Genomic DNA, 55249 nt, shown 5'->3' on the forward strand with positions numbered 1-55249 from the left:
GGACGCGGCGTTCGCGCAGCGCCGTAAGACGCTGCGGTCGGCCCTCGCGCGCTGGGCCGGTTCCGCGGCGGCGGCCGAGGAGGCGCTGACCGGCGCGGGCGTCTCGCCGCGTGCGCGCGGGGAGCAGCTGACGGTCGAGGAGTTCGCCGCGATCGCGGAGCAGCGCACCGAGCACGAGGAGAACGCCGCGTGAGTGACGAGCACGTGTCCGCTGCGGACGGGGTGACCGCGCGGGTGCCCGCGAAGGTCAACGTCCAGCTGGCGGTGGGAGGCCTGCGCCCCGACGGCTTCCACGGGCTGGCCAACGTCTTCCTCGCCGTCGGCCTCTACGACGAGGTCACCGCGAGCCCCGCCGAAGAGCTGCGGGTGACGGTCTCGGGTCCGGACGCCCGTCACGTACCGCTCGACGACAGCAACCTGGCTGCGCGGGCGGCGCGGCTTCTCGCCGAACGGCACGGCCGCTCACCGCACGTGAGTCTGCACATCGTGAAGGACATCCCCGTCGCGGGCGGCATGGCGGGAGGCAGCGCCGACGCGGCGGGTGCGTTGCTGGCGTGCGACGCACTGTGGGGAACGAGGACGCCGCGGGACGAACTGCTCGCGTGCTGCGCGGAATTGGGCTCCGACGTGCCGTTCTCCCTCGTCGGCGGCGCCGCGCTCGGTCAGGGGCGCGGCGAGCTGCTGACGCCGGTGGAGACCGGCGGGACGTTCCACTGGGTGTTCGCCCTCGCCGACGGCGGACTGTCGACGCCGGCCGTCTACCGGGAGTGCGACAGGCTGCGCGAGACCTCCGGCACCGGCGCGGGGATCGACTCCGTGCCCGAACCGCGTCCGTCCCAGCGGCTGTTCGACGCCCTGCGCACGGGCGACGCGGCGGAGCTGGCCGCCTCCGTCTCCAACGACCTTCAGCCGGCGGCGCTTTCGCTGCGCCCGTCGCTGGCCGACACGCTCAAGACCGGGACCGCGGCGGGCGCCCTGGCCGCGCTCGTCTCCGGCTCGGGCCCGACGTGTGCGTTCCTGGCGGCGGACGCGCGGTCGGCGGAGGCGGTCGCCTCCGCGCTGGAAGAGTCCGGGCACTGCCGCTCCGCTCGCACCACGACGTCCCCGGCTCCGGGCGCGACGCTTCGCTGACGGCGTACCGACGGCGCAGTGACAAGGCGGCAGTTTCGTCCTGACCGTTCCGCCCCGACCTCAACCGGCCATCATCGGCGGCCTGTTCAGCGAACCGCTCCGAACTGTCGTGCGGTGTCTGCCTATTATCCGGGCCGTGATAACCAACCTCTTACGAGGCAGGCAGCGCTCGACGCCTCCGCGGGCGCGGCATCACCCACCGCATCGCCCGCAAAGGTGCCGAGACCTCCCAACGGCTGGGCCGCCACCCAGCTCCGCAGGTGGTCGTAGTCGTAGCCCTTGTCGGGCGCGCTTGACTTGTTGTCGAACTTCGGAACAACCAAATACGACTTAGACCAGCAGATCACCCAATTCGGCCAATAGTAGTCGAGACCCATGGAGCATTGAATGCCACGCCATGACACGTCAAACGCGCCGGTCTTCAGTCTGTACTACATCGCTATCGATACCGAGGCCGGCGTGACGCCGGAGCAATTCGAAGCCTTTGTTCGCCATAAAGGCGTGCACATTCCCTGCTACCCCGGATGGCGCTGGACGCTGCTGCGCGGCCTGCGTGGCGAACGAGCCGGCCAATACATGATGCTGTTCGAAATCGATAACGCCGGGCAGCGCGACCGCTACCTGGCGGCTGACGGCAATCAAACAGAATTGGCACGCCAGTTCTGGCGCGATCGTCGCGAAGCCCGGGAGCTTATCCGCGAATGGAGGAAATACGCCACATTCAGCGAATTGCCCACGATCTATACCGACTACCGTTTGCTGGCGGAGAACAAGAAAAGCACCGTCACCGATGGGCCGCGTTATCAGGAGCGCCGCCCAGGAGAAGAACCTCGCGCCCGGGTGATCGGCATCCACAATCTCGCACTGCGCCCCGACGTCCGGGCAGATACCTTCGAAAACTTCATCGCTGAAAATCATCATCGCATCGAGGACTATCCCGACTGGAAATTCCGCCTGCTGAAAGGCGAGCGCGGAAACCGGCTGGATCAGTACGTAGTACTGATGGAGATTGCCAGCCTCGCGGCACTCCATGCGTTCTATCCTGATGCGGACATCGCGACTGCCGAGGCTTCTGCATTCGCCAAGACCTATCGGGACACGAAGCAGATGTACGAGGAATGGAAGCAGCTGGCTTCGTTCTCCGGCTCACCGCAGATCTACACCGATTACCTGTCGGTGGCGGAAAGCCTGAGCTGACACAAGTGAGGTGATCTCACCAACTTTCAGTTGGTCTTGCCGTGTTCGAAATGGGTGAGTACAAGTGCGGCTTTGACGATGTGGCTGATCTTGCGGGGCTGGTTGTGACGTGTCGCAGGGCCTGCCAGCGGCCGGTGAACAGGGCGAATCCGCGTTCGCCGAGACATCGCAGGCTGCGGAGTACGGGGCCGACTTCGCAGACGCCGTACTGCCCCAGGCGGACCTCAAGGGTGCCCGGCTGCCTCCGGCGATTGCCCGGCACCCCGACGTCGTCGAGCGCATGCAAGACGAGTAGGCCGGAAGGACGGCACGCCGGACGGAGGTCCCTGCGGGCAGGGACGACCTTCAGCTCAGGGCTTGCGGGAAGGCTGAGTTGACCGAGGTGATCCCGCCGTCCACGGGAACCGTGACGCCGTGATCCACTCCGCCTCGGGGGATGCCAGGAAGGCGACGGCCGCGGCGATGTCGTCGGGGCGGCCGCCCCGGCGCCCGGCGCCACCCTGATCCACGGCTGAACGGCCCTGTTCTCAGCGGAACTTGCGGTCTTCTCCGGTGTGGCTTGTCCGTCCTGCGGAGCGCGTCCATCCGGCCCGGGCCACGATTGCGTCGGCGGCCTCCTCGACGGTGCGCTCGTCGGTGTCGATGCGAAGGTCGCCGATGGCGGCGCGTTCCAGGGCGTCCGCGTCCGTCGCCGCCTCGTCGGCGACACGGAGCAGGTGTGCAGTGGACTGCCCTCTCAGCGGGTCGCCCGGTTGCGCCCAGCTGCCACCTTGCCCGCGCTGCGTGATCCGCCTCGCCAATCGGTCACGCGAGGCGTGGAGCCGGCACAACGTGACCGTGGCAGCGGGCAGTTCGTCGGCGTAGGTCCTGATCGCGGCCTCGTCCTCGACCGGACCGACGACGATCACGCACTGGGCCCCGGCCGCACGGTAGGTCTGCCAGAGTGCCGCCAGATTCCGGGCCTTCACGCGGTGGTTGCCGGGATCGTCGGCCATGACAGGGCCGCAGAAGCCGAGTTGGCCGACGTCGACGTAGGCCGCGGTGTGCCCGGCGCGCAGGGCCTTCTGGTAGACCGCGAACCCGACCGTCGACTTGCCGACGCCGGTCGCACCGCAGAGCCAGAGGATCCGTCCGTCGGCGGCGATCACCGAGTGTCCGTCGGGCGCCGTTCCCGCGGATGGCCTGCTCGGGCCGGTGACCGCAGGCCATCCGCCCGTGCGCTCCCGCACGAGCAGCGCCACCTCGGCCACCGGCAGGCCGCTCGTGTCGACGCACACGTCGGCGAGGTCGCTCGCATCCAGGGCATCGGCCTCGCGCAGCACGTCCTCCATCGCGTCGTCGCCCCGACCGCCGCGCGCCTCGAGTCGCCGCTTCAGATCACCTCGTCCGGCACGCAGTCGGCACAACGTCACCGCGGCGTCCGGGAGCTGGTCGAGAGGCACGCCCGCTTCGGCGTCGACGACACCGGAGACGATGACGCACCGGGCGCCCGCACGCCCGAAGTTCGCCACCAGCGCGCCGAGGTTCCGCGCCTTCATCCAGTGGCGGCCGGGGTCGGACGCGGACTCCGGGGAGCACATGCCCAGTTGGTCGATGTCGACGTACGCGGTCTGCACTCCGGCATGCGTGAACCGGGAGAACAGCTCCCAGCCGACCGCCGTCTTGCCGACGCCCGGTGGACCGCACAGCCACAGCACGGGGATCGCATCACGACTCAAGGAGCTGCCACCTCATCAGGCTGCGGGCCTACCCCGTCCGGTCCGGCTCGTCGGGGGCGCTCAGGGCCTGCGGGAAGGCGGAGTTGACCGCGGTGATGCCGCCGTCGACGGGAAGCGTCACGCCCGTGATCCACTCCGCGTCGGGGGACGCCAGGAAGGCGACGGCAGCGGCGATGTCGTCGGCGCGGCCGACCCTGCCCAGCGGGTAGAGGGCGGCCAGACGCCCAAGAGCTGCGTCGCGTCCCGCCCACGCGTCGGTGTGGACCGTGCCGGGGGCGACGAGGTTGACCCGTACGCCGCGCGGCCCGCCGTCTCCCGCGAGGGTGCGCGTGAGAGATGCGAGACCGGCCTTGGCGGCGCTGTAGGCGTGGTTGCCGAAGTCCTGAATGCCGTTGACGGAACCGATGTTGACGATCGCGCCGCGCCTTCCGGCCGCCGCGAGGTGTGGCATCGCGGCGCGGGTACAGCGGAAGGCGCCGGTGAGGGTGATGTCCAGGTCGCGGTCCCAGACGTCGTCCGGCTCGTCCTCCAGCAGTGCGGCGTCCGGGGTGCAGGAGTAGGCGTTGTTGACGAGGACGTCCAGCCGGCCGAAGTTCCGTACGGCCTCCGCGACCGCCGCCTCCACGGCCGCACGATCGCCCACGTCGCACGCCGTGGCCGCGGCCTCGCCGCCGTCGGCGCGGATCGCCTCGGCGGCGCGCTCGGCCCGCGCGCCGTCCAGGTCGGTCACCGTCACTCGCGCGCCCTCGGCGGCCAGCCGTCGGGAGACGGCGGCGCCGATCCCCTGCCCCGCGCCCGTGACCAGCGCCGCGTAACCCTCGAACCGCCGCATGGGAAGCGGGAGTTACGCCTGTGCGGCGTACGAGACGAAGGCGGTCCAGGCGCCGGGGGCGACGGCGAGGTGCGGGCCTTCCTTGTCCTTGGAGTCCCGCACGTGGACGGTGCCGGGGCACGCCGCGAACTCGACGCAGCTGTCGCCCTGGGTGCCGCTGTAGCTGGACTTGCTCCAGGAGAGGGCGACCTCGACGCAGCTGTCGCCCGAAGTGCCGCTGTAGCTGGACTTGCTCCAGGAGAGGGCGACCTCGACGCAGTTGTCGCCGTCGGGGCTGCTGTAGGTCGACTTGAACCAGGCCGGTCCGGTGCTCATAGCGCTCCTCGCATCCGCTTCAGCAGGCTCGTCGATTCGGCATGGGAGAGAGCCTGTGAGCGCATCTTGGCATAACGCATCTGGAGCACGCTGACCTCTTTCGCGTCGGAGATCAGCCGGCCGTTCTCCTGGCCCTCGCTGTAGCCGAGCCAGCGGTTGTGCGGCGTCTCCAGCAACTGCACGGGACCGTCGAGGCAGGCGTGCTCCTCCCGGTCGGCGGGCACGACCTGGATTCTCCACATTGCGCAACGCGCCCCGCTCCAGGAGATGTTCGAGCTGCTCCCGGGTGACCGCCATACCGCCCAGCCGCCGCATGAGGACCGACTCCTCGACGATGAAGCTGAACGGTGTCCCGGGGCGCTCGGTGAGCAGCCGCTGGCGCTCCGCCCGTGCGGTGACCTGCAATTCGAGCTGGGTGTCCGTCAGCGGCGGCAGGCTGTTGTCGAACACGGCGCGGGCATACGTCTCGCTCTGGAGCAGTCCGGGCACGAGGCGGCACTCGTACGTGCAGAGATTCACGGCCTCCTTCTCCAGCCGCGCCCACTCCCGGAACCAGGTCGCCAACCCCGGCTGCCGTCCCACGTGTTGGGCCGCCGCCCGCAGCACCCCGAAGGCGTCCAGCGCCTCTTCGGCCTTCTCGACGAAGTCGGGCGGCGGCAGGCGGCGGCCCTGCTCGATGGAGCTGATCATGGGATGCGAGTACTGCACCAGTGCGGCCAGCGCGTCCTGGGTGATCCCCGCCCGTTCCCGGAAGACCTTCACGATCGCGCCGAAGGACTTGAGGCTGTCCGACGTCTCCGGCTCGCCGGCCCACGACCTGCCCGCGCTGTGCGCCATTTCCGGCCCCCTCCGGTACCGCCCGCCCCGACGTGTTGCGGTTCCATGATGGTCACAGACAGTGAACGAATGTGTCCACGGAGTCGTGCTGGTACGGCGTTGGCGCGTACCAGCAGCACGTCCAACCGAGCGGATGGCGGCGACGAACGGTGTCGCGCGGAGTGCGCGAGTGACCACTCCGTGTTGGACTGGTCGGGGTGGCGCCCGTGCGCGGCCCGTACGGCACCGGACGGACCTGGGCGGGCGCCAGGCGTGACACCGAGGAAGCGGAGGCAGCCCGTGGCGGAGCCCGGAGACGACGAGCGGCTCAACGGGCGCCTCGTGGCCGTGGCAGCGCTGGGACTCGTACTGTTCGTTCCGCCGGTGCTGGCTCAGTTCGACCGCGGCGGCCGGATCTTCGACGTCCCGGTGATCTGGTTCTACATCTATCTCGTCTGGGCGGTCGTGATCGCTCTGATCGCCGTCGTCTGCGGCAGATCGAGGTAGCGCCGTGCTGCTTCAGACCTGGGTCATCGTCACGGTTTCAGTGGTGTACGTCGGGCTGCTCTTCGGCGTGGCCTTCTGGGCCGACCGGCGGGCTGACACCGGCCGAAGCGTGATCAAGAACGCGACCGTATACGCGCTGTCCCTGGCGGTGTACGAGACGGCGTGGGCCTACTACGGCAACGTCGGAACCGCCGCCGGCGACGGAATCGGCTTCCTGTCGGTCTATCTGGGCCCGACGCTCCTGTTCGCGCTGGGCTGGCTGGTGCTGCGCAGAATCATCCGGATCAGCCGCCGCCACCGCATCACCTCGCTGGCCGACTTCGTCTCCGCCCGCTACGGCAAGAGCGCCGCGCTGGGCGGCCTGGTGACGATCATCGCCGTGATCGGGATCGTCCCCTACATCTCGCTGCAGCTCAAGGCGGTCTCCAACGCCTTCGAGATCCTTCGGCGGCACCCTGAGATCACTCCCATCTCGGGGCTGGGCCACCTTTCACCGCTCCAGGACTCGGCGTTCTACGTGGCGCTGACGCTCGCCGCCTTCACCATCCTCTTCGGCACCCGCCACCTGGACACCACCGAGCGCCACGAGGGCGTGGTCGCCGCGATCGCCTTCGAGTCGGTCGTCAAGCTCGTGATGTTCCTCTCGGTCGGCTTCTTCGTGACCTTCGGGCTGTTCGGTGGGTTCGGCGACCTGTTCTCCCGGGCAGCGGACGCCGACTTCTCGCAGCTGTTCTCGCTGAAGCGGGAGACCAGTTACGGCACCTGGATCTGGCTGAACCTGCTGGGCGTGTTCGCGATCGTGCTGCTGCCCCGGCAGTGGCAGATGATCGTCGTCGAGAACGTCGACGAACGGCACCTCAAACGGGCGATGTGGCTGTTCCCGCTGTATCTGCTCGCGTTCACCTTCTTCGTGCTTCCGATCGCGGCCGGCGGGCTGCTGACGTTCGGACCGTCCGTCAGCCCCGACACCTACATGCTGACCTTGCCGATGGCCGAGGGCCCGCAGGTGCTCGCGCTGCTGGTCTTCATCGGCGGCATCAGCGCGGGCACCAGCATGATCATCGTCGAGACGATCGCGCTCAGCACGATGGTGTCGAACTCACTGGTGGTGCCGCTGCTGCTGCACGCACGGTCCCGCCTGGTGCAGCGGGACGACCTGTCGAAGCTGGTGCTGGGCATTCGCCGGGCGACCATCGTGCTGATCCTGCTCCTCGGATACGCCTACTTCCGGCTCGCCGGGGAGGGGCCGACGCTGGGGACGATCGGCACGGTGTCGTTCGCGGCCGTGGCCCAGTTCGCGCCCGCCGTCCTGGGCGGCCTGTTCTGGAAGGGCGGTACCCGCCGAGGCGCGCTGAGCGGCCTCGTCGCGGGGTTCGCCGTGTGGGCGTACACCCTGCTGCTGCCGAACTTCGCCGCCGCCGACCTGCTGCCTGCCTCGTTCCTGCGTGAGGGGCCGTTCGGCATCGGGTGGCTACGGTCGCAGCACCTGTTCGGCCTGACGGGGCTGGACCCGGTCAGCCACGCGATGTTCTGGAGTGCGCTGCTGAACCTCGGCCTCTATGTCGTGGTCTCACTCGCCGACCATCCGAGCGCCGGCGAGCGGGCTCAGGCCGTGCAGTTCGTCGACATCCTCGCGGAACCTGTCAGGGAACAGCGTTGGCATGCCCGTACGACCATCGGCGAACTCCAGACTCTGCTGGAGCGCTTCCTCGGGAAGGAGGGCGCCCAGCGGGCGTTGCGCTCCTACCCGGGGGAAAGGCCCGACTCGCTGACAGCCGAAGCCTCCCCCGATCTGGTCCATCACGCGGAATCCCAGCTCGCGGGCTCGGTAGGCGCCGCATCCGCGCGGCTCGCGGTCGACACGGTGGTCGGAGAGGAGCAGTGGGGCAGCGCCGAGGTCATCGAGATGATCGGCGAGGCGTCACAGAGAGTCGAGCTGGTCGAGCGACGGCTGAGGCTGCTCTACGACGCGACCGGCGGCATCGGCACGAGCCTCGATGTGACGCACACGGCCGAGGAGCTGGCCCAGGTGGCGGTGCCGCGTTTCGCCGACTACGTCACCGTCGACCTGGCCGAACCCGTGCTGCGCGGGGACGAACCGGGGGTGGACGGGGCCGGCATCACCACCCGCGACGGCAGCACGCGGCTGCGGCGCACAGCTTTCAGCGGCATCCACGAGAGCCCTCCCCTCTTCCCCGTCGGGGACCAAATCGCTTTCGTGTCGTCCTCGCCGCAGGCCCGCAGCTTCGCGAGCGGCCGGGCGATCCTGGTGCCTCGTCTGGGTGAAGCACCGGGGTGGCAGGCGGTGGACCACGAGCGGGCCGCCCGCGTCATCGAATACGGAATCCACTCACTGATCGCGGCGCCGCTGCCCGCCCGAGGCGTACGGCTGGGCGTGGTCAACTTCTGGCGCTCGGAGCAGCCCGAACCCTTCGAGGACGACGACCTCACTCTCGCCGCCGAACTGGCCGCACGCGCCGCCGTCTCCCTCGACAACGCGCGCCGCTACACCCGCGAGCACGGCATGGCCGTCACGCTGCAGCGGAGCCTGCTGCCTCGCGCCCTGCCCGAGATGGACGCCGTCGAGGTGGCCTCGCGCTATCTGCCCGCGCAGGAGGGCGTCGGCGGCGACTGGTTCGACGTCATCCCGCTGCCCGGAACCCGCGTCGCGCTGGTCATGGGCGACGTCGTCGGGCACGGGCTGCATGCCGCGGCCACGATGGGACGTCTGCGCACGGCGGTGCACAACTTCTCCTCTCTCGACCTTCCGCCCGACGAAATCCTCGGCTACCTGGACGAGTTGGTCCTCCGCATCGACCAGGACGCGCTCAACGCGGGTGACCAGACCACGATCACCGGCGCTACCTGCCTCTGCGCGATCTACGACCCCATCTCCAGGGACTGCCTCATCGCCAGGGCCGGCCATCTGGCACCGGCGCTGGCGTATCCCGACGGAACGGTCGAGTTGCCCGAGGTGCCCCCCGGCCCTCCACTCGGCGTCGGCGGACTGCCCTTCGAGACCGCCGAGTTGCGCCTTCCAGAGGGCGTTCGCCTCGTCCTGTTCACCGACGGCCTCGTCGAGCGCCGCGGTGAGGACATCGACACGGGGCTGGAGCTGCTCCGCCAGACCCTGACCAGCGCGCCCCGGTCACCCGAGGAGACCTGCGACGCCGTCCTCGCGGCCATGCTGCCGGAGCCCCAGAGAGACGACGTCGCGCTGCTCGTCGCCCGTACGAAGGTGCTGGGGGCCGATCAGGTCGCCGAATGGGACCTCGAGACCGATCCCGCGGCGGTCGCCGGGCTGCGTGCCGCCGTCTCAGAACTGCTCGCGAGGTGGGGGCTGGAGGAGCTGATGGACACCACGGAACTGATCCTCAGCGAACTGACCACCAACGCCATGCGTCACGGCGTCGGGCCGATCAACGTACGGCTGATCCGCAACCGCACGCTCTTCTGCGAGGTCTCCGACCGCAGCAGCACCTCGCCGCACCTGCGCTATGCGGCCACCACGGACGAAGGCGGACGCGGTCTCTTCCTCGTCGCGCAGCTGACCGAGCGCTGGGGCACCCGCTACACCAAGGAGGGCAAGGTCATCTGGGCCGAGCAGACGATCCAGGGACCGCTTCCCATCTGATGTGCTCCGCGCCTCTGATGCGCGCCGCGCCGTCATTTGGGAGTCGACGGCGCGTCCAGCGGCTCGTCGAGGTCACTCGTCCGATCCACGTCCGGAAGCACCGTTGCCGCGAGCCGCACGCGACAGCGGGATCACGGGGGCGAGTTGCTCCGGACCCTCGTCGTCGCGGTCGGTCCCGGACGGGCCCGGTCCGCCGTCGGCCAGGGGAGCCTCGGGCCCCGTCGACTCTGCGCCGGTCTCCTCCCCGTGGCGGCCCGCGCCCATGAAGACGGAGAGCACCTGTGAGAGGGACTCCCCCGTCGCGCGTGCACGCACTCGCGCCATCGCCAGCTGGTGTTCGGTCGGCTTCGGGCCGCCTCGCCCGGGCTGCCTTCCGAGGGGGACGCTCATGGCTTCCTCCCGACCCCCGCGTAGAGAGTGGCGCTGCGGAGCAACTCGGCCTCCTCGCCGGTGACTTCGACGGGCTCCTGGGGCCTCCAGTCGTGTGCCGCGGTCACCCCGGGCTCGAGCAGCTCCAGTCCGTCGAAGAAGTTCTCGACCTCCTGCTTGTCGCGCAGCGCCACGGTGGTGCCGCCCGCGTCGTAGACCTTCTTCACGCCCTGCCAGGCCGCCGCGTCGAAGTCGGCGGTGACGTGGCTGAGCACCAGGAAGCTGCCGGACGCGAGCTGGTCGAGCAGACCGCGGACTATCTCGTACGGCTTGCGGTCGTCCGGGACGAAGTGCAGGAGCGCGACGAGCGACAGCGCGACCGGCTTGTCCAGGTCGATGACCTCACGCAGCCGCGGCGAGGCCAGGATGTCGTCGTCGCGCACGTCGGCGTTGATGTAGGCGGTGCGGCCCTCGGGGGTGCTGCGCATCAGCACGTGTGCGTACTCCAGCACGGTGGCGTCGTGGTCCGCGTAGACGACGCAGGAGTCGGGCGCCACCTCCTGGGCTATCTGGTGGAGGTTGGGCGATGTTGGGATGCCCGTGCCGATGTCGACGAACTGGCGAACTCCGTACTCGGCGGCGAGAGTTCGCGTCGCACGGTGCATGAAGTAGCGGTTGGTCTCGGCGGTGCGGCGGATCTGGGGGCAGACCGCGAGGACCTTCTCGGCGGCCTGCTCGTCGACGGGATACCAGTCCTTGCCGCCCAGGTAGTAGTCGTACATCCGGGCCGAGTGGGGCCGGCTGGTGTCGATCTCCGGCTTGCCGGACGTGGTCATCGGTGATCCCATTTCTGCCGTTTCGAGGCCGGCGGGGAAGGCACACGGCGAAAGTGCTTCCCCCGCCGGCCGGCCCGGCGTGGTCGGTGCAACTGAGGGGGGTGCGTGGTGCTGGGTGGTGCCGGTCGGTGCGTGCCGCTGCGTCGTGATGCCGAGTCGTGAGGCCAGTTGGCCGTCAGTGATCCGGTCGCGCCGCTCCGCAGCGGTTCAGCTGTTCAGCCGGTGAGGAAGTCGGCGTCACCCGACTTGGCCGCCTCGATGAAGTCCGTGATCCCGTGCTCCGAGTAAAGCAGGGCGGGGCTGTCGGGGTCCGTGGACTGACGAAGTGCCACCCGGCCGTCGGGAAGTCTCTTCGCCTCCACGCAGGCACCGCCGTTCTGGCCGCTCCACGGCTTGTGCCAGTCCTCGGTACCGAGTTCGCGTGCGGGCATCCCGTTGCGGACGGCAGGACCGCCGGCAGCTTCAAGGGTCATTTGTCGAACTCCTTACGCAGATTGCTCAGATACGTACGGGGATCCGGCACATGCTCCGTCGCCAGCAGCGAGACACGGGTGAGCGCCTCCAGATGCGTGACCACATCGGGCCGCTGGTCCAGATAGACGGCGCTGGTCAGCCCGACCTCGGTGTAGACGATGTCCTGCAACTCCCGTTCGTGGAAGCGGAAGTAGGTCACGTGGCCGCCCGTGCCCGGGTGGGGTCCCGCGGCGAGCGGCACGATCCGCAGCGAGACGTTCGGCATCTCGGCCGCCTCGGCCAGCCGGTCCAGCTGCGCCCTCATGACCGCCGGACCGCCCACCTCACGCCGCAGCGCGGCCTCCTCCAGTACGACCCACAACGTCGGTGCGTCGTCGCGCTCCAGCAACTCCTGTCGTCGCAACCGCAGTTCGACCCGGTGTTCCAGCACGTCGTCGGGCTCGTTGGGGAATCCGGCGCTGATGACCGCGCGGGCGTAGTCCCGTGTCTGCAACAGCCCCGTCACGTAGTGAGGTTCGTAGACGCGGATGACCTCCGCGTCCGTCTCCAGGCTCACGTAGCCGCGGAACCAGTCGGGCAGGGCGTCGCGGAACGGATACCACCAGCCGGGCGCGTTGGCGCGCTCGGCCATGGAGATGAATTCGTCGACCTCGGCCTCCGCCACGTCGTAGAGCCTCAATAGCTCCTTGACGTACGGGACTTTGAGACCGACCTGCGCGTTCTCCATGCGCCTGATCGTCAGGTGGTTCACGGCCAGGGCCTTGGCCGCGGCGTCGAGCCGGATGCCCTTGCGCTCACGCAGCTCCTTGAGCCGCTTCCCGAGGATGATGCGCAGCACCGTCGGAGCACTCGAACCGCTGGGCAGTGCATCGGTCACGCTCTCACCTCCCCGAGGCCGCGCGATGGTCACCGGCGCGGAAGTAGGACCGTACAGCACCGGCCGCGGCTGGTCGGAGCCGCACCAAAATGCCTCAACTCGGGCCGCTCATCTGCGCCTTCACTCTGAAATTATCAGAAGGAAGCTTGCGAGTTGAAGACCGCACGACCCATAGTTGGCCCGTGCTGCCCTTGAGCGTGCCCCCCACGCACCGCCGCCCACCGCGCCCGCCGTCCGACCCCGGTGCGGATTCACACGCGCTCCGGCTCCCGGCTGAGGACGTCAGCGTCCCCCGGGCCCGGCACGCGATGGACCGCTGGCTCGACCGCCGGGGTGCGTCGCCCGATTTACGAGAGCAAGCCGCCCTCGTTCTCTCGGAGTTGATCACCAACGCCGTCACGCACACCGACACCGCGTGGATCGTGTGCGCCGCGTCCTACTCCCCGTACGACGGAGTGCGGGTGGAGGTGCACGACGACGACACGAGCAGCCGTGCGCCGCAGCGGGGTGCGCCGTCGACCGAGAAGGAGTGCGGTCGGGGGCTGTTCATCGTCGAGTCGCTGGCCGAGTGCTGGGGCGTGGCGGTCTCCCCGGTGACGCGCGGCAGCGCGGTCTGGGCCCAGCTGCTCGGCTGAACGCGGCGGTGCGGCCGAGCGGACGTTCGGCTGATCTCTCGTCCAACTGGCGGGCGGATGCGTGCCCCTTTGCTCTCTCGCAGGCGTTGCCCGCCCGTGCCTCTCCGCGGGCGACGCGAGGCAACCGTCAGATGCAGGCGCGCAGCGCCCGCACGAGGGCGTGCGCACGCGGGTCCGAGGTGACCGACCGCTGCATGGCTGCGGTGACGTAGGCGAAGGCGGTGCCGGACTCGGGGTCGGCGAAGGCGAGCGAGCCGCCACGGCCCGGGTGGCCGAACGAGCCCTGCGCGAGCATCGGCGCCCCCGGCCCGTGGAGCATGAACCCCAGCCCGAAGCGGGAGCCCACGACCAGCACGCGGTCGGGCCCGCCCGACTCCTGGGAGCGCGCCTGCGTCAGCGTCGCGGGCGTGAACAGGCGCCCGGTCGCGATGCCCGTACTCCGCCCGTAAGGGCGTCCGTTGACGCCCCGGCCGACGGGCGGGCGCGTGCCGGACGGTGCCTCGACCGGGCCGATGAGCGCGGCGTAGAAGCGCGAGAGGGAACGGGCCGTCGCGACGCCCCCGGAGCCGCTCAGCCCGGCGGCGAGCCAGGCCGGATCGCTCTCATCGGGACGCGGGGCGACCGCATCGAACGCACGCCTGGTCAGCGACGCCGGATCGCCGTAGGCCTGGGTAACCGACCTCTTCGGACGCGTGCGCAGGCCCGTGGCGGCCTGCTGGTCCGGGGTGGGCACCTCCTGCAGACGCGCCAAGTCCACGCCCCCGTCCGGGACTTCAGGCGTCGCGGGCAGCCCGAACCACATGCTGAGGCCGAGCGGCCCGGCGATCTCCTCCGCGAACCAGCGCCCCAGCGCGCGTCCCGTCGCCCGCTGCACCAACTCGCCGATGAGCCAGCCGTAGGTGTGCGGGTGGTAGCCGTGGTCCGTGCCGGGCTCCCAGAGCGGGGCCTGCGCGGCGAGCGCCGACGGGCCGCTCACTCCGTCGACGGCCTGCTCGGGGGTGAGCGGGGAGTCGAGCACGGGCAGACCGGCACGGTGCGCGAGCACGTGCCGCACCAGCAGGCGTTCCTTGCCGTTCGCCTTGAACTCGGGCCAGTAGGTGGCGACGGGTGCGTCGAGATCCAACTGGCCGCGCTGATGCAGCAGATGGAGTACAGCCGCGGCCGGTCCCTTGGAGGCCGAACGGATGACGGCGGCGGTCTCCTCCTGCCAGAGGCCGCCGTCCTCCTGCCCGGGGCCGGTGTTCTTGCGGCCGCCCCACAGGTCCGCGACGACGAGCCCGTCCCGGTGCACGGTGAGGGCCGCGCCCGTCTCGCCGCGGTCGGCGAAGTTGGCCGCGAAGGCGTCCCTCAGGGGTTCGTAGCCGTCCGCCACCGTGCCGTGGACGTCCACCGCGTTCTCAGCGCCTGGAGCCTTCACGCTCTTGTCCGTCCCACTCGTGCCGTCGTCCGTGCACCGTCCATGGTGCTATCGCTGGGGGACGTTCACCGAGCCGGGGTCGAAGCCGAACGGCAGTTCCAGGCGGTGGGCGGCCAACAGCGCCTCGTCGCAGAGGAGTTCCTGCGTCGCACCGTCGGCGACGATGACGCCGTCACTCAGCACGACTGACCTGGGGCACAGCTGGAGCGCATACGGCAGGTCGTGCGTGACCATCAGCACCGTCACGTCCAACCGCTCCAGGATGTCCGCCAGTTCGCGGCGCGATGCCGGGTCGAGGTTCGAGGACGGCTCGTCCAGTACGAGGATCTCCGGCTGCATCGCGAGCACGGTGGCCACAGCGACGCGGCGACGCTGCCCGAAGGAGAGGTGGTGCGGCGGACGGTCGGCGTGCGCCTCCATGCCTACCTGGGCGAGCGCGTCGTGCACGCGCGCTGCGAGCTCCGCGCCGCGCAGTCCGGCGGTCGCGGGACCGAACGCGACGTCCTCCCGCACGGTCGGCATGAACAGCTGGTCGTCGGGGTCCTGGAAGACGATGCCGACCCGCCGCCGGATCTCCGCGAGATTCCGCGGCGCGACGGGCAGCCCCGCGACGGTCACGGAACCGGCGCCGGCGGTGAGGATGCCGTTGAGGTGCAGCACCAGCGTGGTCTTGCCCGCGCCGTTCGGGCCGAGCAGTGCGACGCGTTCACCGCGCGGGACGGTCAAGTCGACGCCGAACAGGGCCTGATGGCCGTCGGGGTAGGCGTACGCGACACCCGCGACGTGCAGGGAAGGCGGAGGCGTCGCGCCCGGCGCATCGCCGGGGCCCTCCACGGACCGGGCGGGGTGTCCGCTCGAGATGTCGTGCATGCTCTCGCTCCTGCTGTCGCCGGTCACAGCGCCCATCCCATCAGGCAGACCGCGAGCGCCGCGAGCGGGAGGGCCGCGGCCCCCGTCCACTGGGCGCGCGTCGCGTTCACCTCGTCGATGACAGGCATCGTTCCGGTGTAACCGCGGCTGACCATGGCCAGATGGACGCGTTCGCCGCGCTCGTAGGAGCGGATGAACAGCGCTCCCGCGGACTTGGCCAGCACGCCCCAGTGCCGCACTCCGCGCGCGCGGAAACCGCGGGAGAGGCGCGCGATGCGCATCCGGCGCATCTCGTCCGTGATGACGTCGCCGTAGCGGATCATGAAGCAGGCGATCTGCACGAGCTGCGGCGGCAGCCTCAACCGCTGGAGTCCCAGGAGGAGTTCACGCAGTTCCGTGGTCGAGGCGAGCAGTACCGAGGCGGCGACGCCGAGCGTGCCCTTGGCGAGGATGTTCCAGGCGCCCCACAGCCCCGGTGAGGACAGCGTGACCCCCAGCACGTCGACGTACGGGCCCCTCGCGACGAAGGGCATCAGCAACGCGAAGGCCACGAACGGCACTTCGATGACAAGCCGCTTCAGCAGATGCCCGTACGGCACGTGCCCGGCGCGGGCCACGGCGGCGAGCAGCACGGCGTACAGCGCGAAGGCCCACATCGCCTCACGCGGGGTGGAGACGACCACGAGCACGAAACAGAAGACCGCGGCGAGCTTGCAGTGCGGCGGCAACGCGTGCACGGGCGAGCGCCCGTGCAGATAGAGCGTGTGGGCATGACCCGCGCCCATGTCAGACGGTCTCTTTTCCGCTCCGGCTGCGGCTCTCGTCCTCCGAAGTCCCGGCGTCCGCGGCCCGGTCCGTCTGCTCCGGCCGCCCCTCACGGCGGCGGCGTACGGCGACGAACACGCCGCTGCCGACGGCGAGGGTCGCGCCCGCTCCGATGACACCGGCGAGTCCGCCCGAGAGGCGGGCGTCGGCGATGCTCTCGACTCCGTAGTCGGCGAGCGGAGAGTCCTTGGCCGCGTGGTCCTCGGCCTGCTTGTCGATGCCGTTGTCGGCGGCGACCTTCTCCAGGCCGTCGGGGCTGGCCGACGCGTAGAAGCTGACGACGCCCGCGCAGATCACGGTCGCTGCCAGACCTCCGATCCACAGGCCGCGGTTGGGGCGGCCCGGCCGGGATGCGGCGGCCGCGACGGGCCCGGGCGCGGGCGACGTCGCGGCTCCGGTCGTCGAGTCGGTTGTGGGGTCGGCTGCGGCGCCGGGCGTCGAGTCGGCCGCGGCGGTCGTGGGGACGGCCGGCCGTGGGACCGTGCCGCCACCGGGAGTCGCCACCGTCGCCGTACGCAGCTCCAGCGGCCGTGCCGCGAAGTCCCGTGCACCGTGGACGAGATCGGGGCGCACCGCGACGACGGCTCCGACCGTGGCCGCGGTGATCGCCGCCTCGCCGATGCCGATCAGCACGTGCACGCCCGTCATGGCGGTGAAGACCTTGTCCAGTGCGACGTCCGTCGTGCCTCCGAGGGCGTAGAGCCCCGTGAAGGCGATCGCCGCCGCAGGCACGGAGATGAGCGCCGCCACGAACGAGGCGCCCGTGACGGCTCCCCGGCCGCGCGGCAGGATCCGCAGGAGTCCCCGGAAGATCCCGTAGGCGACGAGGACCGTCACGACACCCATGTCCAGGATGTTCACGCCGAGCGCGGTCAGCCCGCCGTCCGCGAAGAGCACGCCCTGCATGAGGAGGACGACGGAGACGCAGAGCAGACCTGTGTACGGGCCGACGAGTATCGCGGCCAGCGCTCCGCCCAGCAGATGACCGCTGGTGCCTGCCGCGACGGGGAAGTTGAGCATCTGCACGGCGAAGATGAACGCCGCGACGAGCCCGGCCAGCGGCGCGGTGCGCCCTTCGCCCGCCGATGCGTTTCCGGCACCGGCTCCCCCGAATCGGCCTGCGTCCGCGCCCAGTTCGCGGCGTGCGCCACGCAGCGAGACCGCGACCGCGCCCGCCGCCACCGCACCCGCGGCAACGGACACGGGGGCGTTGAAGAATCCGTCCGGCACATGCATGACGCCACTCCGCTTCTGGGGTCGGCCCGCTGTCGCGGCCACTTCACAACTGTTCGATGATAGTGGCTTACTGCAAACTGATTGCAAGAGCGCGAAGCTTGCTCGAAATGCCGGACGGTGTTCCCGTGTTCACGAAGGACCGGTTGCGGGCAGCCTGTGGCACACCTCACCCGGTTTTCAGGGTGACTCCGTGCCTTCCCGTGCGTCTGTCATGGGGATAGGGCTACACGGGAGGGACGGCCGGGGCCGCCCCGACGACATAGGAGCAGAGGATGTACGCAGCCTTCGATCACACCGTGCAGGCCCGCCTCATCGCCGACCCGCACTCGACCAGGGACCTCAGCGCAGCACTCCGCTACGACGCCGCCGATCCGCTCGCGGTCCGCTTCGTCTTCCCCGCCGACGCATCCCTCGACGGGGGTGAGGTGGCCTGGGCCTTCGGACGCGAACTCCTCGACGACGGCCTCCACGCACCGGCCGGCGAGGGCGATGTGCACGTGTGGCCACGGGACGGCTCCCGCACGGTGATCGAACTGCTCTCCAAGGAGGGCGTCGCCGTGGTCGAGTTCGACAGCGCGGACCTGCGCGCCTTCCTCCTCCGCTCGTACGACGTCGTGGCCGCGGGCCAGGAGCACGGCGAGACGGACCTGGACACGGGCCTGGCCGCCCTGCTGCGCGGCGTCTGAGCCAAGACGCGACCTCTCGATCTTCCGCGTGACACCCCGCGCGGGCCGGCTCAGGAGGCACGCCGCACTCATGCCGCCGCCGCCCACGAGTTGCCGCCCCGCGAACCTGCTCGAACCATGGCATCCATGGCCATGCGTCACGATCCGCCACCTTCGTCCACGGGACCCGTACGGCGTGGCCGTGCCGCGGTGACGGCCCGGTGCCGGGACACCGCGTGGACGCACCCCGGATCGGCGCTCCCCGGACGGCGGGCAGGGGACCACCGTGACTGACGACGCCCATTCGCCGTATCTGCGCCATCCGCATCTGAACGGCGACCTCGTCTGCTTCGTCGCGGAGGACGACGTATGGGTCGCGCCCCTCACCCCCGGCGGGACGGGCAAGGGCAGTGGCAGACGTGACCACGGACGCGGACGTGCCTGGCGGCTCACCGTCGACCGCACCCGCGTCACCTTCCCCCGCTTCTCGCCGGACGGAAGGCGGGTCGCCTTCACCTCGTGGCGCAGCCTCGATCCCGAGGTCCATCTGGTTCCCGCCGACGGCGGACCGGCCCGCCAGATGACGTACTGGGGCGCATCCGAGGCGCGCGTGTGCGGCTGGACACCCGAGGGAGACGTTCTGGCCGTCTCCTCACACGAACAGCCGTTCCACTACCGAACCTGGTCCTACCGGCTCCCGACCGACGGCAGCCCCGGCAGCCGCCTGCCCTGGGGCCCGGTCGCCGACATCGCCGTCGCCGAGATCGGAGGCGTACGCCGCACCCTGCTGCTCACGGGCAAGCCACCGCACGACCCGGCCTCCTGGAAGCGCTACCGGGGCGGCGCCACCGGACGGCTGTGGCTGCACGGCGAGCGGCTGCTGCCGGAGCTGGAGGGCCATCTCGACTCGGTGATGTTCGTGGACCACGACAGCCGCATCGCCTTCCTCTCGGACCACGAGGGCATCGGCAACCTCTACTCCTGCCTCCCTGACGGCACCGACCTGCGCCGTCACACCGACCACGACGACTTCTACGCCCGCAACGCCTCCACCGACGAGCACCGCGTCGTCTACCAGTGCGGGGGCGACCTGTGGCTCGTCGACGACTTCTCGCCGTCCGGGAGGCCCCGCCGGCTGGAGGTCACGCTCGGCGGGCCGCGGGCAGGCCGCCGTCGGTACCAGGTCCCGGCCGCGGCCAACCTCGACGCCCTCGCGGCCGACTCCACCGGGCGTGCCAGCGCGGTGTGCGTACGGGGCAGCCTGTACTGGCTCACGCACCGGGACGGCCCGGCACGTGCCGTCACCGACACCCCGGGCGTGCGCGTGCGGATGCCGAGGACGCTCGGCGACACGGGGAAGGTCGCGTACGTCACGGACGCGGAGGGCGAGGACGCCGTCGAGATCGCCGACCTGCCGCGCGCGACGCGGACGGTCCCTCCCCGGCGGATCGCCGCCGGCCAACTCGGACGCGTGCACGAACTGGCCGCCTCGCCGGACGGGCGGACGCTCGCCGTCACGAGCCATGACGGGCGGCTGCTGCTGCTCGACGTCAGCGCCTTCACGGGGCCGGACGGCGGGACCGTCGAGGGCGGGGCGCAGGCGCGGGAGGACGAGGAGCCGGCCAGGACGGGTGGGGCCTCCTCCCGGACAGGCGGCGAGCCGGGCGGCGGGGCAGGCACCGGGACAGCCACGGAGCGCGGCGCCGAACCAAGCGCCGGGCCGGGCGCCGAGCCTTCGGAGCTGATCCGGTCGGACAACGGCCCCGTCCGCGACGTGTCGTTCTCACCCGACTCGGCCTGGCTCACCTGGGCACACCCGGGCGTGGGCCGTTCACTCAGCCAGGTCAAGATCGCCAAGATCCCGTCCGGGACCGTCATCGACGTCACCGACGGCCGGTTCGAGGACGAGCAGCCCGTCTTCACTCGGGACGGCCGCTATCTGGCCTTCCTCTCCTGGCGCGGCTTCGACCCCGTCTACGACGTGCACACCGGCGACCTCTCCTTCCCCCTGGGCTGCCGTCCCTATCTCGTGCCGCTCTCGTCCGCGACCCCGTCGCCCTTCGCCCTCTCGCCCGAGGGCCGCCCTGCCGCCGGCGGCCTCGATCCTTTCCCTGCCTACGGCGGGGAGACCCCGACCACCGCCGACGGCGAACTCCCCTACCCGGGCGGCGAGAAGGGGTCGGTGCTCGTGGAGGCCGAGGGCCTGGCGAGCAGGGTCACGCCGTTCCCGGTCACGGCGTCCAAGTACTCGGCGCTCGCCGCGGTCAGCGGCGGAGGGCTGATCTGGCTGCGTTACCCGATCTCCGGCGCGCTCGGCGAGACCTTCGTCAACCCGGCGGACACCTCCGGCCGTCCCACCCTCGAACACTTCGACCTGGCCACGGCGAAGCGCACCGAACTCAGCGAGGACGTCGACTGGTTCTCGCTGAGCGGCGACGGCTCACGGCTCGTCGTCAACGACGACGGAGAGCTGCGCGCCGTTCCCTCCACCGAGACCGCCGAGGCGGAGACGACCACCCTGATCGACCTGCGGCGCGTCCTGCACGACGTCGAACCGCCCGCGGAGTGGCGGCAGGCGTTCGAGGAGGCGGGCCGGATCGTGCGGACGTACTTCTGGGAACCGCGGATGTGCGGCATCGACTGGACGGCGGTGCTGGACCAGTACCGTCCGCTGGTCGGGCGCGTGGCGACCCCCGACGAGTTCGCGGACCTGATGCGCGAGGTCCTCGGCGAACTGGGCACGTCCCACGCGTACGTGGCCCCCGCGCGGCGCCACGAGGGCCCCGCCCACTACCAGCGGCCCATCGGGATGCTCGGTGCCAACATGGCCCGCACGCCGTCCGGGGCCTGGCACGTCCAGCGCATCCTGCCGGGCGACTCCTCGGACTCCAAGGCCCGTTCGCCGCTCGCCGGTACGGGCGTGCGGGAGGGCGCCGTGCTCACGCACATCGACGGGCGGGAGGTCGATCCGGTGGCCGGGCCGTGGCCGCTGCTGGCGGCCGCCGGGGGAACGACCGTCGAACTGGGCTTCACCCAGCCCGAAGCCGAACACGACGGCGCCGGCGACGGGATGGGCACAGGAGCCACCACCGGTGCGGACTCCCTCATCCACTCCCCCGCTCCCGCAGTGGACGGGCAGCCGCCGCGCCGCGTCGCGGTCCTCCCCCTCGTCGACGACCGGGCCCTGCGCTACCAGGACTGGGTCGCCCAACGCCGGGCGGTGGTACGGGAGTTGAGCGACGGCAGGTGCGGCTATCTGCACATCCCCGACATGGGCGGCTCGGGCTGGGCGCAGTTCAACCGGGATCTGCGGATGGAGGTGTCGCGCCCGGCCTTGATCGTCGACGTACGGGGCAACGCGGGCGGGCACATCAGTGAGCTGGTGGTCGAGACGCTGACACGCACGATCCTCGGCTGGGACCTCACCCGGAACGCGAAACCCGTCAGCTACGCGAGCAACGCGCCGCGCGGCCCGGTCGTCGCCCTCGCCGACGAAATGACCTCCTCCGACGGCGACATGATCACCGCGGCCTTCCGGCTGCTGGGCCTCGGCCCGGTGGTCGGAGCCCGAACCTGGGGCGGCGTCGTCGGTGTGACGGGGCGGCACCGGCTCATCGACGGCACATCCATCACGGTGCCGACGCACGCCGCATGGTTCGACGCATACGGATGGTCGGTGGAGAACCACGGCATCGCACCCGACATCGAGGCCGTGCGTTCGCCGGTGGAGTGGGCCGAGGGGCGGCCCTCGGTACTGGAGAAGGCCGTTCGCACCGCACTCGACCTGCTGGAACGCAACCCCGCGGCCGTACCGCCCGACTATGCGCGCGTGCCCGATCTGAGCCGCCCGCCGCTGCCGCCGCGCGGCTGAGCGACGCGCCCCGGCCGCGGCGGCGGAACAGGAACGGGCCGTCGAGCGACGGGGCGTGGATCAGGGAGGGCGCACCCCCGGCAGGGTCGGTGCGCCCTCCCCTCGTGCCGCGTGGTCGCCGCGTCACGTCTTCATGGCGCGCCACGTCCACGTGGCGCGCGGGGTCACTGCCTGACGGCGCGCTCCCCCTCGTCCGCGGCGCCACCCGCGCCCACCAGTCCGGTGCGGGTGCCGGACTCGGTGAGCCGCGGTTCGAAACGGCGCATCTCGCGCTGCCCCACCGTGCCGATGACGGGCGGCAGATAGCCGCGGATGCCCTGCATGCCGCGCAGCCACCACTGCGCGTACACATGCCGCGAGCGGCGCTCGATCCCGGCCACGATGCGGTCGACGGCCGGGCCCAGCGGGTACGTGCGGTTCGCAGGCCACGGGAGCCGCTTGCGCAGGTCGCGCATGACCTCGTCCTCGTCCGCGCCGCGCACCATGTCGGTGTCCGTCCAGGACAGATAGCCGACCCCGACCCGCACTCCCTTGTGGCCGACCTCCGCGCCCAGGCAGTGCGCGAACGCCTCCACGCCCGACTTCGACGAGCAGTACGCGCTCATCATCGGGGCGGGAGTGATCGCGGCGAGCGAGGCGATCTGCAGGAAGTAGCCGCGTGAGGCGATGAGTTGGGGCAGGAACGCCCGCCCCGTCACGGCACCGCCGATGAGGTTGACCTCGATGACGCGGCGCCACGAGACGGGATCGGAGTCGACGAACGGACCGCCGCTGGCGACGCCCGCGTTGGCGACCACCACGTCGACCTTGCCGAACCGCTCCTTGACCTCACCGGCGATGCGGGTCATCGCGTCATGGTCGGTGACGTCGCCGTGCCAGTGCGCGGACTCCGTGCGCAGCGACTCGCTGACCCTCTTCAACTCGTCCGGCTCCAGGCCGATCAGCGCGACCTTCGCGCCCCGCGCGGAGAGCTTCCGCGCCAGCAGCTCCCCCACGCCACGGGCGGCTCCGGTGACGACCGCGACCTGGCCCTCCAGGCTCCGACGACGGCTCACGGCGTCTCCTCCTTCTTCTCGGTCCTCGACTTCGGCTCAGGTTCCGGCTTCGACTTTGCTTGCGACTTCGGCTTCGTCGCCTGCTTGCCGACACGCTGCTTCGCAGACGTCACGTCCGCTGCCGCCGCGGTGTCCGTGAGGTGGTCGCGTACGAGCCCTCGCAGCACCCCGCTCACCACCGACGGCGTCTCGATCGGCGTCATGTGTCCGCGCCGGGGCAGCTCTTGCAGGCCGGTGCAGTTGGGCAGCGCGTCGGCCAGTTCACGGGCGAGCACGGGCGGCGTCAGCCGGTCGGCACCGCCGCAGATCACGGCTGTGGGGGCGCCGAGCGCGCGGGCGTTCGCCGCGATGTCCAGCTTCGCGAGCACGCGCCCCCAGGCTCCGCGCTGGCGCGGCCTGCACGCGTGCACGATGCGGCCGACCGCGGCGACCTGCTCGGGCGTCGCGTCCGGGCCCATCGTCCCGTACTTCAGCGCCTTCTTCGTCACCGGCGAGACGGGACCCAGCGGCAGCCTCGACAGCAGCAGGAACCGGTGCGCGCGCTCACGGGCACGCTCCGAACGCAGAGGTATCACCCGCGCCGAGGCCGCCAGCTTGTGCGCACCGGTGTTGCACAGCATCAGGGCGGCGGCCCGCTCCTCGAGAACCGGGCGGCCCGCGGCGGCCAGGAGAGTCATGGCTCCCATGGAGTGGCCGCCCAGCACGGCGCGTTCGCCCGGCCCCAGGGTCGCGTCCAGCACGGCACACAGATCGTCCGCGAGGGTGGCGGGACTGTAGGCGTGCGGGTCGGTGCCGGGCGAACGGCCGTGCCCGCGCTGGTCGTACGCGATCACCCGGTGGCCCTTCGCCGTCAGGTCCTGTATGACGGCGCCCCAGAAGAGGGTGGAGCAGGTCCAGCCGTGGATCAGCACCACGGCGGGGTCCGTCTCCTTCCCGTGCGTCTCGACGTGGAGCCGGGCACCGTCGGCGGAGGTGACCGTCAACTCCCGTGCGGCGGGCGGCGGATCGTAGCGGCCGGGCGTCCTGCCCAGCGATGCGGTCAGGCGCGCCATCAGCCCTCCTCCGCCGCGTGGAAGGCGGCCGTCTTCGTGCCGCGTCCGGCCGAGCCCGGCACGGTCACGCCGGTGGCCGTGCTGCGAACAGCAGCCCCGCCGTTCTGCGTCGGCCGGCGGTGCACCTGGTACTCCTCCAGCCGGACCTCGCTGGTCACCTTGCGGAACTCGGATGTCGTGCCCGGCCACACGGTCGTGTTGCGGCCGTTGGCGTCGAGATACCAGCTGTCGCAGCCGGTGTTCCACACGCTGCGCCGCATGCGGTCCTGGACGTGCCGGTTCCACGCGCCGACGGCTTCGGGACGGGCGTCGAAGGCGACCTTGCCGGACTCCCCGCCCAGGGTCTCCAGCTTCTTGACGTAGTCGACCATGTAGTTCAGCTGCGCCTCGATGATGAGGATCATCGAGCTGTTGCCGAGGCCGGTGTTGGGCCCGATCACGGTCATCAGGTTGGGGAAGCCGCTCGCGGAGCAGCCGCGCAGCGCCTCCATGCCCTCCGACCAGGACTCGGCGAGCGTCAGGCCGTCGGCGCCCTTGATGCGGTGGGCGATCGGCATGTCCGTCACGTGGAACCCGGTGCCGAAGATGACGGCGTCGACCTCGGCCTCGGTACCGTCCGCGGCGACGAGGGTGTTGCCGCGCACCTCCTTCAGACCGGAGGCGACCAGGTCGGTGTTGGGCCGGGCGAGCGCCGGATAGTAGCTGTTGGACAGCAGGATGCGCTTGCAGCCGATGCGGTATTCCGGCGTGAGCTTGCGCCGCATGGCCGGATCCTTGACGGCGCGCTTCATGTGCCGCGTGGCGAGCCCCTCGATGAGGCCCAGCATCTTTGGGTGCTTGGCGAAGGCCGAGACCTGCAACTCCCGTATTCCCCAAAGAATTTGACGTCGCAGATAGTGCGTCGCCGGCACCTTGGCATGCAGCTTGCGCTCCAGGGCGGTGATCGCCCTGTCCGCCCTCGGCATCACCCACGCCGGGGTGCGCTGGAAGAGGGTGAGCCGTTCGACCTCGGGCTGGATCGCGGGCACGACCTGGATCGCGGAGGCGCCCGTACCGATGACGGCGACGCGCTTGCCGCGCAGGTCGTAGTCGTGGTCCCACCGCGAGGTGTGGAAGACCTTGCCCCCGAAGCCCTCCAGGCCGGGGATGTCCGGGATCTTGGCGTCGGAGAGCGGGCCCGTCGCGTTGACCACGAAGTCCGCGGTCAGCCGGGTGCCCTGCCCGGTGGTGATGCTCCAGTGCAGCTCCTCCGGGTCCCAGCTCATCAGCTCGACCTCGGAGTTGAAGCGGATGTGCTGCCGCAGCCCGAAGGTGTCGGCCACCTTCTCCAGGTACGCGCGGATGTGCTCCTGGCCGGAGAAGGTCCGCGGCCACTCCGGGTGGGGCGCGAACGAGAAGGAGTACAGGTGGGAGGGCACGTCGCACGCGCATCCCGGATAGGTGTTGTCGTGCCAGGTGCCTCCGACCGCCTCCCGGCGTTCGAGGACGACGAAGTCGGTGATTCCGGCGCGGCGCAGCCGAACGGCGGCCCCCAGGCCGCCGAATCCGGATCCGATCACCGCCACCCTTACGTGCTCGTGCTCGCGCTCGGCCGCCATGCCGCGCCTCCCGAGGGTCTGACTGATTCGCCGCCTGCAACGTGCCAGTGATTACTGGCACGGTCGGAGCCTAAGCCAGAGAGATACCGATGGGTAGGGGTCGCGCAAAGGAAGTTACCGCCGGTTGCAGCGAGCGGCAGGTGAGTCGGGTCGGGGATGTGGTCCCGGACGGGACCCGCACGTACGAACGATCCTGCTGGTTAAGCTGCCCCGGTGACCGACGACAGAGAGCGAGCGCCCCACGCGGACCCGGCCGTCCCGGGCTCCGCCGGTCACGCCGTCCGAAACCAGGACGACGGCGCGGACCGGGGGCGTGCGGACGGCAACGGTGCCGGGGGCGCCGACGCGGGCGCGGGGACTGATCCCGGTGCGGGGGTCGTGGCGGCTGCGGGCACCGGCGTGGGTGCCGGAGCCGGTGCGGCGGTGGGCGCGCGGGAGTTCCGTGCGGCGGAGCTGGCCGAGCTGGCCGGCATCACCACCCGCACCCTGCGCTTCTACCGCGAGCGCAAGCTGCTGCCGCCACCCCGCCGGGACGGCCGCATCGCCTGGTACGACGAGCACCACCTGGCCCGGCTGCGCACCATCTCCGGCCTGCTCGCCCGCGGTCACACCCTGGGCGGCATCGCGGATCTGCTCGGGGCCTTCGAGACCGGACGCGACTCGCACGGCACCGCCGAGCTGCTGGGGCTCGAATCATCGATGATCACGAACCTGTTCGCGGAGGAGACGCCGATCCGGCTCACCCCCGAGGAGCTGGCCGACTACTACCAGGGCGAGGTCACCGTCGAGAACCTCGCCGCCTCCCTGGACATCGGCTACATCGCCGTCGACGGCGACGAGTTCGTCCACGCCAGCCGCCGTCTGCTGGACGCCTCCTCGGAGTTGGTCAAGAAGGGCATCCCGCTCGCGGCGGTGCTCGCGGCGGGGAGGGAGCTGCGGACCCAGGCCGAGGCCGTAGCGGAGGTCTTCACCGGTCTCTTCCGCACACACCTTCTGCCGAGGGAGCAGGCCGCCGCCCCCGAGGGCCTCGACGCCGAGCGTCTCAACGACCTGCTGACCCAGCTCCGTCCGCTCGCGAAACAGGTCGTCGAGGCCGAGCTCGGGCTGGCCCTGGACCGCCGCGTCCGGGCCGAGATCGATGAGTGGATCGCCCAGGGCAACGCGCCACAGGCCGACGGCACCACGCCGGCACGCCCTGACGAGGGCGGCCCCACCGCGAACTGACCCCGCCGACGGACCCCAACCGGGCCGTTTCCGCGCGAAGTTGGCCCCGCCGAATCAGGGCTCGCCGAAAACGAATTGCCGACCCCCGCCGTCTCGGCCAGGGTCCGGACATGACTCACCCCGACCGGACCACAGATGCCGGCGTCCCGGCACTCGCTGAAGAGATCACCGCGTACTACGAGAGGGGCGGCGAGGTCGGCCGCCTGCGGGAGGGCGACGGCCGCCTGGAGTTCTGGCGCACCCAGGATGTCCTGCGCAGACTGCTGCCACAGGCCCCGGCCCGGGTCCTGGACGTGGGCGGCGGGAGCGGGATCCACGCCGAATGGCTCGCCGCCGACGGCCACCGGGTCGAGCTCATCGATCCGGTCCCCTCACACGTCGAGCACGCTGCACGTCTGCCGGGCGTCACCGCACGCCTCGGTGACGCGCGCTCACTGGACGCACCGGACGGGACCGCGGATGTCGTCCTGCTCCTCGGCCCGCTCTACCATCTGACCGCTCATCACGAGAGGGTCGGGGCGCTCAGGGAGGCTCACCGCGTCGTGCGCCCCGGCGGACTGGTGGTGGCCGCGACGATCAACCGTTTCGCCGGGCTGCACGACACCCTCAACAAGGGCCTCTACTTCGACCCCGACGTGCATCCCCAGATCGAAGCCGCAAGCCAGGACGGGTTGTTGCGCCCCACGGACGGCAGGACGTCCATGTTCACCACCGCGTACTTCCACCAACCCGCAGAAGTCCCCTGCGAGTTCACGGCAGCCGGCCTCACCTGCACCGGCCAGTACGGTCTCGAGGGCGCCGCCTGGCTCATGCGGGGCATCGCGTCCTGGCTGGACGATCCCGGTCGGCGTGAACTGGTCCTGCGGGCCATGCGGCGGACCGAATCCGAGCCGTCGCTGCTGGGCATCAGCGGCCACGTCCTCACGGCAGGCAGCACGCCACAGGCCGCAGCTTCCTAGGGATCTCGTCGTGAGTCGGGCCCGACGCTGCCCGACGCGGCCTGACCCTCCGGCAACCCGCTGGATCCTGCCGATCCGGACAGCCCTCAGCACCCGGAGATCGAGCGGTCCTTGACGGCTCTCACCCCCCGATGAGGCGGTCGAGCCAGGACTGCCAGTCCGCCGTGCGCGAGCGGGGGTCCACCGTGACACCGTAGAAGTACTGGATCGTGCTCACCATGTGATGCAGGTCGTCGGCCATGAAGCGGTAGAAGCCGTGCTCGGTGCGGATGCCGAGCAGCATCCTGTCGCGCTGGTCCACCACGCCCTCGACGGGTTCGAGACCCTCCGGGGTGAGGCGCACCCGCTCGCCGAGAGCGGGGTCGGCGCCGAGATTCGCGATCAGTCCGGCCCACACCGTTTCGCCGGGCAGGGTGGTGAACCCGGTGGCGACCACGTTGGCCACCGGCAGCCCCGGGAAGTACCGGAAGTACTCGGCGAGGTTGTGGAGGAACATGTCCCAGCCCTTGCCGAAGCCGTCGTACTCGGCCTCCCAGTCGTCGCCGCCGAAGAAGCCGCTTTGGACGAGGCGGAGCACGGTGGTGCCGCCCTCCCTGCCCTCGACCAGAAACTCGAACGTCATCGCGGGCTCGCCGTCCGGGCCCGGCGTTCCGTAGAGGATCCGGCTGCCCGGCTCCCACTCCAGCACCTGGCCGGCCTGGGTGTTGCCGCCTCCGAAGTCCGCCTCGATCTCCCCGCCCGCGCTCTCGTGCGGCACGAACCAGACCGACATGCCCTCCGGGGTGGAGATCGCCTGCCAGACCTGTTCCGGGCTGGCAGAGAGCTCGATCTCCTTCGCCAAGTGCCGGCGCTCGTCCACGGGTTCAGTCCTGCTGGGTGAGCATGATGAGGTTGCCACAGGTGTCGTCGAACACCGCCTGCGAGCCGAAGTCGGTCGTCGTCGGCTCCTGGGTGAACTCGACTCCGTGTTCCTTCATCCGCTCGTAGTCCTTCTGCAGGTCCGTGCTTCCGAGCATCGTGTACGGCATGCCCGCGTCGTAGAGCGTCTTCTTGAACACCTGCGCCGCCGGCTTGCCGTCGATCTGAATCCCGGGGTTCCAGTCGGGCTCGAGCAGCAACTCGACGCCGTCCGGCGCTTCGGGCGGTACGACGGTCAGCCATTTGGCACCACCGACCGGGATGTCGGTCTTCTTCACGAAGCCCAGCGCGTCGGTGTAGAACGCCAGGGCCTTGTCCTGGTCGTCGACCAGGATGCTGGTCACCGGAACGAACATCATCAACCCCTCTCTTGTCGTTTCTCTTCTCGTTTCGCATCTCGTCGAACTACTGGATGCACGGCGATCACCATGCGGTGCGCCCGCCCGCCGGCCGCGGACCCGTCGTGGTACTTCGAGACCAGCGACGTCACCGCCCCGGCCAACTCCTCGGCGAAAGCGGCGCGGTCGGCCGCGGAGGCGAACCGCACCTCGCCGTCGACGGCGAACGTCGCGAGCCGCTTGCGGGCCCTGGCCGCGCCCGTGATCAGCTCGCCGACGTCGCGCACGAGGCGCGCGGCCACGGCGAGCAGCCAGCGCGCCGACAGCTGATCCCGGGACCGTTCCGGATCGGGCTCGACCGCGGCCAGGACGCTGGGCGAGATCACATACGAGGAAGCGGTCGCCCGCAGCATGCGCTCGGTGAAGTTGCCCTTGCGCCGCTCCTCGACCAGCTCGACCAGCCCGTGCCGCTCCAGCGCGCGCAGGTGGTAGTTGACCTTCTGCCTGGTCAGTCCGACCCGCTGCGCCAGCGTGGTCGCCGAGCCAGGTTCGGACAGCTCCGCGAGCAGGCTGGCGCGCACCGGGTCCAGCGAGACCTCGGCCGCACCCGGATCGTCGATCACCGCTACGTCGTGCATGACCACACAGTCATACCGACAACTTTTTTTGTCAAGGCGCGGGTCGATCACTCCGACTCGTCGCCTGAGTGGGAGCGCGGCCCGCTCGGGCATCAGGCGCCGGGGCCGCAGGTCGAGCAGCCTGGTCAGATGCGTCAGCCGGCGCGCCTTGCCCGCCCCGGCGAAGGCGCAGGAGACGCCTGAGCCGGCGCCGGTCTGTACGGCCGGTGCGCGGCGGACCGAATCCTGCGCGCCTGCTCACGGACAGCGACGTCGCCGCCCGCGGACAGAGAGTCGGCCCGGGCCGTCTCGCCGCAAAGCAGCAGAGCAGCAGGAACTCCTCACCGGTCAGCGGCAGTTCGGCCCGCCGGTTCGAGGGGCTCGATCAGGTTCGCGAAGCGGCAGCGCGCCGGGACGGATCCGCGCACGACAGCGCCGTCCAAGCACACCTTCCCGGGAGGACCACCAAGCTCAGCGTCCGGGACGTCGTCCCGTGCCTGCGACAAGGGCCGGCCTCCGTGGCGTCGCCAAATGCACACCGCCGCTCCGGCGGTTTCCGCCGAAAATGCCTACGGGACGAAGTCCACGCTCACCGGAGCGTGATCGCTCCAGCGCTCGTCGTGGCTCGCGGCCCGCTCCACGACGGCCTTGACCGCCCGGCCGGCCAGGCCCGGAGTCGCCGCCGCGTAGTCGATGCGCCAGCCCGTGTCGTTGTCGAAGGCGCGTCCCCGGTACGACCACCACGAGTACGGGCCCGCGACGTCCGGGTGCAGCGCGCGTACGACGTCCGTGTAGCCGCCGTCCGAGGTGTCGAAGACCCGCGAGAGCCACTCCCGCTCCTCCGGCAGGAACCCCGCGTTGCGGCGGTTGGCGCGCCAGTTCTTCAGATCCGCTTCCTGGTGCGCGATGTTCCAGTCGCCGCACACCAGCACCTCACGTCCGTCCGCCGCGGCTCGTTCGCGCAGCTCACGAAGGTACGGCAGGAAGGCGGCCATGAAGCGTTCCTTCTGTGCCTGCCGCTCGGTGCCGACGTCGCCCGAAGGCAGGTAGAGGCTGGCGACGGTCATGCCGGGCAGGTCCACCTCCGCGTAGCGGCCGGAGTCCTCGAACTCCTCCGCGCCGAAGCCGATCCGCACCTGGTCGGGCTCACGCCGAGTGAGCACCGCCACTCCCGCCCTGCCCTTGGCTGCCGCAGGCGCGTACACCGTGTGCCAGCCCTCCGGCGCGCGCACGTCGTCCGGCAACTGGTGCGGCTCGGCGCGCACTTCCTGCAGGCACACGACGTCCGCGTCGGTCGCCGCCAGCCACTCGCGGTAGCCCTTCTTCGCCGCCGCACGCAGCCCGTTCACGTTGATCGTCGTCACCTTCGGCATTCCGGTCACCCTACGATGCGTACATGCGAGTCGAGCGTGTGGCCTACGACCATCCGGATGCGATGAAGCTGAATGACGCCGTACAGCTGGAGTACGCGGAGCGCTACGGCGACGGCGGCGACATCACGCCGCTCGACCCCGGCATGTTCGAACCCCCGAGGGGCGTCTACCTGATCGCGTACGAGGACGACGGGCGCCCCGTGGCGACCGGCGGATGGCGCACGCAGAACCGCAACGACGAGGGATATGCGGACGGCGACGCCGAGATCAAGAGGATGTACGTGGTGTCCGAGGTGCGCGGGCGCGGGCTCGCCCGGCGCATCCTGGCCGCGCTGGAGGACGACGCACGCGCGGCGGGACGCACCCGCATGGTGCTCGAGACGGGGATGATGCAGCCCGAGGCGATCGGTCTGTACTCGTCCTCGGGCTACGAACTCGTGGAGAAGTTCGGCCTCTACCGCTTCGAACCCGCGAGCCGCTGCTACGCCAAGCCGCTCTGATCCGGCTGCGGCCCTCCGGGCATGCCCGGGTCCTGGTCGCCGGACGCCGGGACGTCCGGTCCGCCGCCCGGGCCGGGGGGCGGACCGCCCGGAGCCCCGCCGGCATCGGCCGACCGGGCAAGCTCCGCCGCCACCGCGATTCCGTGCGCCTCCACCGACACCGCCCGCATGCCCGGCAGTTGGGCCGCCAGCTGCCCCGTGAGCGCTCGGCCCGGCGGCAGCTCGACGCAGCAGTCGACCTTCTTCTCCGCCAGCGTCGATGTCACGTCCGCCCAGCGCACGGGCCGGGCGACCGACCAGGCCAGGTCGTCGAAGACGGCGTTCGTGTCGCCGAGCAGGGAGCGTCCCTGCACTCCGCCGACGTAAGGCACGGACTGCGGACGCCTCTTGACCGTCGCCAGATGCTGCGCGAGCCGGATCGCGACGTCGCTCTCCGGCGCGTTGGTGCCCTCGCTGCCGTGCAGCAGCTCGCCCCGCAGCCGTGCGGCCCGAAGGGCCTCCTCGAGCGTGAGCACGCCCGCGAGCACGGCCGCCGCATAACCCCCGGTGCCGTGCCCGGCGACGAAGGCGGGACGCACCTCCTCGTCCTCGATCAGCGCACGCGCTCCGGCGACACCGGCGATCAGCAGGGCCAGATGGCAGGCCACGGGGGAGTGTTCCAGCGCCTCCTGGGAGTCCAGCTCGACGATGCCGTCCGCGTACTCCCGGCCTGGCCCCGAGCCGGCGCCTTCCTCACCGCCGGTGCGGGACGCGATCGTCCTCAACGCCCAGTCGGCCTCGGCCAGTACGGTCGCGGACGCCGCGGTGTCGGGCAGCCGGTGCAGCATGCCGGGACGCTGCGAACCCCGGCCGGGGAAGAGGAACGCGATGCTCATGGGGTCAGCCTGGCCCGCGGTGCACCCGGGGCGCCAATCGGCCCGACCCGCGAAACGCCGTCGAACTCCCTTGCCCACAGGGGCCGGAGAGCGACGGGTCGCCGTCCGCGCGCACAGCACGAACCCTCGGAAAGCAGCCGAACCCGGTTCAGCTCCTCACTCGTCCGTGTGAGGGTGAGTTCATGCAGTCTTCCGAGGACCCCCAGCTGGCAGAGAAGATCCAGGCAGACACGGCGCACTCGGCGCGCGTGTGGAACTACCTGCTGGGCGGGCGCGACAACTATCGCCCGGACCGCGACGTGGGCGACATGATCCTCAAGCTGTTCCCGGGCATAGCCCGCGTCGCCCGCCTCCAGCGCCGCTTCCTCGTGCGCGCCGTGCGCTACCTGGCGGCCGAGGCCGGAATACGTCAATTCCTCGACGTGGGAACGGGATTGCCGACGGTGGACAATACGCACGAGGTCGCACAGCGCGTCGCTCCGGCGAGCAGGGTCGTCTACGTCGACAACGATCCGCTCGTACTGGTCCACGCGCAGGCCCTCCTCACCAGCAGCAAGGAGGGTGCCTGCGACTACGTCGACGCCGACGTCCGCGACCCAGGCACCATCCTCGAAGCGGCAAGCAGGACACTCGACTTCGGCGAACCGGTCGCACTCACACTGCTGGGCACCATGGGACAGATCCCCGACTCCGACGATCCGGACTCCGTCGTGGCGCAGCTCATGGACCCGCTGCCGTCCGGGAGTCATCTCGCGCTGAGCGACGGGACCAACACCAACGAGGCGCTCAACGACGCCATCGCCGCCTACAACGAGAACTCCGCGAGCTCGTACCACCTGCGGAGCACGGATCACATCGCCGGCTTCTTCGACGGGCTGGACGTCGTGGAGCCCGGCATAGTCACCACGTCCAACTGGCGCCCCGACGCGACCGATCCGCGCGAAGCGCCCGGGCTCGTGGACGCCATCTGCGGCATCGGACGCAAACCGTGAGCCACGGAGCGGGCGCGGACCCTTCGCCCGCTCGGACGGTACGGACGGGGCACTCGACGCGCGCTCTTCCGGGCTGCGGTCGCCATGACGGCTGACCCGCACCCCTTGCTCGGCCTCTTCCTCGCCGCGGCCGACGGACGCTTCCCGCCCGCCGACGGCGGCGTGACCGTGCTCGGCCCACTTCCGCGCGGCCTGGAGTGCTCTGTCGCCTTCACCGGGCACGCGGTGATCGCCACGTCGCTCCCGCCGGAGGAGGTCCAGGCCCTGAAGCCCGACGGCTTCGGGGGCTCCCTCTCCCCTGAGCTGATGCTGGCGCTCGCCGGGCCGGACGGCGCGATCGGCTCCATCGACGCCACGCTGACCGCCCGCGGTACCGGCGGCACACCGAGGCTTCCCGGACTCACCGGTCTGGAGGACCACCCACGCGTCCGGCTCGCGCGCGAACTGCGCAGGGACGTAAGGACGTTCGGCGACGAGCGCGGACTGGTCACCCTCGCCCAGGGCCTCGCCGGACGCCGCGAGCTGAGCACCGAACTCCACGACCCGGCAGGGAGCGCGGACAGCGGTCTGGGCCGCTCCCTGGTCCGCGACGCCCTCTCCCTCGTACCCGCGGGCGAGCCCGTCTTCGCCGCCGTCTCCCCCGGCAACGCCCGGTCGCTCCGCGCCTTCCTGGCGGCGGGCTTCATCCCGGTGGCCAGCGAATCCGTCCTGCGCCCGTCCCGTTCGCGGCTCGAGCGGACGGCACCGTCCGCGGGCCTGGCCGAACTGAGCCGCAGGGCGCTGCACATCCACGACCTCTACGACCGGCTCAACTCCCTGGAACGCGGCCGTGTCTGGAGCCGCGAGGAATTCATGCTGGGCTTCACCGGCGACGTCGGCGACCTCGCGAAGCTCGTCATGGCCGAGGAGGGAGCACGCGAGATCCCGGGCGGGCGGGCCGCATTGGAGCACGAACTCGCGGACTGCCTCTGGTCCGTGGTGATCCTCGCCCACCGCTACGGGGTCCCACTCGAGGAGGCCTTCCACCGCACTATGGACGAGCTCGACGCCTCGATCAGCGCGAGAATCGCCGAGGCGGAAGGGGACACATGAGCACCGACCGGCGGCCCATGGACCTCGGCGCGTACGAGGCCCGCACCCGCTCAGGGCCCTGCTTCGTCTGCTCGTTCGTGGCCGGCGACCCGGAGTTCGCCCACGAGTCCGTGTACGAGGACGAGGAGCACATCGCCTTCCTCGACCGCTATCCCACGCTTCCCGGCAAGGTCCTCGTCGCCCCGAAGCGGCACATCGAGCATGTCCTCCGCGACCTGAGCGAATCCGCGTATCTGCGCCTGATGGGCGTGGTGCGCGGAGTGGGCCTGGCCGTCGAGGACGTGCTCGCGCCGGAGCGGACCTATCTGCTCTCCCTGGGCAGCCGGCAGGGCAACGCCCATCTGCACTGGCACGTCGCGGGGCTGCCGGAGGGAGTGCCGTACCAGGAGCAGCAGTTCCACGCGCTGATGACGGAGAACGGCGTGCTGGCCATGTCTGCGGAGGAGTCGGCGGGGCTCGCGGCGCGGCTGCGCGAGGCGTGTGCGGCGAGGCTCGGCGGATAGGACGAAGGCTCGATCGCCCTCTGTAGAAAGTCTGTACCTTGTGCTTCCATCATTGTCATGACCATGAGGCGCCGCACTTTTCTACGGGGCACATCCGCACTCACCCTCACCGCCCTGGCCGGGGCGACGGCGGTCGGCGAGGCGCAGGCGGCATCCACCGGCACCGGCGGGCGCGCCGGACCGGACGCCTGGATGTCACAGCTCCCCGACGGCGCCCTCCTGCGTGAACTGACCATCCCCGGCACCCACAACTCCGGCGCCCGCCACGGCGGTCCGTGGACCGAGTGCCAGAACACGGCCATCGCGGATCAGCTCTCCTCCGGGATCCGCTTCCTCGACATCCGCTGCCGCCTCTTCGACGGCTCGTTCTCCATCCACCACGGGCCCTACTACCAGCACCTGAACTTCGACGATGTGCTGGGCAGTTGCCGCGACTTCCTCGCCTCCCAGCCGTCCGAGACGGTCCTGATGCGCGTGAAGCAGGAGTACTCGGAGGAGAGCACCGAGCAGTTCCGGCTCGTCTTCGACGACTACCTGGACAACCGCGGCTGGCGCTCACTCTTCCGACTCGACCCGGTACTCCCGGACTTGGGCACCGCGAGAGGCGGCGTCGTCCTGCTCGGCGACTCCGACGGGCTGCCTGGCGTGCGCTACGGCGACGGGCAGCTCTTCGACATCCAGGACGCATACATGGAGGAACCGGGGGCCAAGTACCCGCTGATCGAGGGTCAGTTCCGCAAGGCCGTCGCCCAACCGGGCAAGCTCTACGTCAACTTCGTCAGTACGGCGGCTCTCCTCCCGCCCCGCTCGAACGCCGACCGCCTGAACCCTCGCGTCCGGGACCTGTTGAGCTCCCCGGAGAACACGGCCTGGCGGGGCCTGGGAATCGTCCCGGTGGACTACCCGAACGAGCACGGCCTCACCGAGGCGCTGCTCACCCACCAGGCACACACCGCGGCCGCCCGCCACGCCGGGTAGCGGACAGCCGGCGACACCCCTCAGCTCACTTCGGTTTGATCTCCTCGCGCTTGACCTCCAGATTCACGAAGCGCGGCTCCGACTTGCACAGCGCGCGGAACTGGTCTGCGCTCTGCTGTGTCTCGGTCAGCTGGTTGTTCTCCATGGCCGCCTGGTAGGACGGGAATTCGATGATGTCGATGAAGTGGGTGGACATCTCGCGGTCCTGACCGTGCATCTCGTGCATCACGGTCCGCTTGCCCTCCGTGGCCTTCATCCACTGGTCGAATACCTTGTCCACTTCTTCCGGGTGGTCCGTCTCGTAGTCGACGAGCTGGACGAATGTCATGACACTGCCTCCTGCCTTGTCTGCCCTGTCTGCCTTGCCATGCCCTACCTGCTCCCGCCGGAACGGGCCGCAGCGCCTGTCGCGTAGTCGGCCGCGCTGCCCGCGAAGTCATAGGCCACGAACGGCTCGTCTCCGACAATCCACGCGTCGTGGCCCGGAGGGCACACGAAGACGTCCCCCGGTCCGACCTCGGCCTCCTCACCGTCGTCCATCCGGATCCGCATCCGCCCGCTCACCACGTAGCCCGCGTGGGGCAGCCCGCAGCTGTCCGAGCCGACGAGGGGACCCACCGCCTCCGACCAGCGCCAACCGGGTTCGAAGGTGGCGACGCCGAAGGAAAGGTCGCCGAGGTTCAGGACGTCGAAGTGACCGTGCGAGAAGTCGCGGCGTTCATCCGCCTCGGCCAGGTTCTTGACCTCCATCAACGCGGATCATCTCCTTCGCTTTCACACGCTGAGCGACACCGGATGGATCTCGTCCACGGGGTGCCCGGCCCGTTCGTGCGCGCGCCGCACCGCTTCCTCGGACGGCGCTTCCGACAGGCAGAACACGGTTCCGGACCGCGGGTCCGCCCAGACGTGCTCGAAGTGCACGCCCTCCTCGTGCTCGGCCGCCCGGTCCGCCCTGTGGACCTCGTCGAGCTGCTCCGCCGTGATGCCGGTCATCCCGCGCTTGATGTCCATGTATCTGGGCACGGCTCTCGACCTCCGGTGGTCGCAGTGACGATCCCGCTGCCTCCATGGTGCTACCGGCGGACAAAACCCCCAAACAGTGCTTTATCAGGCATATGGAACCTGTCGCCCCGGGTGCCGGCGGTAACCCTTCACGCCGGTGACAATTACGGCCGCGCGACGAGGGTGCGATCTAGAGTCGTGGAGCCTTCTCCGTCCCAGGGAGCGCTGATGAAAGACCAGTTGTCACCGGCCGAGGCCGACAGGCCCCAGCGACGCGACGAGGGGGCGCCGCTGGGCGCACCGTCGCGACGCCTCGGCAGGTTCGCCCTCCCGGCAGTCGCGGCGGCCTCGGCCGCTCTGCTGCTCGGCGGGTGCAGCGGCGACTCGGGCACCGTGAACGTCTCGAAGACCTCCAAGCCGCCCACGGTGGAGAAGCTGGCGTCGGCGATGAAGTGCAAGGCCGACATCCAGAAGAAGGTCGAGGACTACCGCCTGGGCGTCTGCAAGGCCGACAAGACGACGTACACCTTCGTCACATTCAAGGACAACCATGCCAAGCGTGGCTGGCTGGACTACTCGAAGGACTACGGCGGCACCTACCTCGTCGGCTCCCGCTGGATCGTGGTGACGGTGAAGCCGTCGAAGCTGGGTCCGATCCAGGCGAAGTACGGCGGGACCGTCGAACGCGGCAGGGGCCACGGCGGCCACGGCCGGTCCTAGTCCCGGCAGCGCCGAGTCCCGCCCACCGCCCCACCGTTGACCGGGCGGCCGGCGGTCGCGCGCGCACCGGCTACTCGAACCTCGCGTCCCGGCCGTGGTCGCATCGCCCGGCACCGCAGGCCGGGCCCGGACACGAAGTGACCCCGCGCACAGGGCTGTTCAGGCGTCATGACGAGGCGGTGCGCCTGACCCGGAAGAGGTGCACCGATGCCGCGGCCGGGAGCAACGTGATGGCGGCGTAGAGAGACAACTGCAACCGCAGGCTGCCCGCCCACGATGTCGCATAGATCAGGCCGACGAGGACGGCGCCCACCGGGACCAGGAGCGTGGCCGCGGTGCCGATGATCTTTTCCCGCCTGCCCCACTGGGGCGAGGCCCACAGCAGCACGAGGCCCGCTATCCCGGCGATGCCGCCCAGGACGGGGTGGAGGCCCACGAGGAGTCCGGCCAACGGCAGCAAGATCAACGGGGCGGTGCCGTGCCACGTACCGGCGGGCGGTGCCGCAGCCGTCTCCCCCTCCCGGGCGGTGGCCACTATGGTGCGGGGGTCGCCGAGGCGGTCCAGGACGGCCTTCACGTCCGCCTCGCCGTGGGCCGGCCGCTCGGCGAGCGCCACCGCGACATGCTCCGTCAGATCGGCGAGGAGTTCGTCACGGCGCTCCGGCGCCAGGGTTGCGGCCTCGCGTTTGACGGTCTCCAAGTAGGCCACCACAAGCGGGTGTTCGACGGTCTTCATGGTGAGTCTCCAGGTGGGTCGGTGGTGAGGTCGGTCTTCAGTCGGTGGTGAAGCGGTCCACGGCATCGCGGAAGTGCGGCCAGATCTCGGTGAACTCCGCCAGCGCGGCCCGCCCTTGGGCGGTGAGCACGTAGTAGCGGCGTGGTGGCCCGCTGGGGGATTCCTGCCAGGTGGTGTCCACCAGGCCGTCGCGCCGCAACCGGGCCAGCAGGGGGTAGATCGTCCCCTGGCTGGTGGTCATCACACTGACGGTGCCCAGCACTTCGAGCAGCTCCACGCCGTAGCGGGGGCCGTCTCGGAGCAGACCCAGGACGCAGTACTCCAGCACCCCTTTGCGGAGCTGGCTCTCGGCCCTCCCTGCGTCGCTCTTACTTGCCGCATCAGGTTCCATGCATTGCATAGTAGCTGGCGTTGCGATGTACGTCGACACATTCGGGCGCACAAGAGGGGCTCGCGGGTGGGCAGTTCGCGTACGCGACCGACAACCGGGCGCGCACCGCCGGGACTTGGCACGGACCGGTGCACCAAGAACCACCTCGCCGAGAGCGCCGCTCCCGCGCGACCGGTCCGGCGCCCCCAGGCCTCCGCGCCCGCCCCACGAGGACGACGGAATCGGGGCGCCCGAACCCATTGACCCACGGGCGTTCACGAACTTAGCCTCCATTCTCATATATAAACTCTGTCTACATGTACGGAGCGTGGGTCCATGGCGCAGGTCAGCGCGGAGGCCAGCGGAGTCGCCCGGCGGCTCCGCGACAGCATGAGCAGGGGCGTGCTGTCCTTCCCCCTCACCAGCTTCCGTGAGGACGGCAGCCTCGATCTGGAGTCGTGCCGCACCTATCTGACCGCGAAGCTGGCCACCGGACCGGGCGCGGTCTTCCCCGCCTGCGGAACAGGCGAGTTCAGCGCACTGAACGAGGACGAGTACCGCGCGGTCGTCACAGCCGCCGTCGACGTCTCCGGCGGGCGGACACCGGTCGTCGCCGGCATCGGATACGGCTGGGCGCAGGCCCTGCGCTTCGCCCGTATCGCGGAGGAGGCGGGCGCCGACGCCGCGCTGTTGATGCCTCACTACCTGGTCGAAGCCCCGCAGGACGGTCTGGTCGAGCAGGTGCGGCGGATCGCCGCCGGAACCCGGCTGCCGCTGATCGCGTACCAGCGCGGCCAGGTGTCCTTCACCGTCGGCAGTCTGCGCCGGATCGCCGAACTCCCCACCGTCATCGGGCTGAAGGACGGGCACAGCGACCTCGACCGGCTCCAGCGCCTCACCCTCGCCGCACCCGACGGCTTCCTCTTCTTCAACGGCGCGGCAACAGCGGAGATGCAGGCCCGCGCCTACGCCTCGGTCGGGGTTCCCGCCTACTCGTCAGCCGTCCACGCCTTCGCGCCCGAGATCGCGAACGCCTTCTTCGACGCCCTTCGCGACGGGGACGACGCCTCCGTGACCAAGCTCCTGAGCGACTTCTACGTGCCGCTGGTCGAACTCCGCGACCGCGTCCCGGGCTACGCCGTCTCGCTGGTCAAGGCCGCCGCCCGGCTGCGCGGCCTCCCCGTCGGCCCCGTACGCGCACCGCTCGTCGACCCGGGTCCGGACGATCTCGCGGATCTCGAGGCCGTACTGGACCGCGGCCTGGCCCTGGTCGGCGCCGCGCGGTGACCGACCCGCAGCACCCGATGCCCACGCCACCCGTACCCCACCCCGGTCCGCGGACCGTCACACACAGTTCGAAGGGGAACTGAACATGCCTCTCCTCGTAGTCGGGATCAGTGTTCTGATCCTGCTCTTCCTCATGACGAAGCTCCGGCTCAACGGCTTCGCCGCGCTCCTGCTGGTGGCGGTCGGGGTCGCACTCGTCCAGGGGATCCCGACGGCGAAGATCCCGGAGGTCCTCGCGGGCGGCATCGGCGACCAGATCGGCGACACGATGCTCACCATCGGGCTGGGTGCGATGGTCGGCCGCGTCATGGGGGACTCGGGCGCCGCACAGCGAATAGCCGACAAGCTCCTCGGAGCGTTCGGCCCGCGCTGGGTCCAGGTGGCCATGGTGGTGACGGCCATGCTCATCGGCGTCACCATGTTCTACGAAGTCGCCTTCGTGATCATCGTGCCGATCGCGTTCACGATCGTGCGGGTCACCGGGGCGAACCTGCTGTGGGTCGGGCTGCCGATGTCGATCGCCCTCTCCACCATGCACAGCTTCCTTCCGCCCCACCCCGGGCCGGTCGCCGTGGCCGCGACCTTCCACGCGTCCGTCGGGCTCACGCTCTTCTACGGGCTCTTCATCGCGGTTCCCGCCGGTGCGCTCATCGCCCTGCTCTGGCCCCGCCTTCCGTTCGTCAAGGCGATGAACCCGTCCATCCCCGAAGGCCTGGTCAGCGACCGCGTCTTCGAGAAGGAGGAGATGCCCGGCATGGGCTGGTCCCTGTCGGTGGCCCTCTTCCCCGTCGTGCTGATCGCGGGCGCCGCGGTCACCGACATGGCGGTGGCCGGTTCGGGCCCGCTGCTCAACTTCGTCCTGTTCATCGGTTCGGCGCCGATCGCGCTCCTGCTCACGCTGCTCCTGGCGATATGGGCCTTCGGGCCGCGGATCGGACGCAGCCTGTCGGAGGTCAGCGCCTCGTGTTCGTCCGCGGCCAGGGCGATGGCGATGATCCTGCTCGTGATCGGCGCCGGCGGTGCCTTCAAGCAGGTACTCGTCGACGGCGGCATCTCCGACTACATCAAGGACCTCACCCACGGCTGGCCGATCTCGCCGATCATCCTCGCCTGGCTCATCGCCGTCATCCTGCGCGTGGCTCTCGGGTCGGCTACGGTCGCCGTCGTCACGGCGTCGGGTGTCGTACTGCCGCTCCTCTCGGGCAGCGGGGTGCAGCCCGAGCTCATGGTTCTCGCCGTCTCCTGCGGTTCGATCGCTTTCTCCCACGTCAACGACCCGGGATTCTGGATGTTCAAGGAGTACTTCAACCTCTCGGTCATCGACGCGATCAAGGCACGCACGACCTATACGACCGTGCTCGCGGTCATCGGTCTGGGCGGCGTGCTGGCGCTCGAGGGGATCGTCGGCAGCGTCTGACCACCCGTCCATCCGCAACCGTCACGACGAACACGCCCGCACGCCTGGAGGCACCCGGTCATGAAGCAGCCGACCGTCACCGAATTCTCCGTCTACCCGGTCGCCGGCCACGACTGCATGGAGCTGAACCTCTCCGGCGCGCACGGCCCGTACTTCACCCGCAACGTCGTGGTCCTCAAGGATTCCGAAGGACGTACGGGACTGGGCGAGGTACCGGGCGGAGAGAAGATCACCCGGACCCTGCGGGACGCCGAGTCCCTCGTCGTGGGCGCGAAGGTCGGCGACCACAAGCGGGTGCTGCGCGAGATCGGGGACAGGTTCGCCGGGCGCGACGCGGGCGGACGAGGCGAGCAGACCTTCGACCTGCGTACCACCGTCCACGCGGTCACCGCCGTCGAGTCGGCACTCCTGGACCTGCTTGGCCAGCACCTCGAGGTTCCCGTCGCCGCCCTCCTCGGCGACGGGCAGCAGCGTGATTCCGTACGCGTCCTCGGCTACCTCTTCTATGTCGGCAACCCCGGCCGTACCGACCTGGAGTACGTCCGCGAGCCCGACTCGGCAGTGGACTGGTACCGCGTCCGGCACGAGGAGGCCCTGACACCCGAGGCGATCGTCCAGCAGGCCGAGGCCGCCTACGACCTGTACGGCTTCCGCGACTTCAAGCTCAAGGGCGGCGTGCTGGAAGGCTCCGAGGAGGTCAAGGCCGTACGGGCGCTCAAGGAACGCTTCCCCCGGGCCCGCATCACCCTCGACCCGAACGGCGCGTGGTCGCTGCGCGAGGCGACCGAGCTGTGCCGGCCGCTGGTGGGCACGCTCGCCTACGCCGAGGACCCGTGCGGCGCCGAGGACGGATTCTCGGGGCGGGAGATCCTGGCCGAGTTCCGGCGGGCCACCGGACTCCCCACGGCGACCAACATGATCGCCACCGACTGGCGGCAGTTGACCCACGCCCTGGCCCTGCATTCGGTCTCCATCCCGCTGGCCGACCCGCACTTCTGGACCATGCAGGGCTCGGTACGGGTGGCTCAGCTGTGCAACGCGATGGGCCTCACCTGGGGATGCCACTCCAACAACCACTTCGACATCTCCCTCGCCATGGTGACCCACTGCGGAGCGGCGGCCCCCGGCGAGTACAACGCCCTGGACACGCACTGGATCTGGCAGGAAGGACTGGAGCGGCTCACCACGGACCCGCCCCGCATCACCGGCGGCGAGATCGCCGTTCCGGAAGCGCCGGGACTCGGGATCGGCATCGACATGGACCGGCTCCTCGCGGCCCACGACCTCTACCAGGAGAAGGCACTGGGCTCGCGTGACGACGCCGCCGCGATGCAATACCTCATCCCCGGCTGGGAGTTCGACAGCAAACGCCCCTGCCTCGTGCGCTGACGGGCGGAGTGGCGGGGGGGATCACCGGGTCGCTTTCGCCGTCGGCGACCAGGACCGGCCACCTTCATCGTGGTCACCCGCTCGCCGGGTGCCGGCGGCGGTCGAGGCCGGCGGGAAGCTAAGCGGGACCCCCGGGACGCGAGCGGCACCGGCCAGGAAGGCGGACCGTATCTGTCCGCAAGGGGTGCCATGGTGTCGCCATGGACGCAGACGAACTCGACTGGAACCGGACACTCCGCTTCCAGTGGGAATTCCACTGGAAGCATCAGCTCCGAGCGCGGCTCGACGGGCTCACCGACGACGAGTACTTCTGGTCGCCGGTACCGGACGCCTGGAGCGTGCGGCCCCGCGGCACCTCGAAGGCACCCGTGGCCGTCGGTGCCGGGGAATTCACGATCGACTACGCCTTCCCCGAGCCGGTTCCCCCCGCCTTCACCACGATCGCCTGGCGGCTCGGTCACGTCATCGTCGGCGTGCTCGCCGCACGCAACGCTTCACACTTCGGTGCGCCGCCGGCGTCGTACGAGACTTGGGAGTACGCCGGAAGCGCGGCCGCGGCGCTCGACCAGCTCAAGGCCCAGCTCGACGTCTGGCTGAACGGGGTGCGCGGCCTCGGCGAGGCCGGGCTCCGGGTCCCGGTCGGCGCGAAGGAACCGTACCCCGAGCTGCCCATGGCCGATCTGGTGCTGCACATCCACCGCGAGCTGATCCACCACCTGTCCGAGGTGTGCCTGCTGCGCGACCTCTACCTGCACACGAACCCTTCTTCGAACGGAGCGGGCCGATGAGCCGTCACATCCAAGTCACCTTCGACGCCCAGGACCCGCGGGCACTGTCGTCCTTCTGGCGCGACGCGCTGGGCTACGTCCACCCCGCTCCGCCCGGGGTCGAACTGCCCGAGGGCGCCGACCCCTTGGCCGCGTGGGACGACTTCCTCGCGCGGGTCGGCGTACCGGAGGACCAGCGCAACACGAGGTCGGCCGTCGAGGATCCGGACGGGCACGGCCCACGGCTGTTCTTCCAGCAGGTGCCGGAGGACAAGGTCACCAAGAACCGCCTCCACCTCGACGTCCGTGCGGCTCCCGGTCTGGAGGGAGAGGAACGGATGGCGGCGCTGGAGGCCGAGTGCGACCGGCTCGTCGCGCTGGGAGCGACGCGGCTGCACCGCGACGAACCCGCTCCCCCGATGAGTGCCGGATTCATCGTGATGACCGACCCCGAGGGCAACGAGTTCTGCCTGGACTGACGCGGCTCGGACACCTCGTTCACCGGATCCCACGACGGCGGATCCCGCGTGACCGGACACCTCGGGAGCGAGAACTGCTCTGAATTGCACGCCTGTCGGGGCGTTCGCGGTGGACGGCGTGGCATGCGACCGTAACGGGCGGTGAACAGGGGTCGACGGTTGTGGGCAAGTCGACGCCGTGCCCCGCCTGACCTCGTAGGTTGAGCGCACATCGGTCAAACGTGCGAGGCATCCATGAAGTGGTTGAGCCCCGAGAACTTACTGGCAGTGCTCGGCGTCCTCGCGACGGTGGGCGTCCTGACGTACGAGCGGCTCATGCCGGGTCTCAAGCGCATCGGCTACCGCGTCCAGATGGACACACCGATCGGCGGTGGCGCGGACAACGGTCAACCGGACGTGCGGCTCGGCCTGTTCGGAGAAGCACCGGAGATGTCGGACGCGTCGCTGGTGCTGCTGCGCATCGAGAACGACGGACTGCGCGGCATTTCCGGCGACGACTACACCGCGCGCGAACTCGCCGGGCTCACCGTCGCGTTCACAGACCGGACGGTGACCGGGCTCGCGGTCACCGAACCGAGCCACAGCCACCTGTTGCAGCACTTCACCGGACACAGGGGGCTGCGCCACGAGGGCAATGTGATCTCCGTGCCCAAGGTTCCGCTGAACAAGGGCGAGCACTTCAAATTGCTGGTGCTCCTCACCGGTTCAGGAATCGGCGGCGCGGTGACCGTGAGCGGCGGAATCAAGGACGGTGCCGTCAAGCGCAACCGAACGCAACCAAGGCCCAGCAACCGGGTGTTGGGGCTCGTCACCTTTCTGGCCGTGCTTCTCGCCGTGGAGCCGCTCGTGCTCAGCGTGGACAAGGCCGCCCCCGTCGCGCTGGACTGCGCACGAGGAGAACTGACCGTCTCAGGCTCAACGGCGTTCGCCCCGGCGCTGACCGGTGCGAGCCGTGCCTACGCGAAGGAGTGTCCCGGCTCGAAGATCACCGTCGAGGCCACGGGAAGCGTGACCGGGATAAGAGCGCTGGACCTGGCCGGCAAAGCCTCCAAGAGCGGAACACCGGCGCATCTCACCCTCTCCGACGGCCCGAAGCCCGCCAGCTACAAGCAGCTGAAGGGAAACCGCGTCGCCGTCTCCGTCTTCGCGCTGGTGGTCAATCACAAGGCAGGCGTGCGCGACTTGTCGCTCCCCGAGGTACGGGACATCTACCGCGGTGCGATCCGGAACTGGAAGGACGTCGGCGGAAAGGACCTGCCGGTTCGGCTGGTGAGCCGCGGCGCGGACTCGGGAACCCGGGAGGTCTTCCAGCGGCGGGTCCTCCAAGGTGGCGAACCGGCGTACTCCTCACGCGACTGCGTGACACGGGACGATCCCCACGCACCTGTCCTCCGCTGCGAACTCGACAGCAACGAGGAGGTGTTGAAGACCGTCGAGGAGACGGCGGGCGCCATCGGCTACTCCGAACTGCGCGCCGCCTCCGGATCCCGCGACCTGCACATACTGAAGCTGAACGGCCGCAAGGCCCCTGCCGAAGCGACGACGCGCGGCGGCGTGGCCAAGGACCTGCTGTCGGGCGCGTACCCGTACCGCGAAATCGAGTACGCGTACACCTACGGACAGCCTGCCGCGGGGTCCCTCGCTGCGAGTTTCCTCGACTACCTGGTCACGGGCGCAGGTCGGCACGTCATCCGCAACCAGGGGCACCTCCCCTGCGCCTGGCCACCGAACGAGGAACTGTGCCGATCGCTGTGAACTCCGGTGGGCGCGGGGCGTCCTGGCCGCGAGAAGCTGTCGTCGGCCGCGGATCAGCGCCCGCGGTGCCTGATCTTCAACCGGCCGAACCCCATGGTTCCGGAGATCCGGATGTGCGGACCACCGGTGCTGCCGCGCCGCCCGGCCTTGTGGACCGGCTGCTTCCATGCCGCGCTCAGGCCGTTGTAGTCCACCGTCGCACCCTGCGGGAGGACGATCCGGGCCCGGCCGAACTGAAGCCGCAGTTCGATGTCGATCACCGGGTATTCGATGATCGCCCGGGACAGGTCAAGATGTACCTTGCCGTACGTGGACTCGATCTTGAATGTTCGGGGCACCCGCCACACGCCGCGCCGCTGGATCCGTCCACCCACGGCCTCGATCTCGACGGTCGGGCCCGTGTCCTTGTCGGGCAGCGAATCCAGGACCGGCACCAGATCGCCGTGCGTCTTGGCGGTGAGCGCTCCTTGGAGGCGCTCGTCCATCTCTTCCTGAGTGATGTACCCCTCGGCGAACGCCTCATGAAGACGCTCGATCGCTGTCTCACGATGGTCGTCGGAGATCCGCGCCGACATGTCTTGGGGCATGGAGGACGTCATCCATTTCTCATAGCAGCGACAGCAGCCGTACGGCACCACCCGCGACGATAGACGCAGCGGCTTGTCGGTGTCTGCGGTGCTCCGCCGCTGTCGATGTCGGAACGGGCGGCGGACGGCCCCCGGGGGCTCACACGGCCGAGGTGCGTCGCCACAGCTCGACAAGCGAGGCGTCTCCGGTCACATCCAGGTCTTCATAGCGCCCCCGGTTCCACAGGGTGCGGTACACCGTCGGGGACGGGCCGCTGATGGTGCAGTCGGCGGACACGCTGCCCGTATCGGCCAGTTGCTCCACCCACAGCGGCTCCGACGAGAGGTGGAGCAGCCATGCGCGTGGCTGTTGCCCCTTGTGTGGACGGTCGTCGGTCGTCTGCACGAGCAGGGAACGGGGTTGTTCCGTACGCACCCGGCTTCGGGCACGGACGTGGAACCCTGCCAGGAGTTCATCGATCCCGTCCTTGGCGAAGTGAGCGGTGAATTCCCTTGGTTGGACTCCCAGTGCTCTCTCCGCGTCCACCCGGTGTATCGCGGTTTCGTGGGCTTGGCGCCTGGCCCAGAAGGCCAGGGGCGTCGGTGCGGGAAGGAACGTCCAGCACTCCAGATCCGCGGGGCCCTCGGTGAGCCTGTTCAGCAGCTCCCGGTGGCCGTCGCGGAACCAGGCAGCGAGGGTGTCGACGTCGTCGGGAGCGCATATCTCGATTGGCCCGGGTTCCGTCCTCCCAGCGAGGTAACCGGCGGCCCAACGATGCACGCTGCCGGTGTGCGCGATCAGGTCGCGTACCCGCCACTCGGGACAGGTGGGCACCACGGTGTCCCATCCTGCGCGCGCCGAGCAGTCGATCAGCTCCTCGCCGTCCTGACGCAGCGCTTCGACGAAGCCGGCGATCTCCACGAGACTGCACCTTCCTCAGGCCCTCAACAGCGATCTCCCCCGCACAGGACAGTACGTGCTCGCGTGCAGCTCAACGCAAGGGGTGGGCGGGGCGCATTGAGTCCGGAAGACCGTCGGGGTCAGGTGAAGATCGACTTGTACGAGGCGCGTGCGACGATCCTTGCGGCTTCGGGCACCGAAACGGGCTGGAGCGCCTGTTGTTCCTGGGCGAACCAGATGTAGGCGCAGTGCTCGGCCATGGCGGCGAACCCGTCCGCGACCACGATCATCGGGATGCCGTCGACGTGTCGGATGCCGTGGTGGCGCTCGACGGAATGCACGAACCGCTCGACATGGTCACGGCGCATGCCCCACCAGATCTCCATGAACCGGCGTGACACGTGCGCGGCTTCGATGAAGGCGCGCATGAACTCGCGATGGCGGTAGTAGTGCGCGAAGTAGCCTTCGTGTGCTTCGCACATCGCCCCGTACGGATCGTCGGCGAAGCTGTGCTCGTGGACGCGGCTGGCGTCCAGAAACTCCTGATGGAGATCGCCGATCGCCGCAGCGAAGAGATCATCACTGTTGGCGAAGTACCGATAGAGCGCCCCGGTGGAACTGTGTGCTCGTTCCACGACGTCCGCGATGCGCATCGCCGTGTAGCCGTGGCTCCCGGAGACGGTCCGTGCTGCGGCGATCAAGCGGTCGCGCGTCTCTCGACCCTTGCGAGTCGGGGGGATCTTCGACACGGCGACAGCGTAACTCAAAAAAGAATCCCGCGTCGCTTATTGACATCGAGGAAGCGCTGACCTGCAGAGACGTGACCCCCACTCTCAGGCTGGCGGCACCCGCTCCGACCCCGCCCCGGCCGCGCACCACAACCCGGCGCGAAAACAAAAAAGCGACGTCGCACTCTTGTTTTCCTTCGGATGCCCCCTCTAGGGTCCCAGAACAAGAAGAAGACGTCACGTTCGCTTTTTCGGCTACGGGTCCCTCACGATCGAAGGAGAGGTCATGGAGTTGCCGGGCGCGCTCGGGGACGACGAGGCTGAAGCGGATGGACCCGGTGCCGACGCCGGATCGTTGCCTTCCGTGGTGGAGCTTGTCGCCGCCTTCCGGGCCGGAGTTCGCTCGCCGGTGGAGCTGGTCGACGCGCTCGAGCGGCGTAGTGCGGCTGTGGAGCCGACGATCAATGCGCTGACAACCGCCTGCTGGGAGGAAGCGCGAGAGCGGGCGCTCGTGTCGGAGCAGCGCTATGAGCAGGGCACCGCTGCCGAGCTGGAGGGGGTGCCCTTCGCCGTCAAGGACCTGCTCGACACCGCCGGCGTGCGCACCACTTACGGTTCGGCACTCTTCGACGACCACGTTCCCGATCACGATGCCGCAGCCGTGGCGCTGGTTCGCGCAGCCGGCGGCATCATGATCGGTAAGACGGCAACCCATGAGTTCGGCTGGGGCATCACCACCGCCGGAGAGCGCTTCGGCCCCACCCGCAATCCATGGTCGCCGGAGCGGGTCCCCGGGGGCTCCAGCGGCGGGTCCGGCGCAGCGTTGGCGGCGGGCCTGGTCCCGCTCGCCCTGGGCTCGGACACCGGTGGATCCATCCGCATGCCGGCGGCGTTCTGCGGCCTCGTCGGCTTCAAGCCCACGTTCGACGTCGTCCCCACGGTCGGCACCCGCGCGTTGGCACCCTCACTCGACCACGTCGGACCGATGGCGCGCACACCGGCTGATGCGGCAGCGCTGTTCTCCGTCCTCTCCACCCGAGGAGAAGTCGACGCCGACCTGCCCGCCCGAGTGCGCAACGCCGAGGCGGGCCCTGCCGGGGTGACACGAGGCCTGCGCATCGGCGTGCCGGCCAACCGGACCGAGGTCGGCCTCGACCCCGACCAGCAGGCCGCGTTCGACCATGCACTGGATACCTTCGCCGACCTCGGCGCACGCATCTCACACGTCCCCTCCCCCGACCCCGAAGAGACCTACGCCTGCTACGCGACGATCCTGCTCGCCGAAGCACTCGCCGAGCAGCGCCGTACCGGGCTGCTACCCGCACGCCGGGACGAATACGGAAGCGACGTACAGCGACGCATTGCCCTGGCCGAAGAGCTGGACGCCGAAGCAATCGAGGAGGCCTCGTCCCGTCGCACAGAGATCGTTGCCGCTCTCGACGACGCCTTGGACCGGTGTGATGTCCTCCTCAGCCCGGTCTCCGCAGGCCCTCCAGCACTTTGCGCCGAGAACGGGACGGTGGTGCACCAAGGCACGTCGCTGCCTTTCCGGCGACTGGTCATGCCGAACGTGGTCCCCCAGAACCTCGCCGGTCTACCGGCTTGTGTGGTGCGCGCCGGTTTCGACGACACGGGGCTCCCCATCGGCCTTCAGATCACGGCCGGACGCGGCGCCGACGCGACCGCGCTCATCGCGGCGGCCGCCTTCTTCGGCGCCACACCGGCCGTCCAACGGCACTGGCCGCAGGTCGCATCACCCGGCCGCTGACCCGCACACGGACAAGGACAAGGACAAGGAAGGATCGCAATGACGAACCCGCCTATGGAGTCCAAGGCGCTTGTGGAGGCCCTGGCCGAAGTGGACCCGGATGCTCCCACAGCGTGCTCGGAGTGGACGGCGCACGAACTCGTCGCCCACATGGCCGCCGGCGCAAAAGAGATCGCCGACCTCATCGAGGAGACCCTCGCGGGCGATCCCGCCCGAGCGACCCAGTCCTTCAGCGAGCGAGAAGCGGCCTTCATCGCGCTCGACGACGGGCAACTGCGCAAGGCCCTCTTCGACGAGAGCCGCCGGAAGATCGCTGCCACTGCGGCATTGGCGGCCGAAGGCCCGGACGCGACATTCGAGTTCACAGGGCGTCCCTTTACCGCAGCGACGGTGGAGCGGCACTCTCGCAGTGAGGCGGCCATTCACCGGTGGGATCTCGTCGGAGACGATCAGCTGGGTCTCGATCTGCTGGCTCAGCCCGAATTCACCCGGCACGCCGTGGACATGCTCAACACCTTGCCCATGCTCGCCGAAGCTCCGGCTGCGCGCCTCGGCCAGGCAGGCGTGACTGCTCTGCGCCTCGTACTGCGCAGCCCGGGCCGGCCCGACGTCGTCCTCGTTGCCGCCCCTGGCAGCGATCCGCACTTCGAACTTCGCGACGGCGACGACCCGGCCGACGGTGACGCCGTCATCACCAGCGACGCTGCGCACCGTCTCTTGAGTATCTGGGGGCGGCGTGCCGCCAACTGCCCGGTCACGATCGAAGCCGACCCCGGCATGTGGAGCACGGTGCATTCAGTGCTGTGGCCACTCGCCGTCTCCTGGCCGTCCCGAACCGAGCCGGCCGACCGGTAACGCGCCAGCGAAATCCCCTGAGCAGCGCCGCCGTTGGGCAGCAGCCGCGATCGCTGAGGGACCCCGTGAAGGCCTGTCCGGCTGATCGGCACTTCCAGTCATGCCAAGCCGAAGCCGACGGAGACACCCGCCCCGTGCACGCGGCGGAGTCCTTGACCTGTCGCCGCCGTCCGGTTGGGGCTCGTCGATCCAAGCGGCGAGCCCGGCCGCAGCGCGGCATGCCGCTACCCTTCCCGTAGCGCAACTCCTCAGATCGGGGAGCATTGAGAGATGAGCGATGTGCCCACCCCGGCTGAAGACCCTCCCGTTCCTGGCAGAACCGTTCGCGGATCGCAGACCGGACGGCCGATCATGGCCGCCTTCGACCTGCTGGGCAGGCGCTGGGCTCTTCGGATCCTGTGGGAACTGCGCGACGGGCCTGTGGGCTTCCGGGCCCTGCAGGAACAGTGCGGCGACGTATCGCCGACCGTCCTGAACACTCGCCTCCGCGAACTGCGCTCGGCCGGCCTGGTGGAACACACCGACAACAGGGCTCAGCGACTGACACCCCTCGGCGAAGACCTCCGAGAGGCGCTCGTCCCACTGCAGGCCTGGTCGGAACGATGGGCTCAGAGCAGATCCAACTCCGCGACCTGAGCGACGAGATGCTCGTGAACCTCGACGGCAGCTCAGAGCGGCACAACGGTCTGAGAGTCAGCCCGACGAAGGGCCGGCCGGAGGGAACCGCGCAGCCCACGGCTCAAGAGGCAGGAGTACGGAGGTGAGCAGTACACCCCCATGCACCGCGATCCGTCGTCGACGAGCCAGCCGCGCAGCCAACTTGGGCTGCACCAGGACCAACGCGCCGGCGAGCACGATCAATGCCGGGACGACAGCCGCGAAGGCTTCGGCGGGAAGCACCAGGAGCAGTACTCCGCCCGTGACACCACCCAGGACCGAAGCAGTTCCGAGTCTGATCAACCGGCCCCGCTGGCCGGCGAGTTCGCGCCGATAGCCGTACGCGCCGGAGAACGCCCCCGAAACCAGGCCAAGGTGCAGGCGACATTCGCCGTGACCGGCGCATGACCATCACCTGAGACTCGACACTCACCATCGGCTGTCCGCGCTGCGAGGAAGTGACGTCACGACCTTGGGAGCTCGTGAGCTCGGTCTTCAGTTGAGGGGTGCGGGGACGTTGAACGAGATCCAGACGTCGGGCGGCACTTGTGGTTTGCCCGGTACCGGTCGACGTTCCTCGGACCACGTGTCACCGGCTGTGTCCGTGGCAACACGGCGCCAGAAGTGGACTGCTGCCGTGTTGCTGTCCTGGAATGCGACTTCCCAAGGGCCTGGGTGCTTGGACACGACTACTCGCATGGCGCTCAGTCCGATTCCTGATCTCCGAGCCCCCCGCACGACGAAAAAGGTGTTCAGCACGCGTGTGGGCCCGGTCAGGCTGCGGACGAATGCGAGTCCTACGGGGTTCTCTCCGCTGATCAGTAAGTACGGTGCCCAGTCGTTGTCCGAGAGGGCTGTCTGGAGTCGGTCGCTGCGGAAGGTTCCGTCGGGGGCCGGCAGCGCGCCCCGGAACTCTGACATGTCGTGACGGAACATCAGCCACAGTCGCTCAATCACGGGCTTCTCGGCTTCGCTCGCCAGCTCCACGGATACGTCAAGCATCGCGGTCGCCCCTCGGTAGGCAGGCACGGTTCGCCGTAAGCCTTGCCGAGGGACGGGCCGCTTGTGGTCAATTCACGGTCGTCGCTGGTGATATGTAGCAGATGGCGTCGGTCTGCTGTCCCTCTCCGTAGGTGTGCTTGCTGACGCCGATCCTTTCCCGGCCGAGGACTTCGTAGAGACGCATGGCCGCGGTGTCCTTGGTCATCACGTCGAGCACAAGGCGAAGGCCGTGATCGTCGGCGTACTCCATTGCTGCCTCTGTGAGTCGCCTGCCAAGAACCATTCGCCTGACTTCCGGGGTCACGAAGAGGCGTGCGAGAACGGCGACTTCACTCTCAGTGGCACCGCTCTGGTCGAGCCAGAGAGACACGGCATCCTCAAGCGTTCGGACGGCTGAGGGCCACATGACCGACTACAGCACCGTCAAGATCCTCCTGGTTCTCGGCTTCCGCCGTGGTGAGGTTCTGGGGCTGTCATGGCAGGACGTGGGCCTGGAAGCGGGAGGGATCACCGTGGGTCGTCAGCTCCAGCGAATCAGCCGGCGCCTGGTGCACGACGAGACGAAGACAGAGGCATATACAGCGACGCCGCCGCTCCCCCAGATCCGCGTCACCCCGCTCCAGCTCCGGCGGAAGACGCGGCAGGCAGCCCGAAGGGCAGCGGGCGAGCTGTGGACCGATCTTCCGCACTCCCGCTTTGGCCGACCGGGCGTCGAACGAGCGATTGAATGGTTCAATCGGCCAGGCTGCGCGACACCCGCCACACATGCGGCTCGTTGCTCGCCGCGCTCGACGTACACCCGCCCGTTGCCATGCGGATCCTTCGCCACAGCAAGATCGCGATCACGATGGAGGTGGACACGCACGTCCCGTCCCACGCGACACGGAAGGCACTGAGGAAGCTCGGGAAGCGCCTCGGCGGACCATCCCGCGATCAAGGACAGTCACCGTAGTTGCTGTACTTCGCTGCTGTACGGCACGACAAAGCCCCCGCTGGATCTTCCTTGCGGGGGCTTTGACCTGCGGTGGACCTGAGGGGATTTGAACCCCTGACCCTCTCGTTGCGAACGAGATGCGCTACCGGACTGCGCCACAGGCCCTTGCGACGGATGAAACTTTAGCATCCCGGCCGCGCCGGGCGTTAATCGGTTCCGGCGCTGGTCACCCCACATCCCGGCACTCTCACCAGGCCGAGAGCCCCCGTGCCCGGGCCGGTAGGGGCCGGTGCCGGTCACCGGGGGTCACTCGTTGGCTGCGCGCGGGCGGCCCTCTTCCTCGTACTGGTCGAAGAGCGGTGTCTGGCGCCGTCCACGTCCGCGACGTGCCCCGCTGCCGTGCTCCTCGTCCTGCTCCTGCCCGGACCCGGAAGATGTCTCCGAGGGCTCGCTGCTCGCGCTGCTGGAGCGCGCGGAGCTCCACGTGCCGGGGGCCTCCAGGTCCACGCCCCGCGTGCTGCGCGGGGCGACCGGCGCGCTGACGTACGTCGGGAGCGGCACCGGCACAGGGTCCCAGCCCTCGGTGGGCTCGCGGCCGCCGTCGCGCTGCTGGTCGACCCACTCCGCGTGGTCCGTCTGCTCCACGAGCGCGCGCCGGTCCGCCGCCGCGGGCTCTTCCTCGTGGGCGGTCGCGCCGGGCTCGGCCGCCGGAGCCTTCTCGGAGGGGCCGGGGTGAGCCTCCATGGGGATGCCCGCGCCGGCCTTCGCCTCGTCCGCGGACTTCCGGCGCCTCACCTTCGCCGCGGCCTTCGCCCGGCGCTTGTCCATGACGGCGGCGAAGCGGCGACGTTCCTGTACACGCAGATGGACGATGTACGTGCTCAGCAGCAGCCCGGGCGCCGCCGGGGCCCACAGGAAGGCGAGCCCGCCGACGGCAGCGACGATCGTGCCCGCGGTGAAGGCGAGGAAGAGAACCATCGTGGTGCGCCGGCGCCGGGCGAGCACCTTGGCACGCTTGCTCTTCTGCCGGGCCTTGTCGCGTTCCGCCTTGCCACGTTCGGCGCCCTCCCGCTCGGAGGACTTGTGGCCGTTCTCGCTCCGGCCGCCGTCGGCGCTCGCACCGTCGGCGGCTGCGACCTCGGCGCCGGAGGCGCCCAGCACCTCGGTGGGGACACTCGTGAGGCCTTGGCCCACCATGGTCTTGGGGTCGGCGTAGGCACGTACGTCGACCGGCTCGTCGGCGTCGGCGGAATCGTCCGCGCCGTCCGCGTTATCGAGTGCAGAGCCGGGGGCCGAGAGATCGCCGTGTTCCTCCGGGACTTCACCGTCGCGGCGCTCGTTCTCCCTCGCGTAGCGCCTTTCCATTGCCGCCTTGCCTGACAGCAGACGGATGGCGGTGCTGAAGCGTTCCGTCGGACGGGATTCGTTCAGCTCGTCCTGCCTGCGGAGCCACATCGGCACCAAGTAGGCAGCCCAGGCCCCGACGATGACTGCGTAGATGAGGCCACTGCTGTTCACCCTCACACGGTAGAGGGGTTGAGCCGCACCCATCTGCCAAATACGGCGGTGTGTCGCACGATCCGGCTGATCTCTCCATGTTTTTCACCGCCGTTGAGC

At 69.9% G+C, this 55249-nt stretch carries 56 protein-coding genes, 1 tRNA gene and 2 pseudogenes (1 of these 59 only partly in view); 26 read left to right on the top strand and 33 right to left on the bottom strand.

Annotated elements, in window-relative coordinates; genetic code table 11:
* The 4 genes from rsmA to I004_RS39545 form a co-directional block, all read left to right on the top strand.
* Positions 1-193, top strand: partial view of a 16S rRNA (adenine(1518)-N(6)/adenine(1519)-N(6))-dimethyltransferase RsmA gene (gene rsmA / locus I004_RS0120880; RefSeq protein WP_028437102.1) — the end only. It extends 659 nt beyond the left edge of the window; 193 of the gene's 852 nt are visible here — the last part of the coding sequence; its start codon lies beyond the left edge, outside the window; the stop codon is at positions 191-193.
* Entirely contained in the window at positions 190-1131 is a 942-nt protein-coding gene (locus tag I004_RS0120885) for a 4-(cytidine 5'-diphospho)-2-C-methyl-D-erythritol kinase (protein WP_028437103.1), read from the top strand. Before rsmA ends, I004_RS0120885 begins: the two co-directional genes overlap by 4 nt.
* Before the next feature lie 387 nt (positions 1132-1518).
* Positions 1519-2328, top strand: coding sequence for a hypothetical protein (locus tag I004_RS0120890; RefSeq protein ID WP_028437104.1), 810 nt, complete (start codon positions 1519-1521; stop codon positions 2326-2328).
* A gap of 109 nt (positions 2329-2437) precedes the next feature.
* Complete coding sequence (locus I004_RS39545) at positions 2438-2623, top strand: hypothetical protein (RefSeq protein WP_028437105.1); 186 nt, start codon at positions 2438-2440, stop codon at positions 2621-2623.
* Positions 2624-2855: 232 nt separating this feature from the next.
* Here I004_RS39545 and I004_RS35140 read toward each other — a convergent pair whose 3' ends face one another.
* The 4 genes and pseudogenes from I004_RS35140 to I004_RS35145 form a co-directional block, all read right to left on the bottom strand.
* Positions 2856-4046, bottom strand: a complete 1191-nt coding sequence (locus tag I004_RS35140; protein WP_051345265.1) for an AAA family ATPase — start codon at positions 4044-4046, stop codon at positions 2856-2858.
* A gap of 28 nt (positions 4047-4074) precedes the next feature.
* Positions 4075-4878, bottom strand: a complete 804-nt coding sequence (locus tag I004_RS0120905) for an SDR family oxidoreductase (RefSeq protein WP_028437106.1) — start codon at positions 4876-4878, stop codon at positions 4075-4077.
* A 12-nt stretch (positions 4879-4890) separates the two neighbouring features.
* Positions 4891-5193, bottom strand: a complete 303-nt coding sequence (locus I004_RS0120910) for a DUF397 domain-containing protein (protein WP_028437107.1) — start codon at positions 5191-5193, stop codon at positions 4891-4893.
* Positions 5190-6030, bottom strand: a pseudogene (locus tag I004_RS35145) (helix-turn-helix domain-containing protein). Before I004_RS35145 ends, I004_RS0120910 begins: the two are co-directional and overlap by 4 nt.
* Before the next feature lie 279 nt (positions 6031-6309).
* Between I004_RS35145 and I004_RS0120925 the strand changes: the two are divergent.
* Entirely contained in the window at positions 6310-6516 is a 207-nt protein-coding gene (locus I004_RS0120925) for a hypothetical protein (RefSeq protein WP_028437110.1), read from the top strand.
* Positions 6517-8437: 1921 nt separating this feature from the next.
* A pseudogene (locus I004_RS37635) lies at positions 8438-10150 on the top strand (ATP-binding SpoIIE family protein phosphatase); the annotation flags it as partial.
* A gap of 72 nt (positions 10151-10222) precedes the next feature.
* Here I004_RS37635 and I004_RS39095 read toward each other — a convergent pair.
* The 4 genes from I004_RS39095 to I004_RS0120950 form a co-directional block, all read right to left on the bottom strand.
* Positions 10223-10540 carry a hypothetical protein gene (locus tag I004_RS39095; protein ID WP_028437111.1) on the bottom strand — a complete coding sequence of 106 codons (318 nt, stop codon included), beginning with the start codon at positions 10538-10540 and terminating at the stop codon, positions 10223-10225.
* The gene (locus tag I004_RS0120940) at positions 10537-11355 is read right to left on the bottom strand and encodes an SAM-dependent methyltransferase (protein WP_028437112.1); all 819 of its coding nucleotides are present in this window, start codon (positions 11353-11355) and stop codon (positions 10537-10539) included. Before I004_RS0120940 ends, I004_RS39095 begins: the two co-directional genes overlap by 4 nt.
* Positions 11356-11570: 215 nt before the next feature.
* A complete protein-coding gene (locus I004_RS0120945; RefSeq protein ID WP_028437113.1) occupies positions 11571-11828 on the bottom strand; it encodes a DUF397 domain-containing protein in 258 nt (85 codons plus the stop codon).
* Positions 11825-12706, bottom strand: coding sequence for a Scr1 family TA system antitoxin-like transcriptional regulator (locus I004_RS0120950; RefSeq protein WP_028437114.1), 882 nt, complete (start codon positions 12704-12706; stop codon positions 11825-11827). Before I004_RS0120950 ends, I004_RS0120945 begins: the two co-directional genes overlap by 4 nt.
* An 89-nt stretch (positions 12707-12795) precedes the next feature.
* Between I004_RS0120950 and I004_RS38330 the strand changes: the two genes are divergently transcribed.
* The gene (locus I004_RS38330; protein ID WP_078511538.1) at positions 12796-13341 is read left to right on the top strand and encodes an ATP-binding protein; all 546 of its coding nucleotides are present in this window, start codon (positions 12796-12798) and stop codon (positions 13339-13341) included.
* 127 nt (positions 13342-13468) lie between these two features.
* Here the strand turns inward: I004_RS38330 and I004_RS0120960 are convergent, their stop codons facing one another.
* From I004_RS0120960 to I004_RS35160, 4 genes are read right to left on the bottom strand one after another with little or no spacing between them, the layout of a single operon-like run.
* Positions 13469-14758, bottom strand: coding sequence for a serine hydrolase domain-containing protein (locus tag I004_RS0120960; RefSeq protein ID WP_486580151.1), 1290 nt, complete (start codon positions 14756-14758; stop codon positions 13469-13471).
* A gap of 48 nt (positions 14759-14806) precedes the next feature.
* Positions 14807-15628, bottom strand: a complete 822-nt coding sequence (locus tag I004_RS0120965; protein WP_051345267.1) for an ABC transporter ATP-binding protein — start codon at positions 15626-15628, stop codon at positions 14807-14809.
* Positions 15629-15651: 23 nt separating this feature from the next.
* Positions 15652-16413, bottom strand: a complete 762-nt coding sequence (gene cbiQ, locus I004_RS0120970) for a cobalt ECF transporter T component CbiQ (RefSeq protein ID WP_028437117.1) — start codon at positions 16411-16413, stop codon at positions 15652-15654.
* Position 16414: 1 nt separating this feature from the next.
* Positions 16415-17689 (bottom strand): energy-coupling factor ABC transporter permease, encoded by a 1275-nt coding sequence (locus I004_RS35160; protein WP_051345268.1) that lies wholly within the window; start codon positions 17687-17689, stop codon positions 16415-16417.
* Positions 17690-17961: 272 nt separating this feature from the next.
* On the opposite strand from I004_RS35160, the gene I004_RS0120980 reads away from it, so the two are divergent.
* Together I004_RS0120980 and I004_RS0120985 are read left to right on the top strand one after the other, a co-directional pair.
* Entirely contained in the window at positions 17962-18375 is a 414-nt protein-coding gene (locus I004_RS0120980; protein WP_028437118.1) for an SsgA family sporulation/cell division regulator, read from the top strand.
* Between the two features lie 265 nt (positions 18376-18640).
* On the top strand, positions 18641-22225 hold the full coding sequence (locus tag I004_RS0120985; RefSeq protein WP_028437119.1) for a S41 family peptidase: 3585 nt from the start codon (positions 18641-18643) through the stop codon (positions 22223-22225).
* Between the two features lie 164 nt (positions 22226-22389).
* Here the strand turns inward: I004_RS0120985 and I004_RS0120990 are convergent, their stop codons facing one another.
* The 3 genes from I004_RS0120990 to I004_RS35165 are packed head-to-tail and all read right to left on the bottom strand — an operon-like array spanning position 22390 to position 25930.
* The gene (locus I004_RS0120990) at positions 22390-23280 is read right to left on the bottom strand and encodes an SDR family oxidoreductase (RefSeq protein WP_028437120.1); all 891 of its coding nucleotides are present in this window, start codon (positions 23278-23280) and stop codon (positions 22390-22392) included.
* Entirely contained in the window at positions 23277-24332 is a 1056-nt protein-coding gene (locus I004_RS0120995; protein ID WP_028437121.1) for an alpha/beta fold hydrolase, read from the bottom strand. Before I004_RS0120995 ends, I004_RS0120990 begins: the two co-directional genes overlap by 4 nt.
* Positions 24332-25930, bottom strand: a complete 1599-nt coding sequence (locus I004_RS35165) for a flavin-containing monooxygenase (protein WP_051345269.1) — start codon at positions 25928-25930, stop codon at positions 24332-24334. Before I004_RS35165 ends, I004_RS0120995 begins: the two co-directional genes overlap by 1 nt.
* A gap of 399 nt (positions 25931-26329) precedes the next feature.
* Here I004_RS35165 and I004_RS35170 point away from each other — a divergent pair, with 399 nt between their 5' ends.
* Together I004_RS35170 and I004_RS0121010 are read left to right on the top strand one after the other, a co-directional pair.
* Positions 26330-27154, top strand: coding sequence for a MerR family transcriptional regulator (locus I004_RS35170; protein WP_078511565.1), 825 nt, complete (start codon positions 26330-26332; stop codon positions 27152-27154).
* Between the two features lie 110 nt (positions 27155-27264).
* Positions 27265-28113, top strand: coding sequence for a class I SAM-dependent methyltransferase (locus I004_RS0121010; protein WP_028437122.1), 849 nt, complete (start codon positions 27265-27267; stop codon positions 28111-28113).
* 121 nt (positions 28114-28234) lie between these two features.
* Here the strand turns inward: I004_RS0121010 and I004_RS0121015 are convergent, their stop codons facing one another.
* The 4 genes from I004_RS0121015 to I004_RS0121030 form a co-directional block, all read right to left on the bottom strand.
* Complete coding sequence (locus tag I004_RS0121015) at positions 28235-28972, bottom strand: SRPBCC family protein (RefSeq protein ID WP_028437123.1); 738 nt, start codon at positions 28970-28972, stop codon at positions 28235-28237.
* A gap of 4 nt (positions 28973-28976) precedes the next feature.
* Positions 28977-29375, bottom strand: coding sequence for a VOC family protein (locus tag I004_RS0121020; RefSeq protein ID WP_486580152.1), 399 nt, complete (start codon positions 29373-29375; stop codon positions 28977-28979).
* A gap of 14 nt (positions 29376-29389) precedes the next feature.
* Positions 29390-30007, bottom strand: a complete 618-nt coding sequence (locus I004_RS0121025) for a winged helix-turn-helix domain-containing protein (protein WP_028437125.1) — start codon at positions 30005-30007, stop codon at positions 29390-29392.
* A gap of 548 nt (positions 30008-30555) precedes the next feature.
* Positions 30556-31359 carry an exodeoxyribonuclease III gene (locus I004_RS0121030; protein WP_028437126.1) on the bottom strand — a complete coding sequence of 268 codons (804 nt, stop codon included), beginning with the start codon at positions 31357-31359 and terminating at the stop codon, positions 30556-30558.
* A 23-nt stretch (positions 31360-31382) separates the two neighbouring features.
* Between I004_RS0121030 and I004_RS0121035 the strand changes: the two genes are divergently transcribed.
* Positions 31383-31859 (top strand): GNAT family N-acetyltransferase, encoded by a 477-nt coding sequence (locus I004_RS0121035; protein ID WP_028437127.1) that lies wholly within the window; start codon positions 31383-31385, stop codon positions 31857-31859.
* Here the strand turns inward: I004_RS0121035 and I004_RS37640 are convergent.
* On the bottom strand, positions 31841-32734 hold the full coding sequence (locus I004_RS37640; RefSeq protein WP_199779431.1) for an ACP S-malonyltransferase: 894 nt from the start codon (positions 32732-32734) through the stop codon (positions 31841-31843). The two genes, I004_RS0121035 and I004_RS37640, sit on opposite strands and share 19 nt — an antisense overlap.
* Before the next feature lie 182 nt (positions 32735-32916).
* On the opposite strand from I004_RS37640, the gene I004_RS0121045 reads away from it, so the two are divergent.
* The 4 genes from I004_RS0121045 (at position 32917) to I004_RS35185 (ending at position 36299) form a co-directional block, all read left to right on the top strand.
* Entirely contained in the window at positions 32917-33726 is an 810-nt protein-coding gene (locus I004_RS0121045; protein ID WP_028437128.1) for an SAM-dependent methyltransferase, read from the top strand.
* A gap of 84 nt (positions 33727-33810) precedes the next feature.
* The gene (locus tag I004_RS40415; protein WP_486580153.1) at positions 33811-34818 is read left to right on the top strand and encodes a hypothetical protein; all 1008 of its coding nucleotides are present in this window, start codon (positions 33811-33813) and stop codon (positions 34816-34818) included.
* Entirely contained in the window at positions 34815-35321 is a 507-nt protein-coding gene (locus I004_RS0121060) for an HIT family protein (protein WP_486580154.1), read from the top strand. The genes I004_RS40415 and I004_RS0121060 overlap by 4 nt, the downstream gene beginning before the upstream one ends.
* Positions 35322-35384: 63 nt before the next feature.
* Positions 35385-36299 carry a phosphatidylinositol-specific phospholipase C gene (locus I004_RS35185; protein WP_051345270.1) on the top strand — a complete coding sequence of 305 codons (915 nt, stop codon included), beginning with the start codon at positions 35385-35387 and terminating at the stop codon, positions 36297-36299.
* Positions 36300-36324: 25 nt separating this feature from the next.
* On the opposite strand, the gene I004_RS0121070 is transcribed toward I004_RS35185, so the two are convergent.
* From I004_RS0121070 to I004_RS0121080, 3 genes are read right to left on the bottom strand one after another with little or no spacing between them, the layout of a single operon-like run.
* A complete protein-coding gene (locus tag I004_RS0121070) occupies positions 36325-36627 on the bottom strand; it encodes a hypothetical protein (protein ID WP_028437130.1) in 303 nt (100 codons plus the stop codon).
* Positions 36628-36671: 44 nt separating this feature from the next.
* Positions 36672-37052 carry a cupin domain-containing protein gene (locus I004_RS0121075; RefSeq protein ID WP_028437131.1) on the bottom strand — a complete coding sequence of 127 codons (381 nt, stop codon included), beginning with the start codon at positions 37050-37052 and terminating at the stop codon, positions 36672-36674.
* 21 nt (positions 37053-37073) lie between these two features.
* Positions 37074-37322, bottom strand: coding sequence for an SCO4226 family nickel-binding protein (locus I004_RS0121080; protein ID WP_028437132.1), 249 nt, complete (start codon positions 37320-37322; stop codon positions 37074-37076).
* A 207-nt stretch (positions 37323-37529) separates the two neighbouring features.
* On the opposite strand from I004_RS0121080, the gene I004_RS37645 reads away from it, so the two are divergent.
* Positions 37530-38021, top strand: a complete 492-nt coding sequence (locus tag I004_RS37645) for a hypothetical protein (RefSeq protein WP_051345271.1) — start codon at positions 37530-37532, stop codon at positions 38019-38021.
* Positions 38022-38187: 166 nt separating this feature from the next.
* Here the strand turns inward: I004_RS37645 and I004_RS35195 are convergent, their stop codons facing one another.
* Both I004_RS35195 and I004_RS0121095 read right to left on the bottom strand, forming a co-directional pair.
* Complete coding sequence (locus I004_RS35195; RefSeq protein ID WP_051345272.1) at positions 38188-38757, bottom strand: HAAS signaling domain-containing protein; 570 nt, start codon at positions 38755-38757, stop codon at positions 38188-38190.
* A gap of 37 nt (positions 38758-38794) precedes the next feature.
* A complete protein-coding gene (locus tag I004_RS0121095) occupies positions 38795-39148 on the bottom strand; it encodes a PadR family transcriptional regulator (protein WP_028437133.1) in 354 nt (117 codons plus the stop codon).
* A gap of 315 nt (positions 39149-39463) precedes the next feature.
* Between I004_RS0121095 and I004_RS0121100 the strand changes: the two genes are divergently transcribed.
* The 6 genes from I004_RS0121100 (at position 39464) to I004_RS0121125 (ending at position 46221) form a co-directional block, all read left to right on the top strand.
* Entirely contained in the window at positions 39464-40414 is a 951-nt protein-coding gene (locus tag I004_RS0121100) for a 5-dehydro-4-deoxyglucarate dehydratase (protein WP_028437134.1), read from the top strand.
* A gap of 79 nt (positions 40415-40493) precedes the next feature.
* Positions 40494-41831, top strand: a complete 1338-nt coding sequence (locus I004_RS0121105; RefSeq protein WP_486580161.1) for a gluconate:H+ symporter — start codon at positions 40494-40496, stop codon at positions 41829-41831.
* A 60-nt stretch (positions 41832-41891) separates the two neighbouring features.
* Entirely contained in the window at positions 41892-43220 is a 1329-nt protein-coding gene (locus I004_RS0121110) for an enolase C-terminal domain-like protein (protein ID WP_028437136.1), read from the top strand.
* Positions 43221-43420: 200 nt separating this feature from the next.
* The gene (locus tag I004_RS0121115) at positions 43421-44008 is read left to right on the top strand and encodes a DinB family protein (protein WP_028437137.1); all 588 of its coding nucleotides are present in this window, start codon (positions 43421-43423) and stop codon (positions 44006-44008) included.
* Positions 44005-44466 (top strand): VOC family protein, encoded by a 462-nt coding sequence (locus I004_RS0121120; protein ID WP_028437138.1) that lies wholly within the window; start codon positions 44005-44007, stop codon positions 44464-44466. Before I004_RS0121115 ends, I004_RS0121120 begins: the two co-directional genes overlap by 4 nt.
* A gap of 234 nt (positions 44467-44700) precedes the next feature.
* Positions 44701-46221, top strand: a complete 1521-nt coding sequence (locus tag I004_RS0121125; protein ID WP_028437139.1) for a substrate-binding domain-containing protein — start codon at positions 44701-44703, stop codon at positions 46219-46221.
* A 53-nt stretch (positions 46222-46274) separates the two neighbouring features.
* Here I004_RS0121125 and I004_RS0121130 read toward each other — a convergent pair whose 3' ends face one another.
* The 3 genes from I004_RS0121130 to I004_RS35200 all read right to left on the bottom strand — a co-directional run bounded on the left by I004_RS0121130 (position 46275) and on the right by I004_RS35200 (position 48437).
* Positions 46275-46808: a DUF1707 SHOCT-like domain-containing protein gene (locus tag I004_RS0121130; protein WP_486580155.1), complete on the bottom strand. Its 534-nt coding sequence runs from the start codon at positions 46806-46808 to the stop codon at positions 46275-46277.
* Between the two features lie 139 nt (positions 46809-46947).
* The gene (locus tag I004_RS0121135) at positions 46948-47709 is read right to left on the bottom strand and encodes a maleylpyruvate isomerase family mycothiol-dependent enzyme (protein WP_028437141.1); all 762 of its coding nucleotides are present in this window, start codon (positions 47707-47709) and stop codon (positions 46948-46950) included.
* A 119-nt stretch (positions 47710-47828) separates the two neighbouring features.
* Complete coding sequence (locus I004_RS35200; RefSeq protein ID WP_158677063.1) at positions 47829-48437, bottom strand: TetR/AcrR family transcriptional regulator; 609 nt, start codon at positions 48435-48437, stop codon at positions 47829-47831.
* Positions 48438-48702: 265 nt separating this feature from the next.
* On the opposite strand from I004_RS35200, the gene I004_RS35205 reads away from it, so the two are divergent.
* From I004_RS35205 to I004_RS35210, 3 genes are all read left to right on the top strand, one after another.
* Positions 48703-50184, top strand: coding sequence for an amidase (locus I004_RS35205; RefSeq protein WP_051345274.1), 1482 nt, complete (start codon positions 48703-48705; stop codon positions 50182-50184).
* A 39-nt stretch (positions 50185-50223) separates the two neighbouring features.
* Positions 50224-51039 (top strand): maleylpyruvate isomerase N-terminal domain-containing protein, encoded by an 816-nt coding sequence (locus I004_RS0121150; protein ID WP_078511542.1) that lies wholly within the window; start codon positions 50224-50226, stop codon positions 51037-51039.
* 351 nt (positions 51040-51390) lie between these two features.
* Positions 51391-51675 carry a winged helix-turn-helix transcriptional regulator gene (locus I004_RS35210; protein ID WP_037977126.1) on the top strand — a complete coding sequence of 95 codons (285 nt, stop codon included), beginning with the start codon at positions 51391-51393 and terminating at the stop codon, positions 51673-51675.
* A gap of 57 nt (positions 51676-51732) precedes the next feature.
* Here the strand turns inward: I004_RS35210 and I004_RS40420 are convergent, their stop codons facing one another.
* The 5 genes from I004_RS40420 to sepX all read right to left on the bottom strand — a co-directional run bounded on the left by I004_RS40420 (position 51733) and on the right by sepX (position 55150).
* Positions 51733-52077 (bottom strand): TSUP family transporter, encoded by a 345-nt coding sequence (locus I004_RS40420; protein ID WP_486580162.1) that lies wholly within the window; start codon positions 52075-52077, stop codon positions 51733-51735.
* A gap of 114 nt (positions 52078-52191) precedes the next feature.
* Entirely contained in the window at positions 52192-52698 is a 507-nt protein-coding gene (locus tag I004_RS0121165) for a GNAT family N-acetyltransferase (protein WP_028437145.1), read from the bottom strand.
* Positions 52699-52765: 67 nt separating this feature from the next.
* A complete protein-coding gene (locus tag I004_RS38335) occupies positions 52766-53104 on the bottom strand; it encodes a GNAT family N-acetyltransferase (RefSeq protein WP_486580156.1) in 339 nt (112 codons plus the stop codon).
* Positions 53105-53723: 619 nt separating this feature from the next.
* Positions 53724-53797 (bottom strand) — tRNA-Ala (locus tag I004_RS0121180).
* Positions 53798-53938: 141 nt separating this feature from the next.
* On the bottom strand, positions 53939-55150 hold the full coding sequence (sepX, locus tag I004_RS0121185) for a divisome protein SepX/GlpR (protein WP_028437148.1): 1212 nt from the start codon (positions 55148-55150) through the stop codon (positions 53939-53941).
* Between the last annotated feature and the right edge of the window lie 99 nt (positions 55151-55249).

It is taken from the genome of Streptomyces sp. TAA486, from assembly GCF_000426165.1.

Excerpts from the sequence above, each read along its gene's own strand:
- I004_RS0121035 (WP_028437127.1), top strand. The coding sequence starts at position 31,383 with ATGCGAGTCGAGCGTGTGGCCTACGACCATCCGGATGCGATGAAGCTG.
- cbiQ (WP_028437117.1), bottom strand. The coding sequence starts at position 16,413 with ATGGGCGCGGGTCATGCCCACACGCTCTATCTGCACGGGCGCTCGCCC.
- I004_RS37645 (WP_051345271.1), top strand. The coding sequence starts at position 37,530 with ATGAAAGACCAGTTGTCACCGGCCGAGGCCGACAGGCCCCAGCGACGC.
- I004_RS0121165 (WP_028437145.1), bottom strand. The coding sequence starts at position 52,698 with ATGCTTGACGTATCCGTGGAGCTGGCGAGCGAAGCCGAGAAGCCCGTG.
- I004_RS0120945 (WP_028437113.1), bottom strand. The coding sequence starts at position 11,828 with ATGACCCTTGAAGCTGCCGGCGGTCCTGCCGTCCGCAACGGGATGCCC.
- I004_RS0121070 (WP_028437130.1), bottom strand. The coding sequence starts at position 36,627 with ATGACATTCGTCCAGCTCGTCGACTACGAGACGGACCACCCGGAAGAA.
- I004_RS0121100 (WP_028437134.1), top strand. The coding sequence starts at position 39,464 with ATGGCGCAGGTCAGCGCGGAGGCCAGCGGAGTCGCCCGGCGGCTCCGC.
- I004_RS35185 (WP_051345270.1), top strand. The coding sequence starts at position 35,385 with ATGAGGCGCCGCACTTTTCTACGGGGCACATCCGCACTCACCCTCACC.
- I004_RS0121150 (WP_078511542.1), top strand. The coding sequence starts at position 50,224 with ATGACGAACCCGCCTATGGAGTCCAAGGCGCTTGTGGAGGCCCTGGCC.
- I004_RS35195 (WP_051345272.1), bottom strand. The coding sequence starts at position 38,757 with ATGAAGACCGTCGAACACCCGCTTGTGGTGGCCTACTTGGAGACCGTC.
- I004_RS0121030 (WP_028437126.1), bottom strand. The coding sequence starts at position 31,359 with ATGCCGAAGGTGACGACGATCAACGTGAACGGGCTGCGTGCGGCGGCG.
- I004_RS0121125 (WP_028437139.1), top strand. The coding sequence starts at position 44,701 with ATGAAGTGGTTGAGCCCCGAGAACTTACTGGCAGTGCTCGGCGTCCTC.
- I004_RS38330 (WP_078511538.1), top strand. The coding sequence starts at position 12,796 with ATGCCTCAACTCGGGCCGCTCATCTGCGCCTTCACTCTGAAATTATCA.
- I004_RS35165 (WP_051345269.1), bottom strand. The coding sequence starts at position 25,930 with ATGGCGGCCGAGCGCGAGCACGAGCACGTAAGGGTGGCGGTGATCGGA.
- I004_RS35205 (WP_051345274.1), top strand. The coding sequence starts at position 48,703 with ATGGAGTTGCCGGGCGCGCTCGGGGACGACGAGGCTGAAGCGGATGGA.
- I004_RS0120890 (WP_028437104.1), top strand. The coding sequence starts at position 1,519 with ATGCCACGCCATGACACGTCAAACGCGCCGGTCTTCAGTCTGTACTAC.
- I004_RS0120910 (WP_028437107.1), bottom strand. The coding sequence starts at position 5,193 with ATGAGCACCGGACCGGCCTGGTTCAAGTCGACCTACAGCAGCCCCGAC.
- I004_RS0121115 (WP_028437137.1), top strand. The coding sequence starts at position 43,421 with ATGGACGCAGACGAACTCGACTGGAACCGGACACTCCGCTTCCAGTGG.
- I004_RS0121110 (WP_028437136.1), top strand. The coding sequence starts at position 41,892 with ATGAAGCAGCCGACCGTCACCGAATTCTCCGTCTACCCGGTCGCCGGC.
- I004_RS0121130 (WP_486580155.1), bottom strand. The coding sequence starts at position 46,808 with ATGCCCCAAGACATGTCGGCGCGGATCTCCGACGACCATCGTGAGACA.
- I004_RS0121060 (WP_486580154.1), top strand. The coding sequence starts at position 34,815 with ATGAGCACCGACCGGCGGCCCATGGACCTCGGCGCGTACGAGGCCCGC.
- I004_RS37640 (WP_199779431.1), bottom strand. The coding sequence starts at position 32,734 with ATGAGCATCGCGTTCCTCTTCCCCGGCCGGGGTTCGCAGCGTCCCGGC.
- I004_RS0120940 (WP_028437112.1), bottom strand. The coding sequence starts at position 11,355 with ATGACCACGTCCGGCAAGCCGGAGATCGACACCAGCCGGCCCCACTCG.
- I004_RS0121120 (WP_028437138.1), top strand. The coding sequence starts at position 44,005 with ATGAGCCGTCACATCCAAGTCACCTTCGACGCCCAGGACCCGCGGGCA.
- I004_RS0121095 (WP_028437133.1), bottom strand. The coding sequence starts at position 39,148 with ATGGAACCTGATGCGGCAAGTAAGAGCGACGCAGGGAGGGCCGAGAGC.
- I004_RS35210 (WP_037977126.1), top strand. The coding sequence starts at position 51,391 with ATGGCCGCCTTCGACCTGCTGGGCAGGCGCTGGGCTCTTCGGATCCTG.
- I004_RS0121025 (WP_028437125.1), bottom strand. The coding sequence starts at position 30,007 with ATGCACGACGTAGCGGTGATCGACGATCCGGGTGCGGCCGAGGTCTCG.
- I004_RS40415 (WP_486580153.1), top strand. The coding sequence starts at position 33,811 with ATGACGGCTGACCCGCACCCCTTGCTCGGCCTCTTCCTCGCCGCGGCC.
- I004_RS0120905 (WP_028437106.1), bottom strand. The coding sequence starts at position 4,878 with ATGCGGCGGTTCGAGGGTTACGCGGCGCTGGTCACGGGCGCGGGGCAG.
- I004_RS35160 (WP_051345268.1), bottom strand. The coding sequence starts at position 17,689 with ATGCATGTGCCGGACGGATTCTTCAACGCCCCCGTGTCCGTTGCCGCG.
- I004_RS0120980 (WP_028437118.1), top strand. The coding sequence starts at position 17,962 with ATGTACGCAGCCTTCGATCACACCGTGCAGGCCCGCCTCATCGCCGAC.
- I004_RS0121010 (WP_028437122.1), top strand. The coding sequence starts at position 27,265 with ATGACTCACCCCGACCGGACCACAGATGCCGGCGTCCCGGCACTCGCT.
- I004_RS39095 (WP_028437111.1), bottom strand. The coding sequence starts at position 10,540 with ATGAGCGTCCCCCTCGGAAGGCAGCCCGGGCGAGGCGGCCCGAAGCCG.
- I004_RS0121045 (WP_028437128.1), top strand. The coding sequence starts at position 32,917 with ATGCAGTCTTCCGAGGACCCCCAGCTGGCAGAGAAGATCCAGGCAGAC.
- I004_RS0120995 (WP_028437121.1), bottom strand. The coding sequence starts at position 24,332 with ATGGCGCGCCTGACCGCATCGCTGGGCAGGACGCCCGGCCGCTACGAT.
- I004_RS38335 (WP_486580156.1), bottom strand. The coding sequence starts at position 53,104 with ATGTGGCCCTCAGCCGTCCGAACGCTTGAGGATGCCGTGTCTCTCTGG.
- I004_RS0120965 (WP_051345267.1), bottom strand. The coding sequence starts at position 15,628 with ATGCACGACATCTCGAGCGGACACCCCGCCCGGTCCGTGGAGGGCCCC.